At 70.6% G+C, this 56,812-nt stretch carries 52 protein-coding genes and 2 tRNA genes (2 of these 54 cut by a window edge); 13 read left to right on the top strand and 41 right to left on the bottom strand.

The window, feature by feature from the left end:
• The 10 genes in view from JOE55_RS12765 to JOE55_RS12720 are tightly spaced (at most 51 nt apart) and all read right to left on the bottom strand, a layout consistent with a single transcriptional unit that may run on beyond the window.
• A protein-coding gene (locus JOE55_RS12765) for a glycosyltransferase family 2 protein (RefSeq protein WP_204783118.1) crosses the window boundary here: on the bottom strand, window positions 1-724 show its 5' portion. It extends 251 nt beyond the left edge of the window; only the first 724 of its 975 coding nucleotides appear in the window; its start codon is at window positions 722-724; the stop codon falls past the left edge of the window.
• Window positions 724-1,773: a glycosyltransferase family 4 protein gene (locus JOE55_RS13495; RefSeq protein ID WP_338125485.1), complete on the bottom strand. Its 1,050-nt coding sequence runs from the start codon at window positions 1,771-1,773 to the stop codon at window positions 724-726. The genes JOE55_RS12765 and JOE55_RS13495 overlap by 1 nt, the downstream gene beginning before the upstream one ends.
• Window positions 1,770-3,071: a hypothetical protein gene (locus JOE55_RS12755; RefSeq protein ID WP_204783117.1), complete on the bottom strand. Its 1,302-nt coding sequence runs from the start codon at window positions 3,069-3,071 to the stop codon at window positions 1,770-1,772. Before JOE55_RS12755 ends, JOE55_RS13495 begins: the two co-directional genes overlap by 4 nt.
• Window positions 3,068-4,159, bottom strand: coding sequence for a glycosyltransferase (locus JOE55_RS12750; RefSeq protein ID WP_024290631.1), 1,092 nt, complete (start codon window positions 4,157-4,159; stop codon window positions 3,068-3,070). Before JOE55_RS12750 ends, JOE55_RS12755 begins: the two co-directional genes overlap by 4 nt.
• On the bottom strand, window positions 4,156-6,399 hold the full coding sequence (locus JOE55_RS12745) for an N-acetylneuraminate synthase family protein (protein ID WP_204783116.1): 2,244 nt from the start codon (window positions 6,397-6,399) through the stop codon (window positions 4,156-4,158). Before JOE55_RS12745 ends, JOE55_RS12750 begins: the two co-directional genes overlap by 4 nt.
• A 51-nt stretch (window positions 6,400-6,450) precedes the next feature.
• Window positions 6,451-7,158 carry an acylneuraminate cytidylyltransferase family protein gene (locus tag JOE55_RS12740; RefSeq protein ID WP_024290633.1) on the bottom strand — a complete coding sequence of 236 codons (708 nt, stop codon included), beginning with the start codon at window positions 7,156-7,158 and terminating at the stop codon, window positions 6,451-6,453.
• Window positions 7,155-8,192: an RNA-binding protein gene (locus tag JOE55_RS12735; protein WP_204783115.1), complete on the bottom strand. Its 1,038-nt coding sequence runs from the start codon at window positions 8,190-8,192 to the stop codon at window positions 7,155-7,157. Before JOE55_RS12735 ends, JOE55_RS12740 begins: the two co-directional genes overlap by 4 nt.
• Window positions 8,183-9,172 carry a CgeB family protein gene (locus JOE55_RS12730; RefSeq protein WP_204783114.1) on the bottom strand — a complete coding sequence of 330 codons (990 nt, stop codon included), beginning with the start codon at window positions 9,170-9,172 and terminating at the stop codon, window positions 8,183-8,185. The genes JOE55_RS12735 and JOE55_RS12730 overlap by 10 nt, the downstream gene beginning before the upstream one ends.
• The gene (locus JOE55_RS13380; protein WP_275580807.1) at window positions 9,169-9,735 is read right to left on the bottom strand and encodes an acyltransferase; all 567 of its coding nucleotides are present in this window, start codon (window positions 9,733-9,735) and stop codon (window positions 9,169-9,171) included. Before JOE55_RS13380 ends, JOE55_RS12730 begins: the two co-directional genes overlap by 4 nt.
• Window positions 9,735-10,712 (bottom strand): glycosyltransferase family 2 protein, encoded by a 978-nt coding sequence (locus JOE55_RS12720; RefSeq protein WP_204783112.1) that lies wholly within the window; start codon window positions 10,710-10,712, stop codon window positions 9,735-9,737. Before JOE55_RS12720 ends, JOE55_RS13380 begins: the two co-directional genes overlap by 1 nt.
• 182 nt (window positions 10,713-10,894) lie before the next feature.
• On the opposite strand from JOE55_RS12720, the gene JOE55_RS13490 reads away from it, so the two are divergent.
• Window positions 10,895-12,415 carry a polysaccharide biosynthesis tyrosine autokinase gene (locus JOE55_RS13490; RefSeq protein ID WP_204783111.1) on the top strand — a complete coding sequence of 507 codons (1,521 nt, stop codon included), beginning with the start codon at window positions 10,895-10,897 and terminating at the stop codon, window positions 12,413-12,415.
• 1 nt (window position 12,416) lies between these two features.
• Window positions 12,417-13,598, top strand: a complete 1,182-nt coding sequence (locus JOE55_RS12710; RefSeq protein WP_204783110.1) for a hypothetical protein — start codon at window positions 12,417-12,419, stop codon at window positions 13,596-13,598.
• A gap of 9 nt (window positions 13,599-13,607) precedes the next feature.
• Here JOE55_RS12710 and JOE55_RS12705 read toward each other — a convergent pair whose 3' ends face one another.
• Complete coding sequence (locus tag JOE55_RS12705; RefSeq protein ID WP_204783109.1) at window positions 13,608-14,225, bottom strand: arsenate reductase/protein-tyrosine-phosphatase family protein; 618 nt, start codon at window positions 14,223-14,225, stop codon at window positions 13,608-13,610.
• A gap of 213 nt (window positions 14,226-14,438) precedes the next feature.
• On the opposite strand from JOE55_RS12705, the gene JOE55_RS12700 reads away from it, so the two are divergent.
• Complete coding sequence (locus JOE55_RS12700) at window positions 14,439-15,938, top strand: sugar transferase (protein WP_204783108.1); 1,500 nt, start codon at window positions 14,439-14,441, stop codon at window positions 15,936-15,938.
• Between the two features lie 84 nt (window positions 15,939-16,022).
• Here the strand turns inward: JOE55_RS12700 and JOE55_RS12695 are convergent, their stop codons facing one another.
• The 3 genes from JOE55_RS12695 to ileS are packed head-to-tail and all read right to left on the bottom strand — an operon-like array spanning window position 16,023 to window position 21,297.
• Window positions 16,023-16,472: a DUF4233 domain-containing protein gene (locus tag JOE55_RS12695; RefSeq protein ID WP_024290642.1), complete on the bottom strand. Its 450-nt coding sequence runs from the start codon at window positions 16,470-16,472 to the stop codon at window positions 16,023-16,025.
• A gap of 5 nt (window positions 16,473-16,477) precedes the next feature.
• Window positions 16,478-17,890, bottom strand: coding sequence for a bifunctional folylpolyglutamate synthase/dihydrofolate synthase (locus JOE55_RS12690; RefSeq protein WP_204783308.1), 1,413 nt, complete (start codon window positions 17,888-17,890; stop codon window positions 16,478-16,480).
• Between the two features lie 47 nt (window positions 17,891-17,937).
• The gene (gene ileS / locus JOE55_RS12685; protein WP_204783107.1) at window positions 17,938-21,297 is read right to left on the bottom strand and encodes an isoleucine--tRNA ligase; all 3,360 of its coding nucleotides are present in this window, start codon (window positions 21,295-21,297) and stop codon (window positions 17,938-17,940) included.
• A gap of 379 nt (window positions 21,298-21,676) precedes the next feature.
• Here ileS and purU point away from each other — a divergent pair, with 379 nt between their 5' ends.
• The gene (purU, locus tag JOE55_RS12680; RefSeq protein WP_024290645.1) at window positions 21,677-22,540 is read left to right on the top strand and encodes a formyltetrahydrofolate deformylase; all 864 of its coding nucleotides are present in this window, start codon (window positions 21,677-21,679) and stop codon (window positions 22,538-22,540) included.
• Between the two features lie 317 nt (window positions 22,541-22,857).
• The gene (locus JOE55_RS12675; protein WP_006214623.1) at window positions 22,858-23,064 is read left to right on the top strand and encodes a hypothetical protein; all 207 of its coding nucleotides are present in this window, start codon (window positions 22,858-22,860) and stop codon (window positions 23,062-23,064) included.
• Between the two features lie 33 nt (window positions 23,065-23,097).
• Here the strand turns inward: JOE55_RS12675 and JOE55_RS12670 are convergent, their stop codons facing one another.
• Window positions 23,098-23,877 (bottom strand): SDR family oxidoreductase, encoded by a 780-nt coding sequence (locus JOE55_RS12670; RefSeq protein WP_058871010.1) that lies wholly within the window; start codon window positions 23,875-23,877, stop codon window positions 23,098-23,100.
• A 312-nt stretch (window positions 23,878-24,189) separates the two neighbouring features.
• Between JOE55_RS12670 and JOE55_RS12665 the strand changes: the two genes are divergently transcribed.
• Entirely contained in the window at window positions 24,190-25,161 is a 972-nt protein-coding gene (locus tag JOE55_RS12665) for a hypothetical protein (RefSeq protein ID WP_204783106.1), read from the top strand.
• A gap of 55 nt (window positions 25,162-25,216) precedes the next feature.
• On the opposite strand, the gene JOE55_RS12660 is transcribed toward JOE55_RS12665, so the two are convergent.
• The gene (locus JOE55_RS12660; RefSeq protein WP_024290648.1) at window positions 25,217-25,576 is read right to left on the bottom strand and encodes a DUF488 domain-containing protein; all 360 of its coding nucleotides are present in this window, start codon (window positions 25,574-25,576) and stop codon (window positions 25,217-25,219) included.
• Window positions 25,577-25,686: 110 nt separating this feature from the next.
• Between JOE55_RS12660 and JOE55_RS12655 the strand changes: the two genes are divergently transcribed.
• The gene (locus JOE55_RS12655) at window positions 25,687-26,535 is read left to right on the top strand and encodes a DUF1648 domain-containing protein (RefSeq protein ID WP_204783105.1); all 849 of its coding nucleotides are present in this window, start codon (window positions 25,687-25,689) and stop codon (window positions 26,533-26,535) included.
• Window positions 26,536-26,661: 126 nt separating this feature from the next.
• On the opposite strand, the gene JOE55_RS12650 is transcribed toward JOE55_RS12655, so the two are convergent.
• From JOE55_RS12650 to JOE55_RS12595, 12 genes are all read right to left on the bottom strand, one after another.
• On the bottom strand, window positions 26,662-27,414 hold the full coding sequence (locus tag JOE55_RS12650) for an ABC transporter ATP-binding protein (RefSeq protein WP_204783104.1): 753 nt from the start codon (window positions 27,412-27,414) through the stop codon (window positions 26,662-26,664).
• Entirely contained in the window at window positions 27,411-28,427 is a 1,017-nt protein-coding gene (locus JOE55_RS12645; RefSeq protein ID WP_204783103.1) for an ABC transporter substrate-binding protein, read from the bottom strand. Before JOE55_RS12645 ends, JOE55_RS12650 begins: the two co-directional genes overlap by 4 nt.
• A 10-nt stretch (window positions 28,428-28,437) precedes the next feature.
• Entirely contained in the window at window positions 28,438-29,538 is a 1,101-nt protein-coding gene (locus JOE55_RS12640; protein WP_204783102.1) for an iron chelate uptake ABC transporter family permease subunit, read from the bottom strand.
• A gap of 78 nt (window positions 29,539-29,616) precedes the next feature.
• A complete protein-coding gene (locus JOE55_RS12635; RefSeq protein ID WP_204783101.1) occupies window positions 29,617-30,444 on the bottom strand; it encodes a class I SAM-dependent methyltransferase in 828 nt (275 codons plus the stop codon).
• A gap of 155 nt (window positions 30,445-30,599) precedes the next feature.
• Window positions 30,600-31,535: an urea transporter gene (locus JOE55_RS12630; RefSeq protein WP_204783100.1), complete on the bottom strand. Its 936-nt coding sequence runs from the start codon at window positions 31,533-31,535 to the stop codon at window positions 30,600-30,602.
• Between the two features lie 57 nt (window positions 31,536-31,592).
• Window positions 31,593-32,489: an urease accessory protein UreD gene (locus JOE55_RS12625; protein WP_204783099.1), complete on the bottom strand. Its 897-nt coding sequence runs from the start codon at window positions 32,487-32,489 to the stop codon at window positions 31,593-31,595.
• Entirely contained in the window at window positions 32,482-33,093 is a 612-nt protein-coding gene (gene ureG, locus JOE55_RS12620) for an urease accessory protein UreG (protein WP_204783098.1), read from the bottom strand. Before ureG ends, JOE55_RS12625 begins: the two co-directional genes overlap by 8 nt.
• 65 nt (window positions 33,094-33,158) lie before the next feature.
• Window positions 33,159-33,869, bottom strand: a complete 711-nt coding sequence (locus JOE55_RS12615; RefSeq protein ID WP_053447244.1) for an urease accessory protein UreF — start codon at window positions 33,867-33,869, stop codon at window positions 33,159-33,161.
• Complete coding sequence (gene ureE / locus JOE55_RS12610; RefSeq protein WP_024290658.1) at window positions 33,870-34,361, bottom strand: urease accessory protein UreE; 492 nt, start codon at window positions 34,359-34,361, stop codon at window positions 33,870-33,872. It abuts the gene before it with no gap.
• Window positions 34,362-34,439: 78 nt separating this feature from the next.
• Window positions 34,440-36,155: an urease subunit alpha gene (gene ureC, locus JOE55_RS12605; protein ID WP_006215158.1), complete on the bottom strand. Its 1,716-nt coding sequence runs from the start codon at window positions 36,153-36,155 to the stop codon at window positions 34,440-34,442.
• 21 nt (window positions 36,156-36,176) lie between these two features.
• Window positions 36,177-36,614, bottom strand: a complete 438-nt coding sequence (locus tag JOE55_RS12600; RefSeq protein WP_024290660.1) for an urease subunit beta — start codon at window positions 36,612-36,614, stop codon at window positions 36,177-36,179.
• Between the two features lie 11 nt (window positions 36,615-36,625).
• Window positions 36,626-36,928, bottom strand: coding sequence for an urease subunit gamma (locus JOE55_RS12595; RefSeq protein ID WP_053447242.1), 303 nt, complete (start codon window positions 36,926-36,928; stop codon window positions 36,626-36,628).
• A 333-nt stretch (window positions 36,929-37,261) separates the two neighbouring features.
• Here JOE55_RS12595 and valS point away from each other — a divergent pair, with 333 nt between their 5' ends.
• The gene (valS, locus tag JOE55_RS12590; protein WP_204783097.1) at window positions 37,262-39,916 is read left to right on the top strand and encodes a valine--tRNA ligase; all 2,655 of its coding nucleotides are present in this window, start codon (window positions 37,262-37,264) and stop codon (window positions 39,914-39,916) included.
• Window positions 39,917-40,098: 182 nt separating this feature from the next.
• Here valS and JOE55_RS12585 read toward each other — a convergent pair whose 3' ends face one another.
• Entirely contained in the window at window positions 40,099-40,704 is a 606-nt protein-coding gene (locus tag JOE55_RS12585) for a mycothiol-dependent nitroreductase Rv2466c family protein (protein ID WP_006215154.1), read from the bottom strand.
• Between the two features lie 179 nt (window positions 40,705-40,883).
• The gene (locus JOE55_RS12580) at window positions 40,884-41,450 is read right to left on the bottom strand and encodes a TetR/AcrR family transcriptional regulator (protein ID WP_006215153.1); all 567 of its coding nucleotides are present in this window, start codon (window positions 41,448-41,450) and stop codon (window positions 40,884-40,886) included.
• A 241-nt stretch (window positions 41,451-41,691) separates the two neighbouring features.
• Here JOE55_RS12580 and JOE55_RS12575 point away from each other — a divergent pair, with 241 nt between their 5' ends.
• Window positions 41,692-42,579 carry an ABC transporter ATP-binding protein gene (locus tag JOE55_RS12575; RefSeq protein ID WP_204783096.1) on the top strand — a complete coding sequence of 296 codons (888 nt, stop codon included), beginning with the start codon at window positions 41,692-41,694 and terminating at the stop codon, window positions 42,577-42,579.
• Between the two features lie 173 nt (window positions 42,580-42,752).
• Here the strand turns inward: JOE55_RS12575 and clpX are convergent, their stop codons facing one another.
• The 5 genes from clpX to JOE55_RS12550 form a co-directional block, all read right to left on the bottom strand.
• Entirely contained in the window at window positions 42,753-44,039 is a 1,287-nt protein-coding gene (clpX, locus tag JOE55_RS12570) for an ATP-dependent Clp protease ATP-binding subunit ClpX (RefSeq protein ID WP_204783095.1), read from the bottom strand.
• Between the two features lie 270 nt (window positions 44,040-44,309).
• The gene (locus JOE55_RS12565) at window positions 44,310-44,996 is read right to left on the bottom strand and encodes an ATP-dependent Clp protease proteolytic subunit (RefSeq protein WP_006215150.1); all 687 of its coding nucleotides are present in this window, start codon (window positions 44,994-44,996) and stop codon (window positions 44,310-44,312) included.
• 50 nt (window positions 44,997-45,046) lie between these two features.
• Entirely contained in the window at window positions 45,047-45,676 is a 630-nt protein-coding gene (locus JOE55_RS12560) for a ClpP family protease (protein WP_006215149.1), read from the bottom strand.
• Window positions 45,677-45,884: 208 nt separating this feature from the next.
• Window positions 45,885-47,258: a trigger factor gene (tig, locus tag JOE55_RS12555; protein WP_053447237.1), complete on the bottom strand. Its 1,374-nt coding sequence runs from the start codon at window positions 47,256-47,258 to the stop codon at window positions 45,885-45,887.
• 131 nt (window positions 47,259-47,389) lie between these two features.
• Window positions 47,390-47,462, bottom strand: a tRNA-Pro gene (locus JOE55_RS12550).
• A 235-nt stretch (window positions 47,463-47,697) separates the two neighbouring features.
• On the opposite strand from JOE55_RS12550, the gene JOE55_RS12545 reads away from it, so the two are divergent.
• Window positions 47,698-47,771 (top strand) — tRNA-Gly (locus tag JOE55_RS12545).
• A gap of 202 nt (window positions 47,772-47,973) precedes the next feature.
• On the opposite strand, the gene JOE55_RS12540 is transcribed toward JOE55_RS12545, so the two are convergent.
• A complete protein-coding gene (locus JOE55_RS12540) occupies window positions 47,974-48,909 on the bottom strand; it encodes an Fpg/Nei family DNA glycosylase (RefSeq protein ID WP_204783094.1) in 936 nt (311 codons plus the stop codon).
• Between the two features lie 3 nt (window positions 48,910-48,912).
• Window positions 48,913-49,422, bottom strand: coding sequence for a ribose-5-phosphate isomerase (locus tag JOE55_RS12535; RefSeq protein ID WP_024290667.1), 510 nt, complete (start codon window positions 49,420-49,422; stop codon window positions 48,913-48,915).
• A 204-nt stretch (window positions 49,423-49,626) separates the two neighbouring features.
• Between JOE55_RS12535 and pepN the strand changes: the two genes are divergently transcribed.
• Both pepN and JOE55_RS12525 read left to right on the top strand, forming a co-directional pair.
• Window positions 49,627-52,272, top strand: coding sequence for an aminopeptidase N (gene pepN / locus JOE55_RS12530; RefSeq protein WP_204783093.1), 2,646 nt, complete (start codon window positions 49,627-49,629; stop codon window positions 52,270-52,272).
• 287 nt (window positions 52,273-52,559) lie between these two features.
• The gene (locus JOE55_RS12525; RefSeq protein WP_081749336.1) at window positions 52,560-52,997 is read left to right on the top strand and encodes a globin; all 438 of its coding nucleotides are present in this window, start codon (window positions 52,560-52,562) and stop codon (window positions 52,995-52,997) included.
• Window positions 52,998-53,003: 6 nt separating this feature from the next.
• Here the strand turns inward: JOE55_RS12525 and JOE55_RS12520 are convergent, their stop codons facing one another.
• Both JOE55_RS12520 and JOE55_RS12515 read right to left on the bottom strand, forming a co-directional pair.
• On the bottom strand, window positions 53,004-53,669 hold the full coding sequence (locus JOE55_RS12520) for a DUF8185 domain-containing protein (RefSeq protein ID WP_204783092.1): 666 nt from the start codon (window positions 53,667-53,669) through the stop codon (window positions 53,004-53,006).
• A gap of 1 nt (window position 53,670) precedes the next feature.
• Window positions 53,671-54,177, bottom strand: coding sequence for an acyl-CoA thioesterase (locus JOE55_RS12515; RefSeq protein ID WP_204783091.1), 507 nt, complete (start codon window positions 54,175-54,177; stop codon window positions 53,671-53,673).
• 213 nt (window positions 54,178-54,390) lie between these two features.
• Between JOE55_RS12515 and JOE55_RS12510 the strand changes: the two genes are divergently transcribed.
• Entirely contained in the window at window positions 54,391-55,239 is an 849-nt protein-coding gene (locus JOE55_RS12510; protein WP_036308075.1) for an acyl-CoA thioesterase, read from the top strand.
• A gap of 97 nt (window positions 55,240-55,336) precedes the next feature.
• Here the strand turns inward: JOE55_RS12510 and JOE55_RS12505 are convergent, their stop codons facing one another.
• Window positions 55,337-56,614 (bottom strand): MFS transporter, encoded by a 1,278-nt coding sequence (locus JOE55_RS12505; protein WP_239546682.1) that lies wholly within the window; start codon window positions 56,612-56,614, stop codon window positions 55,337-55,339.
• On the bottom strand, window positions 56,611-56,812 hold the 3' portion of the coding sequence (locus JOE55_RS12500) for a siderophore-interacting protein (RefSeq protein WP_239546680.1). 509 nt of this gene lie beyond the right edge of the window; the window shows 202 of its 711 coding nt (coding positions 510-711); its start codon lies beyond the right edge, outside the window; the stop codon is at window positions 56,611-56,613. Before JOE55_RS12500 ends, JOE55_RS12505 begins: the two co-directional genes overlap by 4 nt.

The following is a 56,812-nucleotide window of genomic DNA, read 5'->3' as shown; positions in this document are numbered from 1 at the left end:
GCCGCGAGGCCCCGGAGTGCAGGGCTCGCCGGGCCTTCAGGAGGGTCGTGGTCGCCGCGGCGTGGTGCCTCGTCTCCAGCTCCCGGGCGAAGCGGATCGGCACACCGAGCTGATGCAGACGGTATCCGTAGTCCACATCCTCCCATCCGTAGCGGCGATAGGCCTCGCTGTAGCCGCCGATCCGCTCATGCAGGTGCCGCGGGACCGACACGCTGCCTGCCCAGTGCCGCCAGACCTTCTCGGGCGGCAGGGCGTAGGCCTCGGCCGCATGGCGCAGGTCCGCGCGATCTCCGTAGACGCGCTGATATGCCGTTCGAGGCAGGACGTGGCGCTGCATGCCGATCACCCCGCAGTCCCCGGCCGCATGGGCGGCCGCGTGATCCCGGATGTAGTGCGGTCCCGGCTCCAGGTCGTCATCAGCACGGATCAGGATCGGCCCTGTCGTCGCCTCCGCTCCGGCATTCAAGGCAGCCGACCTGCCCCTGTTCTGCGCGAACACCACCCAGTGCAGGTCGAGGACGGGCCAGCGATCGGCGCACTCGCGCAGGACCGCCTCCGAGCCGTCGACGTCGCCGTCGAGCACCACGCAGATCTCGAAGTCCGGCGCGCTCTGCTGCTCGGCCAGCGCCGAGAGCAGGCGGGGAAGGCGGCGGGCTCCTCCGCGCGACGGGACCACGACGCTGAGCTCCGGCCGCGTCCCCTGATTCGTCGTCGATGCGTCCATCAGATTCCCCTCTCCATCAGGAAGCGCTGCAGTCGTCGCCGCCCGGCCTCCGGGGACCAGTGCTGGACCCAGCGCTGGTGCTGGGTCCCGACCAGCTCCTCTGCGTCGAGCTGCTCGGCACGCCGGATCGCCGCAGCGAGGGACTCCGGGTCCCCCGCTCGCGCGATGAGCGGGTGGTCCCTCCCCACGACCTCGGGCAGCGCACCGGCATCGGAGACGATCACGGGCACTCGGGCCGCCATGGCCTCGGCGGCGGCAAGGCCGAAGACCTCCGACCAGTCGGAGGGCACGGCCAGCAGGTCGATCCGCTGGAAGAGCTCCTCCTTGGGGATCCAGCCCAGCAGCCGGACACGCTCGCCCGCAGCGTCGAGGCGCCGCTGGATCTGCTCCGCCTGGGCCGAGGGCACGAAGCGACGGTCCCCCGCGATCAGCAGCTCGATGCCGCCCGGTCGACCCTGCTCAAGCAGCTCGCCGGCCCGGAGCAGATCGAGGATGCCCTTGTTTGGGCTCAATCGGCCGAGGAATCCGACGCGCAGGGGGGCCTCGGCTCGCGGGGACGAGCCCTGCGGCTCTGCTTCCTGCGGCGCAGCCTCGACCCAGTTCGGCAGCGGCGTGGATCCCGGGAGACGCTCGGACATCCACTCGGAGGGGACCACCGTGGCCACCGCTCCCAGACGCGCGATCCTGGACAGGACCGCCTGCAGCGGCCCGGCAGGCAGCTGGTGGAGGTGCAGCACCCGCCGGGCGCGCCCGGACAGGGCGACCGCGGGCAGAAGCCCGTTGCACCACGTCACATCGACCGTCGAGCGGGGATGCCACCGACGCAGGCTCAGCATGTACGCGCGCCGCGACCGACCGGGAAGGCGTTCCACTGCGAATCCCGCATCCTCCAGCAGCTCGGCGGTCTCCGACGGCGAGCGTGGTGCCACGACCGTGACCTCCCGGCCGAGCTCACGCAGCTGCCTCGCCAGACGCAGCAGCATGACCTCTCCGCCGGAGACACGGCCCTGATTGGCCACGAGTCGAATGGCCGTCTTCGATGCGCTCACGGGGCTGCTGCCCCGGTGCTGCGGGCATGGGCCCTCTCCTGAGCCATCCGCCGCCGCTCCAGCTCCCACAGGGCCATCGCCCCGCCCAGCGCGACCATCGAATAGACGGTCAGGAAGACCTCGCCGAGCCGGAAGGACACGAGAAGGATCACGAGGACGGAGGCCTGTGCTGCCGTGGTCGCCCAGGTCCTGCGTCCGGCTGCTCCGAGGCCGAGGCCGCCGATCGCGAGCACGGCCAGCATGAGCACCAGCAGGGGCAGCCCGCCCTCCACGATCAGCGCCCAGTAGGAGTTGTGGAAGAAGAACGGCTGCTGCTCCGGGGGCAGCAGCACGAACGCCTGGCCCGCTCCCTCGCCCCACGGCATGGCCTGCTGGGTCTTCGCCCAGGCTGCGTCGTCGATCCGGCCTCGGAACCAGTCGGTGCCGGTCCGGTCGCCGAACACGTCGAGCGAGGCGAGGTTCTCCTCGGCCCAGATGAAGACGAAGTAGAACGCCGTCAGCAGCGCTGCGCGCAGCACCGGACCCCCTCGCCCGCCCAGAGCCATCCATGCTGTGCCGAGGATCATCGCGGCCAGCCCCGTGCGGGAGCCGGTCTCGAATACGAGCACCAGCCCCAGCAGCAGGACCAGCACACGCGCCCATGGGTGGCGGATGAAGGCGACCACCAGGAGCGGCACGACCGCGTAGACGAAGCCGGCTACGTTCTTGTCCAGGATGTATCCCGACAGCGCCCCCTGATAGTTGTCGGGAGCCAGACCGGCGAAGAAGAGCACGGCGTTGATCACCAGTCCCACACCCATGCCGAAGATGAGCGGGCGCAGCGGAACGCGCCCCGTCGCCAGCATGAGGGCGAAGCCGAAGAGCATGCCGATGCGGACCATGCGCCGAGTCCATTCGACGTCGGAGGTGATCGAGACGGCCAGCAGCCAGACGTAGGCGGCCGCCAGCAGCACCATGACCACGGGCACAGCGGCGGCCCTCAGCCGCCCCGAGCGCAGCAGGGATCCTGCGAGCAGCACGCCCATGACGGTCTCGCTGACAGGCAGGTTCATGGCGATCCCCGGCATGGGGGACTCGACGAACAGCAGCGCGCCCAGCAGGAAGACGATCGGGGAGCGCCCCATGGCCATCCGGAGGTATTCGGCAGGCGAGCCCCAGGCCAGCGGCGCCGGAGGGGCCTGAACCGCTGCTGGGGCCGGAGCGCTGCTCCACGGTGCTTCCCCTGCGGATCTGCTCCGCCGCGCCGCGGAGGACTCCTGCGGGCCGCGGCGGGTGCGGCGCATCGGCTCTGTGCTCATCGCAGGGCTCCCTTCACGACATGTGCGATCTCCTGCGTCATCTGCTCCACATCCGACGGGGTCTGCGCCACCGCAGGACTCTGCGCGAGGCGCTCGAGAGCGTGGACGAGCTCGTCGGCTCCCGCCCGGTCCAGCAGCGATTCCGCGGGCAGGATCTCCGCGTTGCCGCCCACATCGGTGGCCACGGCGGGCATGCCCGCGGCGGCGGCGTCGAGCAGGCTGTAGCTCAGATTCTCCCAGGCCGAGAGCTGGATCAGAACATCGTGCTCGGCCATCGCGGGCCAGGGCTCGACGCGCCCGGCGAAGCGCACCGCCTCACCCAGTCCCAGGGTGGCCGACAGCCGCTGCAGCGTCTCGCGCAGCGGGCCGTCGCCGGCCACGGTCAGGGTGGCCTGCGGATCCCGCGCCAGCACGGCCGGCATGGCGCGCAGCAGCGCACTGACGTTCTTCTCGGGAGCCAGCCGGGACAGGGTGAGCAGGCGGACGCCCTCCCCCAGCCTCTGTCGGGGAGCCTGCCCGACGGCCTGGCGGACGCGCACGACGTCCACGCCGTTGCGCACCACCGAGATCGGGCAGCTCGGATCCCAGATCTCGCGCACGACGGCGCGCGTGGACTCCGAGACCGCGATCAGATGATCGCTCCGGCGCAGCCGTGCCCGATGCGCCGCCCGCACCGCCGAGGCCCGGACCCGGCTCGACTGGTACAGGGCCTGATCCGGGGCGATGCCGTGCTCGGTGCTGATCAGCGCGATGCTGCGCTCAGCCGCCAGCGCGACGGCGCCCATGAGATCGGCATAGGCCAGGTGCGTGTGCACGGCGCGCGGACGCAGCCTCCGGATCGCCCTGCGCAGGCTGCGCACCGAGCGCTGCAGCCCGGCCTGCGGTCCCAGCTCGTCGGTCAGCACGGCGATGCCCGTCTCACGAGCTCGCTCGGCCAGCGGGCCTTCGGGGCACAGCAGCACGGCGCGCAGACCCGGCAGACCGTGGCCCAGGGCGTCCAGGACATGCCGGGCCACGCCGCCGAGATCGGCGACGGGCACGACCCACAGCACGAGGGGATCGGGCGAGGTGCTGGGAAGCGCGCTCACAGCAGCGGCTCCAGGCGCTCCAGGGCGGTCCAGAATCCGGCGCCGCCGTCCACGTGGCCCTGCCAGATCTCGGGGATGAAGCTCACGCCGGGAGCCAGCCGGTCGAGCTGCTCGGCGAGCACCGGCCAATCCACATCGCCCTCGCCGACCTGCACGCCCTCGCCGTCCACGCCGGTGCCGTCGACCAGGTGCAGGTGCGAGCTCAGCGGAGCCAGGGTCTCGACGGCCTCCGCGAACGAGATCCCCAGGAAGGTCGCCGCCAGACGCGTGTGGGAGATGTCCAGGCACAGATCCGTGCCCGTGCTGCGGGCGAAGTCCGCGGTGTCCTGCGGGTCCAGGAAGAGGTTGTGGAACTGCTGTCCGCCCATCAGCCATGGGAAGGGCGGCAGCGTCTGGGCGGCGATCCGCACGCCCGAGGAGTCCAGCCGCTTCAGCGCATCGGCGATGCGCTGGTACTTGTCCGCTCGCCGCTCGGCGGACAGGTGCCCGTCGGAGGTGAACCCGCCCATGGTGACCACCATGATCGGGTCCTGGTCCTGGGTGAACCTGGCGCGCAGGGCACGGGTGACATCGATCGTGCGCTGGACCTCGGCGATCGAGCGCTCCCAGTGCTCGGGATCACGCGAGGACAGATCCACCAGGAAGTCGCCGGCGAACAGGTCCGGCAGGTGCGTGGTGAAGCCCATCGGCAGTCGCTGCGGCAGCGCCTGATCGATGTCGATCTCCAGGTCCTTGTAGGAGAAGTGGAACTCGAGGAAGTCGGGGTGCGTGGACTCGAGCAGCGACAGCGCGTCGTGATAGCGCACCGGAAGCCCCCAGGGGCGGCGGAAGGAGTAGTCGCGTCCGCGGGCCGGGGCATCGAGCAGGTCGCCCTCGAAGAAGAAGTCGCCTGCGCCCATGTCGCGGTGCGCGGTGCGGCCCACGAGCTGGCTCAGCCGGTCCGGCTGCAGGCCGCGGCCCGGACTGCGGACCTCGATGTCCCCCTGTCCCAGCCGCTGGCCGGCGCAGATGGGTCCGGCGGCCACGAGCGACTTGGCCAGGTTGGTGCGGTTCATGGCCTCGCCGGTGGAGACGGTGCGCTCCTGTGCTGTGCCCATGGCCTGCTCGATATCTCGGATCTGGCTCATCATCTGCCGGAACTCATCGGGCAGCAGAGATACCCGGTGATCCGAGCCCTCGAGCTCGCGGTCCGTGGTGAAGTGCTTCTCGATGATCTTGGCTCCGCGCGCCACGGCTGCCAGGGGAACGTGCCAGCCGCGCTCGTGCCCGGAGTAGCCCACCGGCACTGCCGTGATCTCGGCCAGGCGGTCCATGTACGCCAGGTTCACGTCCTTGTACGGCGCCGGGTACGTCGACTGGCAGTGCAGCATCGCGAAGGGCACCCCGAGCGAGCGCACCACAGCGGCGGACTCGCGGATCTCGGCCTCCCGGCTCATGCCGGTCGAAAGGATCAGCGGCAGCCCGTGCGATCCGGCGGCGCGCAGCAGGCCGTGGTTCGTGAGATCGGCCGAGGCGATCTTCAGCGCCGGGAGCCCGTAGTCCGCCAGAGCCGTCACGCTGGCCTCGTCCCACGGGGTGCACAGGACCTGGATGCCATGCTCCCGGGCATGGTCGAAGGCCCGGAAGAGCTGCTCGGCAGGCAGGGAGTACTTGGCCAGCAGATCCAGGGTGTACTGCGCGCCCAGGTCCTCCCCCGCCGACGTCGATCCGGACTGCCGGTACAGAGTGTCCATGTCGCGCAGCTGGAACTTCACGGCGTCGGCGCCGGCCTCGGCGGCGAGATCGACGAGGCGGCGGGCCTGATCGACCGAGCCCTGATGGTTGTTGCCGATCTCGGCGATGACATAGGCCGGGCTCGACTCGTCGATGCGCCGGTCGCCGATGCGCAGCTCGGCCGGGCGGTCGATCGCGATCGCCGTGATCCGCCCGCGCTCATCCAGCACCGGCAGGTGGCTGGCGCCGGCGGGCAGCGCCGCGCGCATCTGCTCCTCGGTGGCCTCCGGGCCGACCGTGGCCGGATGCGGATTGGCCACCTGCTGGACGGCGACCTCCAGATCTGCCTCCGGGTGGGCCACGATCCAGCGTCGGAAGTCCCCGTCGGTCAGCGAGCCCAGCAGCTGCCCGGTCCCGTCGACGACGAACACGATCCGCTCCGCATTGCCCGTCATCTTGCGCAGGGCGACCACGACGGACTCGTCGTGGAAGACCAGGTACGGGGTGAGGCGGCGTTCGATGATCACGGGGGGGGTCCTTGGTTCGGGGGGGTGCGGATGGGGCGGGAGATGAGCCCCTCAGTCTGCCAGTCGGGCGCGGTGGGCCCTGACCTGCAGCTCGGCCAGCTGGAAGTCGAGCTCGGTATCGATGTCCACGCCCTCGAGGGGGTCGAGCTCGAAGAGGCTGATCCGGCCGCCCAATCGGTTGTGGTGCTCGTCGTAGACCCACGGACGCGTCACGTAGAGCGAGCCGTTCTCGCGGTAGCGCAGATCGGCCGGGGCCATGTCCTGGCGGCGCAGCCGGTGCTCGACGTCGTAGTCGGCACTCGGAGCCTGGCCGGGGGTCTCCGGCTGCCGCCACAGGAAGGGCGTCTCGGGCACGGCTCCCACCAGCGAGTCGGCGCCCTGCTCCCGCAGCTGCCGCACGGCTCGATCCAGGGTGCCGGGGAGGCGCAGGGGGCTCGTGGCCTGCAGCAGCATGACGGCCTCGGGCTCCCCATGTCTCCGGCGGTGATCCGCCAGGGCATGGAGGATCACCGGCTCGGTGGGGGTCTCGTCGCGGGCCAGCTCATCCGGGCGCAGGAAGGGGACCTCTGCGCCGTGCTCACGGACGATCGCCGCGATCTGCGGCGCATCGGTCGAGACCACCACGCGCAGGTCCTCCTGCGCGGCCAGTGCCGCGCGGATCGTCCAGGCGACCAGCGGGCGGCCCGCCAGCTCGCGGATGTTCTTCCCGGGGACTCCCTTGGAGCCTCCCCGCACGGGGATCACGCACAGGATGGTCATGGAGTCCCTCCTCGCAGATAGTCGGCCACGGCGCAGGCCGGCTCGGTCTCGGCCCAGCGAACGGGACGCGTGGGCTCCTGGCCCCAGCGCGCCAGGCCGTAGCGGTCCCAGAACTCGACCAGCCAGGGCGGCGGGTCGTCGTGGTGGACCCACGCGCGGCGACCGCGCTGAGCCGCCTCCAGCACACCGGTGGAGAACACGGAGACCACGTCCGCCTCCGCACTCGCCAGCGGCACGGACGCGTCCTGGAAGCGCACGCCGCGTCGGCGCATGCCGGCGTGGACCGCGCGGCTCAGGATGTCCTTCTCCGAGGGATGCGGCCGGTAGACGGTCTGCGGCTCCCTGCGCAGGAACCCCAGGGTCTGGCCCACGATCTGCCTGCGGGGCAGCTCGCGGCCGTGCATCTGCCCCAGGAACACGAGCTCGCCGTGCTCGGCAGACTCCGCCGGAGCACCGGCCGCTGCGCTCCACAGGGCCTGGGAGCCCACGGGGCGCACGGTCACGTCGCTGCGGCCGCTGGCCCAGAAGGCCCCGTCCTGCTCGGTGAACGACAGCAGCGTGGCCCCGGCGGGAAGCGGCGGCGCCCACGGGGTCAGCAGGCCGTGCTGGACCACCACCGACTCGATGCCGCGCTGCACAGCCCAGTCGCAGACCGCATCGCCGGCGGGCAGACCCGCACCAACGCTCAGGACGCGCTCGATCCCCGCCCACAGCGGGTCCTGCGGATCCCAGCCAGGCAGCTGCTCGGCATGCTCGCTGAGCCCTGCCTGCTCCAGAGTCAGCGCCGAGCCCACGCAGGCCACGGATCCGCGCTCCAGCAGCTGCGCAGGCTCGAGCACCGAGGCGCGGCTTGAGGGATTGGCGCTGTCCAGGGCCACCAGGAAGCGCGGGCGCTGCCCGGTGGCGAGGACCCTCAGCTGCGGACGCTGCTCAGGGGCACCCTTGCGACGCACGGCGGCCACCGCCCGACGCGCGGCCGAGGGCCGCTGCCAGCGCCGCCACTGCTCCAGGTCCTGCGGATGCCTCAGACCCACAGCGCCTCCATCCGCTGCGCTCGGTGCACGAACGTGTGCTCCGCCAGGGTGCGCTGACGGCCCCTTTCGCGCAGGTCCTTCGCCCAGGCAGGATCGCGACGGACGCGCTCGACCTGCTCGGCGAGCTGCTGGGCGTCGTCGAAGACCAGCAGCTCCCGATCCGGTGCGTAGAACTCACCGACGTCGCGACGATCGATCAGCTGGATCCCCCCGGTCCCCGGGATCTCGAAGGTGCGCATGGTGAACCCGTCCTGCCGGGCGTGCGTGTTGATCGAGGCGAGGCTGCCGGCCATGACGCCATAGCCATCGGAGCGGTCCAGCTGCGGCCCCGTGGGCAGCCCGGGCACCGGCAGCATCCGCGTGGCGGCGATGTCCGCCGGGCGCCGCGACCAGTCCCTCCCGTAGACGCGCACGGGCACGCCCAGCCGGTGGGCTTCGACCAGCAGGCGGACGCGCTGGTCGTAGCGCGCCCCGATGAACGAGACGGCGGGCTCCTGGCGAGGCGTGAATCCCAGCAGCGAGTCGAAGGCGTTGGGCAGATGGTGCGCGGTGATCCCCCGCTCCCGCAGGACACCGACGTCGTGCGGCGAATAGGAGGCGATCGCAGGCATGGACTCGAGCCGCTCCCACGTGTAGTCCATGCGCGCGACCTCGTCGTAGAGCCACGTCAGCACGGAGGCGCCGCTGCGCAGCACCGCATCCCACCAGCGATCGTCGAGCAGATCGCCCTTGATCACCAGAACGCGATCCGGCCGCACGGCCTGCAGCCGCTCGACCGCGCGGCGGGACGGCTCGCGGCGCCACTCGGACGGGACCAGGGCGGCGGGGAGGTCATGCACCGCCTTGTTGCGCACCCGCATGGCGAAGGAGGTGGGGAGGTCGTAGCTGTGCAGGATCGCCTCGTGGCCGAGCCGCTGCATGGCACGAGCCACCGAGGCGCCGTAGCCGTGGAAGCGCGGCGCGACGATCAGCGTCCTCATGCGCTGCCTCCCTGCGCGCGCACCGGTTCCGCGACCCCGCCCAGGACCCGTGCGGGGACTCCGCCCACGACGGCCCCGGCCGGGACATCTCGAGTCACCACCGCACCCGCTCCGATCACCGCGTCGTCGCCGATCGTCACGGAGGCGATGACCATGGCCCGGCTGCCGATGAACACCCGGTCCCCGATCGTGATGGGGCCGCCGCGCGTCACCGCCCCGCCGCGGTGCAGATCGTGTCCGGCGGAGGTCACCAGCACCCCGTCGGCGAGCATGCAGCCCGAGCCCAGGACGGTGCGCGTGATGCCGTGCAGGTGCACGTCATGGCCCAGGTACGCGTCGTCGCCGATCTCCAGCTCGCCTCCGGGCTCGGTCCCCAGCCACGCCCCGGGGTAGATCGCGCAGCCGCTGCCGACGCTGATCCGCTCGCTGCCCTGGATCTTGCGCGGCGAGACCATGACGGAGCCATCGCCCCAGGCGCGGAAGCCGCGTCGGTAGACGAGCTCGGAGGCCACCCGACCGCGCTGCCAGGCCAGGCGAGGCGGCAGCTCGGCGAGTGTGGACATCAGGCGCATCGGATCCCCTCACGGATCAGGCGCAGCTCGCTGCGCAGGGTGGAGATGGGTCGCACGGGTGTGCCCGCTGCTCGGCGCAGGCAGTTCACGGCGAAGTTCGCCGTCGAGGCAATGGTCAGGGAAGCGGCCAGCACGCGGGGCCTGTCCCACTTGCCGGCATAGCGGAAACGGGAGTCCACGAGCCACTGACGGCGCCGCTGGGGATCGGAGGAGCCTCCTCCCACATGCACGGCCTGCACCGACGGGATCACCACGGAGGCCACGCCGATCCTTCGCAGCCGCAGCTGGAGGTCGACCTCCTCGCTGTTCATGTGGAAGCCCTCGTCGAAGCCGCCGAGCGCACGGACCTCCGCGACCGGAAGCAGCATGACCGCTCCCATGACCCAGTCCACGGCGATCGGCTCGGTGCTCTCGACCGCCCGCATGTCATGTCCGACGGCCTCGTGCAGCACCCGGTGATGGCGCCAGCGCGCCAGCGGCATCAGCCACTCGATCGTCTGGTGGCCGATCGTGGGGAAATGCCTCCCGGAGTACTGGGCGGTCCCCTGCGGTCCGAGAACCTGGGCGGTGGCCACGACCGGCTGCCAGGGCGCGGCCTGCGCCACGAGCTCGGAGATCTGCTCCGCCTCGATCTCCAGATCGGAGTTGAGCACCAGGGCCAGCGGCGTGCGCACCTGCTCCAGGCCCGTGTTGACCGCGGCCCCGAACCCGCCATTGCGCTCCCGGCGCACGACGCGCACGCTCACCGCCTGCGCACCTGCGGCAGACGCCCGCTCAGGAAGCGTCCCCGGAAAGGGGGACGGAGAGCAGTCGTCGGAGATCACGATCTCCGCGACCTCAGGGGCAGGGGAATTGCGCAGTCGACTGACGAGATTCAGCGTCTCCGCAGGATCGCCGTAAAAGGGGATGACGATCGTCACAGCGTCGCGCCATGTCACAGGCACCTCCGCCGCAGACTCGATGCGCATTCAGCCCCTTAGAAGAATATGGTGTCGCTCACCTCGGAATCGCCCGGCCGGGCGCCGCTCATGGCGACTGATCAGGCCGTCATCATATAGTCTCGCATGTACTTCTCGGCGTCGAGGCGGGTGAGCAGCCGTGCGCGGCATACCGCCCGCCACGGCGCCGTCCCACGCACAGAAGGCCTTCCGTGACACAGCCGCTCATCGCACCAGACCTGGACGCCACCCCCTCCATCGCGGATCAGCTGCGCGCAGGCCTGGGGACCCTCATCCGGAACTGGAAGGTGATCCTCGGCATCATCCTCGCGTGCCTCGTGATCGCAGGCATCGTCACAGCGCTGATGCCCAAGACCTATTCGGCCACCTCGAAGGCCATGGTCATCGCCGGCGGAGCGACCAGCCTGGCCAACTACGAGGCCGCACAGAGCCTCGCCGGCTCCAAGGCCGCGACCTACGGAGCAGCCGTGGGCTCTCCGGAGGTGGCGAAGCTCGCCCAGGAGGATCTGGGCGGCATCGAGGTGGCCGGCGTCTCCGCCGACGTCCCCCCGGGCACGACCGAGATCAACGTGACCGGACGGGCGAGCACCCCCGAGGACGCCGTGGTCGTCGCCGACACCTACGCCGAGGCGCTGTCCGAGCACGCGGGGTCCATCGAGGCGGCCATGGCCCAGGGCCAGGAGGTGCCCACCGGTGAGGACGCCGAGGAGCTGACGGATCAGGAGCTCGCGGTCCAGCAGGCGATCGTGGACGGCAACCTGGTCCAGATCGTTCCGCTGTCCAGCGCGACCCCGCCGTCGGCGCCGTCGTCTCCCGATCTGAAGAAGAACCTCCTGATCGGCTTGGCCGCCGGCATCGTGATCTCGCTGCTCTACCTGTTCCTGCGCCACGCCTTCGACCGCAAGATCCGCTCCTCCGAAGGCGTCGAGAAGCGCACCGGCCTGCCGCTGCTGGGCGCCGTCCCCGTGGACTCCCGCCTGAGCAGCAGCCGCCAGCTCATCCCGCTGAGCACCTCCCGCAAGGACGCCCGCGGCTGGGCCACGGCCGAGGCCCTGCGGATGCTGCGCACCAACCTGGCCTTCTCCAATGTGGACAACCCGCCGCGCTCGATCGTGGTGTCGTCGTCGATCTCCGGCGAGGGCAAGTCCGCCGTGACCGCCAACCTGGCAGCCGCGCTGGCCGCCGCCGGCGAGTCCACGATCGTGATCGACGCCGATCTGCGCCGCCCGGTCCAGCACCACTTCTTCGGCGTTCCCGGCGGAGCGGGGCTCACCGACGTCCTGCGCGGGGCGGCCACCCTCGACGAGGTCCTGCAGCCCGGCCCGGACAGCGAGAACCTCTTCGTGCTCACGGCCGGGCGCACTCCCCCGAACCCCTCCGAGCTGCTGGGCTCGGACACCATGCGCCAGCTGATCCAGGAGCTCAGCCGCGATCACATCGTGCTGCTGGACACCCCGCCCGTCCTGCCCGTGACCGATGCCGCCGTGCTCGCCCGCAGCTCCGACGGCGTGATCCTCGTGGCCCAGGCCGGGCGCACGAACCTCGACGACCTCCAGAAGGCCGTCGAGCGGCTGCGCAGCCTGAGTGCTCCCCTGCTGGGCGCCGTCGTGAACCGCGCACCGCGCAAGGGAGCGGCTGCCAAGGACTACGGCCACTACTCGAACGCGTACTACTACAACCAGACCGAGACCCCGGCCGCGGATCAGGCCTGAGATGCAGCGGGTCCCCGGAGCAGGCTCGTCGGGATCCGGGCACCGGATCGCGCTCGATCTGGGCGACGGGGCCGCGCTGCGCGTCGACGGCCTCGGAAGCCGGCAGCTGGCACAGCTCCGGCGAGCCTGGAGCCGGTTCCGCGAGCTCCCGGCAGATGCGCAGCGGCACGAGCCGGTCCTGAGCTGCCCCACGACGCAGGATGAGACCTCGAGCCTGCTGTGGAGCGCGTTCCACGAGGAGCTCTCCCAGCTGGCGGCCCGGCTCGTCATCGACGCCGGCCGGGGCACGTCGCTGATGCTCCACGCGGCCGCCGTCTCCGACCGCTCCGGCCGGGCCCTGGTGCTGGCCGCCCCCAGCGGCACCGGCAAGACCACTGCGACCGGGACCCTCGGGCGCAGCTTCGGCTACCTGAGCGATGAGACCTCGGTGATCGAGCCGAGCACCCTGAGCATCTCCCCGTTCCCCAAGCCGCTGTCCGTGCTGCGCCCGCACGGCCGCCGCCCCAAGGACCAGGTCGGCCCGGATGAGCTCGGCCTGCTCGAGCCCGTGCCCTCGAGGCTTCACATCCTGGGCGTGCTGCTGCGCCGACGCGAGCCGGACGGCTCCGCTCCCCGGCTGCGCAGGATGCCCCTGCTCGAGGCGCTCGAGCACCTGGTGCCCCAGACCTCGTCGCTGTCGCAGATGGACCGGGGTCTCGTCCTGCTGATCCGCACCCTCGAGCGCCTGGGCGGCGCCTGGGCCCTGGAGTACTCCGAGCAGCATGAGCTGCTCGGGCTCGCCGAGCGCCTGCTGGGGGGCGAGGAGGCGGTGGGCGAGGCCGCGGAGCCGGCACGAGCCCCCTGGGAGCCCGTGCCCCACGAGCAGCTGCGATTCGAGGACGCTGCGCCCCCAGAACCGGGCATGCTGCGCAGCGTCCCCGTGGACGACGCCGTGATGCTCACGGACCCGCTGTCGCCCACGCTCCTGCTGCTGCGCGATGAGCACTTCCACTGCCTGGTCGGCCTCGGACCGCAGCTGTGGTTCGACTGCCTCGGCTGGCGCAGCAGGGACGAGCTCGTGGCCGAGCTGCTCGGACTCCCCGGGGCCCCGCAGGACGCCGAGATGCTCGTGCACCGGGCGATCGAGGACCTCCTCGAGCTCGGCGCGCTCGAGAGCTCGGGGGACTCCCAGCTCTCGAGCTGACCCGCTCCCTCACGGCTGCGTGAACCCGCCCCCACCAGGCTCCGCACGCATGGAGCGCTCCCAGCCGACGATGCGCCGGACGGAGTCGTCGATCTCGGCGGCCATCGAGCGGAATGCCTCCTGCCCGCGACGGTACGGATCCGCGATCTCCGGGGCAGGCTCGCCGAGCCGGGCGCGCCGCGCCGAGAGCACCTCGGGGAGCCGACGCCAGCGCTGCTCGGTGCGGCGCGGGGCCGCCCCGGGACGCAGGGACTCGACGGGGCCGGAGGCCGACAGCTGCTCGAGCAGGGCCGCGAACTCCGGCAGGGTGAACGTCCGCTTGAGCATGCGCGGCGAGAGCTCGAGCACCTGCTCCACATGGGAGCGCTCGGCGGTCAGGACCAGATCGGAGGCCTCCAGCTCGGCCGCCGCCATCTGACGGGCCCGAATGCCATGGGCGCTGAGTCCGCGCCGTTCGAGCTCGACCCGGGTGCCGGGATCCGCCGGTGCCCCCGCAAGCGCCCCGGTGCCGGTGCTGGTCACCTCGAACCCGCCGGGGGCCGCCTGCTCGAGGGCTGAGCCCAGCACGACCTGCAGATATGGCGAACGGCACACGTTGCCCGTGCACACTGCCAGCACGCGGATCATCCGGCTCCCTCCCGCTTCGCTGCATGCGATCAGCCCTCGGACAGGCTTTGCCCCCTGAAGAGCGATCCACTATCTTGCCTGATGAGGCGACGCATGGGGGCAACCGCCGTAGGCTGAATGCATTCGCATGGACGCCGGCCCCCCACCACCGGCTCCGGACGCACCCCCGCCGTCCCCTCGCGATTCCCCCCACGCGATCCGCAGGTTCCTCCATTGAAGCAGTCTTCCGCAGACCACAGCGTCGCTGCCGCGACACCGCAGGGTCCTTTCGACCCCCGCGGTGCTGAGGGCTCCCCCGGACTGCCCTGGCACAGCCGACTCGTGGGCGCCGTGCGGCTCATGGATCTTCTCGCGCTGTCTGCGGCCGCTGTGCTGAGCCATCTGCTGCGCTTCGGCCCGCAGCCCGGCGCCAGCAGCCCCGACGGCCATTCCTACGCGGCGATCTCGCTGATCATCGTGGGCCTCTGGTGGGCCGTCCTGGGTCTGGCCGACTCCCGCAGCATCCGTCTGCTGGGCACCGGGTCGGAGGAGTACCGCGCTGTCGTCAACGGCTCGGTGGCGGTCTACCTCCTGGTCACCACGCTCAGCTACCTGGCCTTCCTGCAGCTGGCCCGCGGCTACGTGATCGCGCTGTTCCCCCTGGGTGTGCTGCTGCTCCTGCTCGGGCGCCGGTTCGTGCGCCGCCGGCTGGACGCGGCTCGCGCCCAGGGCCATGGGCTTCGACGCGTCCTGCTGGTCGGCTCAGCCGAGGCGACCCACGTGGTCGGGCAGACCATGCGCAGGACCCATTCGGCCGGCTACCGCCCGGTCGGGCTGGTCATCCCGGACGGCGCTGCGCCCCGGGACGATGACCTGCCCGCCCTGCGCGGTCGGCAGGACGTGCCGGGCATCATCCGCATGGCCCGCGCCACCGACGCCGAGGCCGTGGCCCTGGCCGGGGCGGATCCGCTGCCCAGCCAGACCCTGCGCGAGCTGACCTGGGGCCTGCACCAGGCCGGGATCACCCTGGTCATGGCGCCCTCGCTGCTGGGGATCACCTCCCCGCACACGGTGCACCAGCCCCTGGCGGGCATGCCGATGATCCAGATCCCGGCTCCGGAGAACAGCGGCTGGCGGGTGGCCGCCAAGCGGATCTTCGATGTCGTGGTCTCGGCGATCGGCCTGATCCTGGTGGCTCCCCTGCTGCTCGTGCTGTGCTTGCTGATCCGCCTGGACAGCCCCGGCCCGGCCCTGTTCCGCCAGGAGCGCGTGGGCCGCGACGGCCGCTCCTTCCAGATCCTCAAGCTGCGCACCATGGTGGTCGACGCCGAGGAGCGCCTGGGGGAGCTCATGCTGCGCGAGCAGCTCGGCCGCGAGGGTCTGTTCAAGCTCGAGCACGACCCGCGCATGACGCGCGTCGGGGCCTTCCTGCGGCGCACGAGCCTGGACGAGCTGCCCCAGCTGCTCAACATCCTGCGCGGCGAGATGTCCCTGGTGGGCCCGCGCCCTCCGCTGCCGCGCGAGGTCGCCGCCTACGACACCCCCACCCGGGGCCGTCTGCTGGTGCGCCCCGGACTGACCGGGCTGTGGCAGGTCTCCGGCCGCTCCAACCTCTCCTGGGAGGACTCGGTGCGCCTGGACCTGCTGTACGTCGAGCAGTGGTCGATGGTCCAGGACCTGCTGATCCTCGTGAAGACGGTCCGTGCCGTGGTCACGGCGCGCGGCGCGTACTGACGTCCAATCCCGCTCCCCGGACGAGACGGCGAGGGCGGCGACCGCGTGATGCGGTCGCCGCCCTCGCCGTCGCTGCGGAGCCTGTCAGCCCAGCCCGTGGCGCCGATCCCACTCGAGCTCGGCCTCGTAGCGCTGCCGCTTCTCGCGGTCCAGGCGCCGGCCGGTGCGCAGCGAGTACCACCAGCACAGCACGAACAGCACGCCCACCAGGAACATAGGCGGGAACACGAATCCGGTGGCCAGCATCACGAGCTGCAGGATCCAGCCGAAGGCCGGGCCCCACGGACGGCTCACGGTGCCGGAGCCGACCACGAAGACGATCCCCAGCACGGCGGCCCCGATCAGCACGGGCACGCGTCCGGGGTGTCCAGCGCCCCAGATCCCGAAGGCCGCCAGTCCGCCGAAGAACACCACGAAGGCCTCCATGAGCAGCGTGGTGGCCCCGAACATGACCATGACCGAGGACGGCTTCTTGCGCTGCCCCGGGCGCCACTGCTGCTGCTTGCGGCTGAGCCTGCGCTGCTTCTGCGCCACGGCTCTCACCTCCCCAGGATCTCGCGGGCCTCGCCCACGACGGTGATGGAGCCGGTGACCAGCACGGCCGACTCGCCCTTGCCCTCGGAATCCGAGGCCGATTCCGAGCGTGCGGCCGACAGGGCCTCCTCGATGGCCTCGCCGATGCTCGACGAGATGCGCACGGCGGCCTCGTCGAAGCCCAGGGCGATCGCGGCCTCCGCGAGCTGCTCGGGATCCACGGCCCGCGGCGAGGACGAGCGGGTGAACCACCACTGGGTTCGGGCGTGGTCGTAGCCGTCGTGCAGGGCCCGCAGGACGCCGTCGACGTCCTTCTCGGCGAGCACCCCCACCACGGCGTAGAGCCGCTCGGGGTGGAAGGCCTCCACGAGCCCCTCGGCGCTGGCCCGGACCCCGTGCGGGTTGTGGGCGGCGTCCAGGATCACCGGCGGCGACGGCTGCATCAGCTCGAGCCGCCCGGGCGAGGTCACGGCGGCGAAGGCGTCGCGCACGACCTCGAGATCCAGGGCGCGCTCCCCGCCGCCCACGAAGGCCTCGACGGCGGCGACGGCCACCGAGGCGTTCTGCGCCTGATGCGCGCCGAGCAGCGGCAGCAGCAGCTCCTCGTACTCGGCGGCCAAGCCGCGGATGGACAGCTGCTGCCCGCCGACGCCCGGGGTGCGCTCGGTGACGCCGAACTCGACGCCCTCGAAGCGGAACGGGATCCCGAGCTCCTGCGCGCGCTCGAGCAGGATGTCGGCGACCTCCGGGACCTGGGCCGCCGAGATCAGGAAGCCCTCGGGCTTGAGGATCCCGGCCTTCTCGTGGGCGATGTCCTCCACCGTGTCGCCCAGCAGCTCGGTGTGATCCAGGTCGATCGGCGTGATGACCGAGACGGCGGCATCGGCCACGTTGGTGGCATCCCACTGCCCGCCCAGCCCCACCTCGAGCACGACGATGTCCACGGGGGCGTCGGCGAAGATCGCGAAGCCCAGCACGGTCAGCAGCTCGAAGTACGTCAGCCTCTGCTTGCCCTCGGCCTCCAGGCCGGAGTCCACGACCGAGATCAGCGGGGCGATCTCGGCGAAGACCCGCACGAAGGTCTCCTCGGTCACCGGGGAGCCGTCCAGGCAGATGCGCTCGGTCACCGACTCCAGGTGCGGCGACGTGTAGCGGCCCACCCGCAGATCCTGGGACAGCAGCAGCGCCTCGATCATGCGCGCCGTGGAGGTCTTGCCGTTCGTGCCCGTGATGTGGATGACCGGGGCGGCCCGGTGCGGATCGCCCAGCAGCTCGACGGCCTGCTCGACCGCCTCCATCCGCGGTTCCATGGCAGATTCCGGGGCCCGCGCCAGCAGCTGCCGGTACACGTCCTCGACGGAGCCCACCGACGGCGAGGCCCACACCGAGTCGTCCTGGCTCAGCGCCGAGGCGCCCAGATCGGCGGTCTGCGCGGCGGAGGTGTCCTTCTCGGGAGGATCGATGCTCACAGCGCGCCCTCCGATCCGGCCGAGGCCACCACGGCGACCGTGATGCCCGACTGCTTCGGGTCCGGGGTCTCGAGCAGCTCGAGCTCGACCGACAGCGTCTCCCCGGAGACGAGCTCGCGGTTGTCCTGCACGGCCGCGACGACCTCGGCGGTGTCCGTGATCGTGGTGCGGATGCGGTCGGAGACCTGCAGCCCGGCGTCCTTGCGGGCCTGCTGCACGGCGCGGACCATGTCGCGGGCCACGCCCTCGGCCTGCAGCTGCGGGGTCAGGGCGGTGTCGAGCACCAGGAACCCGCCGCCGGGCAGGACGGTCACGGCGGTCTCGGCCGCCGCGTCCTCTCCCACCACGGTCTGCAGCTCGTACTCGCCCTCGGCCAGCTCGACGCCGCCGGCGGTCACGGTGCCGTCCTCGGCAGTGGACCAGTCCCCCGCCTTGGCCGCCTTGATCACGGCCTGCACGCCCTTGCCCAGGCGCGGGCCCGCCGCGCGGGCGTTGACCTTGAGCTGCTGGGAGATGCCGTAGTCCGCGGGGCTCGTGCTGGCGGTGTCGCGCAGCTCGACCGACTTGAGGTTCAGCTCATCGGCCACGATGGACTCGAACGTGCCGGCCAGCGCCTGGCCGTCCGGGACGACCACTGTCATGCCGGCCAGCGGCTGGCGCACGCGCAGGCTGTGCGCCTTGCGCAGCGACGAGCCCGCCGAGCACACCGCACGCGTGGTCTCCATGAGCTGGACCAGGCGCTCGTCCTCGGCGGAGCGGGGGAACCGATCGGCGTCGGGCCAGTCCGTCAGGTGCACGGAGCGCCCGCCGGTCAGCCCGCGCCAGATCTCCTCGCTGACCAGCGGCAGCAGCGGGGCCGCCATGCGCACGGTCGTCTCGAGCACGGTCCACAGGACGTCGAAGGCCTCGCGGTCCTCCTCGAAGAACCGATCGCGGCTGCGGCGCACGTACCAGTTGGTCACCAGCTCCATGTGAGCGCGCAGCGCCTCGGCCGCGGCCCAGACGTCGTAGGCCTGCAGGTGGCGCTCGACCTCCCGCACGGCGGCGCCGGTGCGGGCCAGGACGTAGCGGTCCATCACGTGATCGGAGCTGTACCGGGGCTGGGCGTCGTAGCCGGCCCCGCCGTCGGCGGCGTTCGTGTAGAGGCTGAAGAAGTTCCAGGTGCTCCACAGCGGCAGCAGCACCTGGCGGGCGGCCTCGCGGATGCCCTCCTCGGTGACGATCAGGTTGCCACCGCGCAGGATCGGACTCGACATCAGGAACCAGCGCATGGCGTCGGCGCCGTCGCGGTCCAGGACCTCGTAGACATCCGGGTAGTTGCGCAGGGACTTGGACATCTTCTGCCCGTCCGAGCCCAGCACGATGCCGTGGGAGATCACATTGCGGAAGGCGGGGCGGTCGAACAGCGCCGTGGCCAGGATGTGCAGCGTGTAGAACCAGCCGCGGGTCTGCCCGATGTACTCGACGATGAAGTCGCCCGGGTTGTGGGTCTCGAACCACTCCCGGTTCTGCATCGGGTAGTGCACCTGGGCATAGGGCATCGACCCGGAGTCGAACCACACGTCGAGGACCTCGGGCACCCGGCGCATGGTGGCCTCCGGGTGATCCGGGTTGGGGCGCGTCAGCTCGTCGATCCAGGGCCGGTGCAGGTCCACCTCGCCCTCGGCATTGCGCGGCAGACGGCCGAAGTCCGCCTCGAGCTCGGCCAGCGAGCCGTAGACGTCGCGGCGCGGGTGGGCCGGATCATCCGACTCCCACACCGGGATGGGCGAGCCCCAGTAGCGGTTGCGCGAGATCGACCAGTCCCGGGCGTTCTCGAGCCACTTGCCGAACTGCCCGTCCTTCACATTGCCCGGGATCCAGTTGATGTCCTGGTTGAGCTCGACCATGCGCTGCTTGAAGCGCGTGACCTCCACGAACCAGGAGTCCACCGCGCGGTAGATCAGGGGGTTGCGGCAGCGCCAGCAGTGCGGATAGGAGTGCGCGTAGGACTGCTGCTTCACCAGCAGCCCGCGCTCGCGCAGATCGCGGATGATCGTGCGCGAGACCTCGGAGTCGAACACGTTGCGATCGGCGATCGGGCCCAGCGGGGTGCCCGGCAGCACGGAGCCGTCGGCGAACCAGCCGAAGAAGGCACCGGACTCGTCGACGGAGAGCACCACGGGGATGCCGTGGGCGGCGCACGCGATCTGGTCGTCCTCGCCGTAGGCCGGGGCCTGGTGGACGATGCCCGTGCCGTCGGTCGTGGTGACGTAGTCGGCCACGATGATCTGCCACGAGTTCTCGAGCGACTGCCCCGGGGCCAGCGCCACGGCCGTGCCCGGCAGGCCGCGCAGGTAGTCCCACAGCGGCTCGTAGCGCAGGCCCTTGAGCTGCGCGCCCTGCAGCGTGCGCTCGACGGCGGCCGCGGCCTCCTCGGCGGACTCGAAGCCCAGTGCCTCGGCGTGGGCGCCCAGCAGGTCCTGGGCCAGCAGGAAGCGGCGGCCCTCGAGCTCGCCGCGCCCCGGCACCAGGACGTAGGAGATCTGCGGGCCGACCGCGAGCGCCTGGTTCGTGGGCAGGGTCCAGGGCGTGGTCGTCCAGGCCAGGGCCTCGGCGCCGGCGAGCTGAGCGGCCAGCTCGAGGTCGCCGGCGGTCTCGTCCTGGACCTCGCCGGTCAGGCGGAAGGCCACGGTGACCGTCTGGTCGGTGCGCTCCTGGTAGACGTCGTCGTCCATGCGCAGCTCGTGGTTGGACAGAGGGGTCTCGTCCTTCCAGCAGTACGGCAGGACGCGGTAGCCCTTGTAGACCAGACCCTTGTCGTCCAGGGCCTTGAAGGCGCCGATGACCGACTCCATGTAGTCGGGGTTCAGAGTCTTGTAGTCGTTGTCGAAGTCGACCCAGCGCGCCTGGCGGGTGACGTAGTCCTTCCACTCGGAGGCGTACGTCATCACGGAGGTGCGGCAGGCGTCGTTGAAGCGGTCGATGCCCATGGCCTCGATCTCGGCCTTGTCCGTCATGCCGAGCTGCTTCATGGCCTCGAGCTCCGCGGGCAGGCCGTGGGTGTCCCAGCCGAAGCGGCGCTCCACGCGACGGCCCTGCTGCGTCTGGAAGCGGGCCACGAGGTCCTTGACGTAGCCGGTGAGCAGGTGGCCGTAGTGCGGCAGGCCGTTGGCGAACGGGGGGCCGTCGTAGAAGACGAACTCGTTGGAGCCGTTCTCGCCGGCCGGGCGCTGGTCGATGCTGGCCTGGAAGGTGCCGTCCTGCTTCCAGTACTCGAGCACCCGCTCCTCGATCTGCGGGAAGCGCGGAGAGGCGGGGACGCCGCGGGTCTCGCCGGTGCTCGCCTTGGGATACAGGGGATGCTGTGCGCTCATGTGGTCCGTCCTGGTCGTGCGTCGTCCTCGTTCCCGCGGACCATGCTCCGCGGGACCCTGCTGCAAGGACGCCGTGGCCGTGCGTGACGGCCGTCTTCGACGCGGTACCACCTCGCTTGCCCGCCGCCCCCGTGTCCGGGAGCAGGCGAGCCGCTCGATTCCTGAGGCTGTGTCGGGCCCGACCCGTTCGGCTCTACTGAGGGCGCGGGCCCCGTTCTTCCGAAGAGCTCCCCGGTGATGGCCGGATCTCTGCTCACGTTCTGCCTTCGATCATAGGCCACGGCCCACACCTGCGGCACGTCGGGATGGCCGCGCCGTGCGGGCGCCTGTGGGACGATATCCCTTCGTTCCCCCGCCTCTCGTCCCTCGAGGAAGTGCCGTGCTCCAGCGCATCGTCCGCGTCTCCTGCCCCGACCGCACCGGACTGGTCTCCATCATCACGACCGCCTTCGCGGACCGGGGTCTGAACATCAACCAGCTGGATCAGTTCACGAACGACGGCTCGTTCTTCGTGCGCGCGGTCATCGAGGCACCCTCCGGGCTCTTCGCCTCGCCCGCGGCCGAGGACGACGAGTTCCGGCGCCTGGGCGAGCGGCTCACCGCCTCGCTCGACGACGCCGAAGTGGAGATCCGCCCGCACCCGGCACAGCAGCGCATCGTGGTGCTGGCCTCCCGGACGGATCACTGCCTCAACGAGATGATCCGCAGGGCCCAGGACGGGCAGCTCGGCGGGTCGATCGTGAAGGTCGTGGCCAATCACGACGTCCACCGTCAGCTGTGCGAGTTCCACGGCATCCCGTTCGTCGTGGTGCCGCACGAGGGGCTGTCCAAGCAGGAGCACGAGGCGGCGGTGCTCGAGGCGATCGGCGAAGACGTCGACCTGATCGTGCTGGCGCGCTACATGCGCATCCTCTCGGACGAGTTCCTGCAGAAGGCCCCCACCCCGATCATCAACATCCACCACTCGTTCCTGCCGTCGTTCATCGGCGCGAATCCGTATCAGCGCGCCCACGACCGCGGCGTGAAGATGATCGGGGCCACCGCGCACTACGTCACCGCGGATCTCGACGAGGGTCCGATCATCGAGCAGGACGTGACCCGCGTGCACCACGGGCACTCCAAGGACGACCTGGTGCAGGCCGGAGCCGATGTGGAGCGCACCGTGCTGCACCGGGCCGTCCAGGCGCACTGCGAGGGGCGGATCTTCCTCAACGGCGACCGCACGGTGGTCTTCGGGTCCTGAAGCTCCTGCTGTGACAGGGCTCTCGCCCAGCCGCGCCCCAGGTGTGACCCAGATCAACGACCCGGCACACAGTGACCGGATCGTTATCGGTTTTCCCCTCGAATCGGCTCGCGGCCCTCGTGCGGGTCGCTACGTTGTCTCGTGGTCCGTCGCCGGATGCTGTCCTCGACACGCATCCGGGCCCGGCAGACCCGCTGCAGCGGAGGGAGCCGCAGCCGACCGACAGGTGCCGCAGGCGGCGGCACCGCGCCCCGGGGGCGACGATCGCAGGGAGTGATCGTCCGAGGGTCGCAGACAGCAGTGCAGGAGGTGCCCGCATGACCGATGCTCTCAACGGCCGAGCTCTGCTCAGCGCAGTGCTCGCCTTCCTGCTGGTGCTCAGCGTCCTGGCCGGCGTGGGCGCCTATGCCTCCAACGTCCACAGCGCCTGCGACGGCACCGACGCCGGCTCCTTCCTCTCCCAGGTCCAGGCCTTCCACTCGGACGACGGCTGCGAGGTCACCGGCACCGCCTACACCCGCTGAAGGGCTCCTCCGCCTACACCCGCTGAAGGCTCCTCAGCTGCTCCGGATCATCTTGTGCGGGGCGGCCTGGGCCACCGGCTTCACGGTGATCGTGTCCAGGTCCACGTGGTGCGGCAGGTTCACCGAGAAGGCGCAGACCTCGGCCACGTCCTCGGCCGTCAGCGGCTTGTCCACCCCCGCGTAGACCTTGTCCGCGGCCGCCTGATCCCCGCCCAGGCGCATCAGCGAGAACTCCTCGGTGTGCACCAGACCCGGGGCCACCTCGATCACCCGCAGGTTGTTCTCGGCCTCCTCAAGGCGCAGCGCCTCGGTCATGGCGCGCTCGGCGAACTTGGCGGCGTTGTAGCCGGAGCCGCCCTCGTAGGCCCGCCAGCCGGCGATCGAGGTCAGGTTGAGCACAGTGCCCTCGCCGTTGTCGCGCAGCGCCGGCAGGAAGGCGCGGATCAGGCGCATGGTGCCCATGACGTTGACGTCGTACATGAACTGCCAGTCCTCGTCCTTGGCATCCGCGACCCGGTCGGTGCCGCGCGCGCCGCCGGAGATGTTCAGCAGTGCGTCCAGGGCGCCCTGCTCGCTCAGCACGCGATCGCGCAGGGCATCGACCTGCTCCTGCACGGTGAGATCGGTCGCCGCCGCGATCACCCCGGTCTGCTGAGCCAGCGCTTCCAGGCGCTCGGCGCGCCGCGCCACGGCGTAGACGATCCAGCCGTCGGCGCGCAGGCGTCGTGCGGTGGCCTCGCCGATCCCGGTCGAGGCCCCGGTGACCACGGCGACCATCTGGCGTCCGGCGGCGTTCGTCTTCATTGCGTCCATGTCCTGCGCTCCTTCGTTGCTGTGCGTCGACGGGCCCGACCTGCACCGCCCGTCCTGTCTGTCCCTGACGCTACCGACGCCCTGCCCGAACATCCACGCCCACCGAGTCCCACTCTCCCCTCCCCTCCCCGCCGAGTGGATGCTCAGTTGCGCTGTTCGCCCCAACAGCGCAACTGGGCATCCACTCGGCGGGGAGGGGGCGGGAGGGCAGCGGCTCCACAGGGCTGCCCTGCACAGGCCGGCCCCCACGCGCACTGCACAGAGTCCGATCCCGGCCCCACGACGGCGGCGCGCTGCGGCACCGTTGCGGCCATGGGAAAACCGCCTCATGTCGTGCCGGAGTCGCTGTCCCAGCACGCCTTCACCACCGCTCAGGCGGCCGTCGCCGGTCTCAGCCCCGCTCAGCTGACACGAGGGCCCTATGTGCGGGTCTCTCGCGGGGTCTGGCAGGCCGGCCAGCGCGATGCGGTAGCCGACCATGTCCGGGAGCTGCGCCGCCTGCTGCCTGCCATGCTCCAGGCCCAGCCCGGGGCGGCGGCCAGTCACGTGACGGCTGCGGCGCTGCTCGGTCTGCGGGTGCCGAACCGGCTGCGCATGGCCTGGCCGATTCACCTGGTCTCCCCCGATCCCAAACTGCTCATGCGATCTCCCGGGATCATCGCCCACCGCCTGCTGCCCCGGCTGACTCCGCTGATCGAGTTCGAGGGCGTCGTCGTCACCTCCCCTGCGCGGACCGCAGTGGATCTGGCCGGTGCCGCTCAGGGCCGCTGGCCGCTGCTCGACGACGACGCCCTGGTCGCCGTGCTCGACGGCATCATCTGCACCCACACCACCGGCATCCGGAAGGATCTGCCGGCACTGAGGTCTCGAGAGCAGCTCGAGCGAGAACTGCGCGAGCTGCCGGGAGTGCGCGGAGTCGCTCGGATCAAGCGCGCCCTGCAGCGCACGGCGGCGGCCGTCGACTCCGCGCTGGAGACCGAGGCGCGCCTGTGCCTCGAGCGCTTCGGGGAGACCCGCTGGGTCACCGATCTGGAGGTGAGCGCGCCGAACGGATCCTGCTTCTGGCCCGATCTGGCCGATGACGAGGATCGGCTGAGCCTGCAGGCCGAGGGGCCGCATCATGCCCGCGGGGATCAGCTGCGCAAGGACATCCTGCGGCGTCGGCTCACCGAGGCGGCAGGGTGGCAGGAGCTGCGGGTCACCGCAGAGGACCTTCGAGGCCACCGCCCGGCGCTGATCGACATGATCCGCCGCGCCCGCCGCCCCTCCCCCTTCGCCGAGTGATCACTGAGTTGCGCAGAGGGAGCGAACAGCGCAACCCAGGATCCACTCGGCGGTCTCAGAGGTGGTCGCGCAGCCAGTCGCGCAGGACGATCGCGTGGTTGTGCTCGTCGTCCTTGGCGCCGTAGAGCAGCGTGACCTGCTGGGGGCGCTCATCGCGCAGCTTGGCGGCGAGGTCATGGGCTGCGTCGTTGTCGTCGAGCTCTGCGCGATAGCGGTCGCCGAACTCCTGGAACTTCTTCGGGTCGTGGTCGAACCACTTGCGCAGGTCGGTGCTGGGGGCCACGTCCTTGGGATGGCCGTCGAGCTCGGCGTCGGCCTTGGACACCCCGCGCGGCCAGAGGCGGTCGACGAGCAGCCGGACGCCGTCGTCCGAGGATGGCTCGTCGCGGACCTTTTTGATCTCCACATGCGTCATGCACCGACCCTACGCGCCCCTCCCCTCCCGCCGAGTGGATACTCAGTTGCGCTATCGGGGCGAACAGCGCAACTGAGTATCCACTCGGCAGGGGGGGGGAGGATGGCGCGGTGAGCTCCGACCGATCCGCCGCCCTGCCAGCATCCCGGGACCGCCCCGCGGACTCCGACGGCCTGCCGAAGGGCGAGTGGGCGCGGACGGTCGAGGAGGGCGGCTACGAGCTGCACGTCGACGGCATGCCCTCGCCGCTGGTGCCCTCCGTGGTCATGGCCGCGGTGCTGGTCGCGACGCTGCTGCTGTGCGCCGCATGGTGGGACCGGATCCCCGAGCAGGTCGCCGCCCACACCGACGCCGACGGCCAGGTCACCCGCTGGGAGCCCAAGACCCTAGGCTCGGTGCTGGTCGGCCCGCTGCTGGGGGCCAGCGGCGTCCTGTTCGCCTCGGGCCTGACGACGCTGGTCACCGCAGTGGGCCGACCTCGTCCCCGGACCCCCTTCGCCGATGGACTGGGACCGCTGATCCGCATGGATGTGCAGAACCGCCGCCTCGCCGCCGCCGTGGCCTGGTCCCTGCTGCCGCTGGGCACCGCGATCTGCGCGACGAGCGTGGCCGGCTGGGCAGACGGCTCAGGGCAGATCCGCGGTACCTGGCTGCTGGGCGCCTCCATGCTGGCTCTGCCTCTGATCGCCGCCGCCTGCCTCCGCGGAAGCCGGGCTGACGTGCTGCGCGAGCTCGACGCACTCGAGATCCCCCTCGGCGAGCACTCGCGAGAGGACCTGCATCGATGGCGCATCCCGGGTCTGGTCGATGACCCCGAGCTTCCGCTGATGGTCCAGAACCAGCCGTCGAACTGGACGCTCAATGTGGCCCACCGGACGGGCAAGGTCCTGTGCTGGATCTTCCCCGTGGGCTGGCTGCTGCTGGGTCTGGCGCTGCTGGTCGGGCCCCTGATCGCCTGATCGAACCGGACTTTCCGCTGCCGTCGTTCCAGCCCCCCCGGCCGAGTGGATGCCCAGTTGCGCAGAAGGGCCGAATTGCGCAATTGAGTATCCACTCGGCGGGGTGGCAGGACGGGGCGGGGAGAGTCAGTCTCGGAGGCCGAAGGAGAGGTGGATGCCATCGTCGTCCCAGCGCCGCACGCCGATGCGGTAGACGGGCTCCAGGACCTCGGCGCGCAGCACCTCGTCCGGCGTCCCGCGGGCGGCGATCCGGCCGTGGTCCAGCAGCACCAGTTCATCGCAGTACTGCGCCGCCAGGTTCAGGTCGTGCAGCACCACGATCGACGTGCGGCGCAGCTGCCGCACCGTGGAGAGCACCTCGTGCTGGTAGCGGATGTCCAGGTGATTGGTGGGCTCGTCCAGCAGCAGGTGCTCCGTCTCCTGCGCCATGGCCCGGGCGATCATGACCCGCTGCTGCTCGCCGCCGGACATGGCCGACAGCGGCCGCTCGGCCTGGGCGAGAAGGCCCACCTGCTCCAGAGCGGACTCCGCGGCCGCATGATCGGCGGCCGCCGGACCGCCCAGCCCGCCGCGGGGCAGGCGCCCCAGCATGACCATCTCCGCCGCGCTGAGCTCGACCGCGGGCTCGTGCTCCTGGACGACCACCGCGATGCTGCGCGCGATATCCCTGGCATTCATCCCGGCCAGATCGCACCCGTCGACCATCACCCGCCCGGAAGCCGGCCGCAGGCGACCATGCAGAAGCCGCAGCAGCGTCGACTTGCCGCTGCCGTTGGGTCCGATCAGGCCCATGAGTCGCTCGGGCACCGACACCACGTCGATCCCGTCCACCGCGGGGCGCCGGCCGTAGGAGAAGGACAGCCCGGTCCCCGCGATCACTGCTGGAACTCCTCCACGATCCGCTCCAGACCGTCCACTGCCTGCGGAGTGGCCGGCTCCGTCATGTTCATCGGCATGGCCAGGATCCGGTCCTCGACGACCGCGGAGATGCCGTCGGTGCCGGGGATGTCCGAGATCGAGTCCTCGACGGCCTGAGGGTCGCCCTCCGAGTAGAGGACGATCAGGACGTCGGGATCCCGCCCGGCCAGCTCCTCGGGAGTCACCTCGGCCACGCGCTCGTCGAGGTCTGCGAACACGTTCTCCAGACCCGCGGCCTCCAGCTGCGGCGCGGCCATGCTGTGGGCGCCGTAGGCATAGGTGGTGCCGCCGCCGACCGTGGGGTAGAGCACCGCGGCGGTCAGGGGGTCTTCCTGGTCCGAGGCGGATCCGTCGACCTGCTCCTCGACAGCCGCCACACGATCCTCGAGCTCGCCGATGTACTCTTCGGCCTCGTCCTCGCGGTCGAAGACCTTCCCGTACAGCCGCAGCTGGTCGTAGACGTCGTCGAACCCGGGATCCTCGATGCCCCCTGGGCACAGCGCCGGCTCCTCGAGCAGCGGGATCCCCACCGACGACAGCGCGGAGGCATCAAGGTTCTCCGCCTGTCCCATCACGACGTCCGGCTCCTGGGCCATCACGGCCTCCTGGGACACGCTCAGATGCCCGCTCGAGTCGACGTCGCCGCCCAGCGAAGGGATGGCCTCGACCTCCTCGCGGGTGGTCTCGTCGTAGGACTCCAGCGGATAGGCCCCGGCCTTGGCCTCGACCCGGTCGAGCACACCGAGCTCGTGCAGCCCCGGCACCGACGCGGACTTGAGCAGCACGATCCGCTCCGGCTCCTGCTCGAAGGTGACGTCCTCCCCGCAGCTGTTCACGGTGACCGGGTAGTGCCCGCCGCCTCCGTCGGACTCGGAGTCCTGGTCCTGGGAGCAGCTGCCGAGCAGAAGCGCGGCCGCCGGCAGCACGGCGGCTGCCGACAGGACGCGGGCGCGAGAACGGGACGACGAGTGCATGGAGCTCCGATCAGCGAGAGGAGGACCCGGCGCGCATGCGTCGGATGAGGATGAGGAGGAAGGGGGCGCCCAGCAGCGCGGTGATGATGCCGATGGGCAGCTCCTGCGGCTGCAGCGCGGTGCGTGCGGCCAGATCCGCCAGCGTCAGCAGCAGTGCCCCGAGCAGGGCCGCCACGGGAACGGCGGTCGTATGGGCCGCGCCGACCAGGCGCCGAGCCAGGTGGGGCATGATCAGCCCCACGAATCCGATGCTGCCTGAGGCCGCGACCAGCACGCCGATGCACAGCGAGACGAGCACCAGCAGCAGGGCCCGGGTGCGCTCCGGGGCCACGCCGAGCGAGTGAGCGGTGTCATCGCCCAGGGCCAGCGCGTCCAGGCGCCTCCCCTGCAGGCTCAGCACGGCCACGGTCGCCGAGGCGATCACGACGACCGCGGCCAGCGGCGTGCCCCACGAGGCCAGCGACAGCGAGCCCAGCAGCCAGAACATGACCGAGCGGGTGCCCTCGGCGCTGCCGCTGGCGAAGATCAGGAAGCTCGTCAGCGCGTTGAGCGCGTAGCCCACCGCGACCCCGGCCAGCAGGAGCCGCACCGAGGTCAGCCGGCCGCCGGAGCGGGCGGTGGCGTAGACGAGCACGGAGGCTCCCAGAGCGCCCAGGAAGGCCATGGCCTGCAGGGCGTGCTCCCCGCCGCCCAGGGTGAACCCGAAGAGGATCGAGGCCGCCGCGCCGCAGGAGGCTCCGGAGCTGATGCCGAGCAGCTGAGGATCGGCCAGCATGTTGCGCACCATCGCCTGCAGGGCCATGCCGCACACCGCCAGCCCTGCCCCCACGAAGGCCGCGAGCACCACGCGCGGGGCGCGGACCTGCCAGACGATCGCATCCTGCGTGGCGCTGGCACCGGGGCCTATCTCCACCCCCGTCAGATGCTCGACGAGCACACCCAGCACGCGCACGGGCCCGATGCTCACCGAGCCCACGCCGACCGCCAGCACGAGCGCAGCGCACAGCGCGGCCACCAGGGCGATGATCCACAGGACCGCGCGTCGGCGGCTGCGCGAGAGCACCCGCCCGATCCGCGAGCCCGCGACTGGCGGGCTCGTCTCCTGCGTCACGATGCGGCCCCTCCTTCGGCTTCAGAATCCTTCACTGTACTGACGATCCCGCAGCGCGCGATCCGCTGCCGTCCCACCTCAGGGCCGAGCCGTGATGAGGTGCTGGGGCACCAGATCGTGGCCCTGAACGACCCCTCGATCACGGTCCAGCTCCCACAGCTGCTCGAGCAGACGCACCCGCACGTCCCGGAAGCCCGCGGCGCGGATCCGCTCAGTGAGCTCCTCGACGCTGCGGGCCTCGGCCAGCGGCAGCACCGAGCGCACGGCAGTGTCGTAGTGCTCGCGAAACCCTGGAGTCGGGTTCGCGTCGATCCCCCGCGGGAACCACAGGCCGTCGACCGCGACGAGCAGCCCCGACGGTCGCAGCGCGCGCCGCCAGGCACGCAGGGCGTCATCGGGCGAGCGCAGGGTCCACAGCAGGTACCTGCTGACGAGGACGTCGAAGGAACCGGGCGCCACCGGAGGCTCGGCAGCATCTCCCAGGCCGAACTCCACCGCCAGGCCCAGCTCCGCAGCCCGGTCCCGGGCGATCCCGAGCATGGCCTCCGAGAGGTCGATCCCCGTGACGCGGTGGTCCAGCTGCGCCAGCTGCAGGGCCATGTAGCCGCTGCCGGTGCCCAGATCCAGCACGTCCTGGGGCTGAGCGGGCATCACCTGCTCAAGGATCCCCCGCCACGCGATCCGATCCGCCTCCACGCGTGCTTCGCGGTGCTGCTGGCGGTCGTACTCCCGCGCCCGCTGGTCCCAGTAGTCGGTGATCCGGCGCTGGACCTCGTGCCCGCTGTCTGGCCTGAATCGACGTCCGGGGGTGTGCTCGCAGGCCTCCGCACGGTGCGTGTCGAGCCTCTCTCCAGGGGCTGGTCGGTGCGGGTGCAGTTGCCCACCGATGGGCGTACGACCAGTCATCTCTGTCTCCTCGTCGGGCATCTCAGACGGCACGGCAGACCGTGAGCCCCTGTCCCTCGTCTCCCCCGCATCGAGTGGATGCCCCGTTGCGCTGTCGGGCTGAACAGCGCAACGGGATGTCCACTCGGACGATGGAGCGGAAGCGGCAGGGCGGCTCACGCGGGCGCACGTTCGCTGCTCGGCGACGCGTCCGATAACTGCCGCCGCTGCGGCGAGAGCAGCTCGTCTGCGATCAGCACGGCCCACATGGCCAGCAGGAACGGCCAGGTGTAGGTGGGGATGGGGGTGGGGTCCAGCACCCAGCGCAGCCCGACGGCTGCGGCCACGCCGATCGCCGCGCAGACCAGCCGGTGGACCAGGCCGCGTCCCGGGCAGAAGATCGCCCCCAGGGCGATCGCGACGAGCACCGCGCTGTAGCCGATCAGACCTGTGGACACCGGCACGATGTCGCCGGTGAGGACGAGACCGAGCACCAGAGCGAGAAGCGAGCCGAACAGCCCCCACAGCCCCACGCGCAGCGATCCCACCAGCAGCGCCGCGAGGATCACCAGCCCCGGGACCAGGCCGTCCGCGAGCACGACCTCGGCGAAGGGGTTCAGCATCCCGAGCAGCGATCCCTGCACGGCGCCGGCCGAGGTCGTCGTGATGCCAGGCTCGACGATCGGCTGCAGCACGCCGAAGAGCAGTCCCGCCACGAGGCAGAAGGGCGCGGTCGAGACCGGCAGTCCGAAGCGGCGCAGCGCGTCCGTCTCGAACAGGCCACGGAGGACCAGGTGGGCCGGGATGCAGGCCAGCGCGCCGACCACTGTCATGGCGATGGACAGCGCGGTCTCGTTGAGATGGATGGTCGACAGCGAGGCCGCTGCGCCGACCAGGGCGCCGTTGTAGCCCATGAGCCCGTCGCGGACGAGCTCTCGCTCTCCGATGACCCATGCGGCCAGCGTCTGGACGGCACAGCCGATCACCACGAGGACCGCGGTGCGGGGATTCGCCACGGCGATGCCGATCAGCAGCAGCGCTCCGGCGGGAGCGCTGCGCAGGAAGAAGATCTGGGAGATCCCGTACAGCACGGTGCGGACAGCGTTCATCATGTGAAGCCTCTCAGCATGGCGTCGGCAGGACGCAGCAGAAGGGTCGGGGCCCGGTCGTCACGGGCGCCGCAGGTCGAGCGGGGGCTGATCGCGCCAACGGGCCCGCAGCAGGTCGACGACCCCGCGGTGCAGCGCGGCGATCGCGCCCGTGGAATCAGCCAGGGAGCGGATCGCGACGCACCGCAGGCCGTCGGGATGGGGAAGGCCGCCGCGGGTGATCCCGGACAGCGTCGCCGAGTCCTCCACGGACGAGGCCAGCTGCTCGTACAGCTCGTCGTCCAGGCGCCGATCGGCGATCAGCAGCTGGCCCGTGTGGCTGCGGCCCTCCATCATTCCCGAGCCGGTGATGGCCTGGCCCGCGTCAGGGACCATGCGCAGCTGATCGACGACGAGCCGGCGCCGGTGCTCGTCGTCCTCGACCTGGACCTCTGTGCGCAGCCGCACCTCGTCGAAGCGGAACGGCTCGCCGTCCGGCGACCACCCCGGGGTGATGATCTCGGCCATGACCAGCGACGCGGTGGGGTGCATCCGCACGAGCGTTCGCTGGCGGTAGGAGCCCTCGCGATAGACGATCAGCTGGTCCGGCAGGTGCTCGAGCACCGCCCCGGGGCCCAGGCGGACCTCCATGTCCTGCCGCGCCGGGCCCTGCGGGGTCCGGTACACCTTCGTCGCCGACTGCGTGGTGGACAGCAGCGAGGCGTCCTGACCCACCTCGAGCTCGAGCTCGTAGCGGTCCGCACCGAAGTACGCCCCACCCGGGTTGATCACCGGGTAGCAGACCTGCCCGGTGCCATCCAGGTGCAGCGGCTTGAGGATCCGCAGCGCGCCGTCGTGGAACTGCCGGGCCGCGAAGGAGCGGCCGTCGCGCTGCTCGATCCGCAGCCGCAGCTGCCCGGTCGGCGGAGCGCTCGGCGACTGCTCGTCCTGCGAGGGGCCCGCAGCCTGCTCAGTCAAGGTCGAGCATCAGGACGTCGGAGCGGATCCAGCTCATGACGGAACCCAGGCCCTCGTCCGTCTTCAGGTTGGTGAACGCGAAGGGCTTGTCCTTGCGGAAGACCTTGGAATCGCCCTCCATGACCTCCAGGTCCGCGCCGACGTGCGGGGCGAGATCCGTCTTGTTGATCACGAACAGGTCCGACTTGATCATGCCCTGCCCCGCCTTGCGCGGGATCTTCTCGCCCTGGGCGACGTCGACGATGTAGATCGAGAAGTCCACCAGCTCGGGGCTGAACGTCGCCGAGAGGTTGTCTCCGCCGGACTCCACGAAGATGAGGCGCACGTCCGGCAGGCGCCGCTTGAGCTCCTCGATCGCGGCCTCGTTCATGGAGGTGTCCTCGCGGATCGCCGTGTGCGGGCAGCCGCCCGTCTCCAGGCCGATGATCCGCTCCTCCGGCAGCACCGACTCGCGCGCCAGGATCTTGGCGTCCTCGATGGTGTAGATGTCGTTCGTGATCGCGGCCATCGAGATCTCCTGGCTCATCGCACGCGTCAGGCGCTCGATCAGCTGGGTCTTCCCGGCGCCCACGGGGCCTCCGATGCCGATGATGACGGGGTCCATCGTTTCTCCTTCTGCAGTTGCTGTGTGTGCTTCGTGTCTTGTCGGCGCACCCGGCGCCGAGCGCATCAGCTCATGAAGAGCCGAGCGCGCTGACGCTCGTGGTGCATCTGCGCGATCTCCAGCCCCGGGGCGATCGCACCCAGGTCCTCGCGCTCCAGTCCCCGGGAGACCTCGACGGCCCGGCGGGTCCAGTCCTGCGCAGCGCGGATGATGCGCTGCCCGGCGCTCTGGCCCAGGGGGATGCCGCGCACCGCGTTCTGGGTCAGGGAAGTCGCCGTGGCCTGGACGTGGGCCGCCACGGCGGTGTCCTGCTCGATCCCCAGCTCGCGCGCGAGCACTCCCCAGACGACGGCCTGATGGCCCTGCATGCGCCCGGCCTGCACCTCCTCGGCGCAGCGGGTGGTCCACGGGCCCGGGTAGGACGCCGCGCCGATGCTCAGCAGGCGACGGCCCATGGTGATGCCGCCGTCGCGCACCTGCTGCGGCAGCGCCTGGACGGTCGCCAGCTCATCCAGGTCGACGACCTCCTCCACCTCGCGCGCGGTGTAGACCAGGCGGATGGCCAGAGCATCCGTGTAGGTCAGCTGCTGATCGGCGAACATCTGCAGCCACTCGGCGAAGCTGCCCTCGTCGTGGATCTGCCCGCGCTGCATGTAGGTCTCGAAGCCCAGCGACTGGCTGAACGCGCCTGTCGGCAGGGCCGAGTCCGTGAGCTGCATCAGGCTCAGCAGCGGATCCGGCCCGGAGGCCGCCGCGATGGTCGGTGTCGGCGTCATCTAGTGCGTGTGCTCCGCATGGCGGAAAGGCACGGGCATGACCCTCTCCTGACGATCGAACGGGATGCCGTGATGCACCAGGAAGTCCTCGACCGTGTGGTCGTAGCGCACCACCATGACCTCGGCGCCGTACGGGCTCTGCGCGTCGAAGAACTGCGCCGGCAGGTGCCGGTTGCCCAGGCTGTGCGCCGCGAAGGCCATCTCCACGATGCTGCGCGCCGCGATCACCAGGACGTCCGTGGGCAGCAGCGAGATCACCACGGCATTGCCGTCGGCCTCCTCGCCCTCGACGGCCAGGATGTCGCCGTCGCGCAGATCGGCGCTGCCGCGGGGCAGACGCAGCCCGATCTCCCGGTCGTGGTCGGTGCGCACTCGCTGGATGCGCTTGGACAGTTCCTCGTCCGCCAGGACCACTCGCTCGACGTGCCGCTGCCCCACCAGGGCGCGTCCGGCCTCGTCGTTCATGCTGCCGAGCAGCTCGGTCACGATCATCGTCGCGACTCCTCTCGTCGTCGGTCCTGCCCGCGGCGGACGCTGCGTCCGCCGCGGGCAGGGTGAACGGTCACGACCTCAGAAGAGGAAGTACCGCTGGGCCATGGGCAGCTCGGTCTGCGGCTCGCAGGTCACGACCTCGCCGTCCACGGAGACCTGGTACGTCTCCGGGTCCACGACCAGCTCGGGCGTCTGGCCGTTGAACTTCAGGTCGGCCTTGCGCAGGGTCCGGATGTCGGAGCAGGCGCGCACGATCTTGCGCAGCCCGAGCTGGCGCGGCACACCGCGCTCGATCGCCGACCTGGACAGGAAGGTGATCGAGGTGCCGGACACGGCGGCGCCGTAGGCTCCGAAGGCCTTGCGGTACCAGCGCGGCTGCGGCGTGGGGATCGATGCGTTCGGGTCGCCGACGATCCCGTGCACGATCGTTCCGCCCTTGAGGATCATGTCCGGCTTCACCCCGAAGAACTGCGGCTCCCACAGCACCAGATCCGCGAACTTCCCGACCTCGACGGAGCCGACCGATCCGCTGATCCCCTGCGCCAGCGCCGGGTTGATCGTGTACTTGGAGATGAACCTCTTGATCCGGTGGTTGTCGCCCGTGCTCCCCTCGTCCTCCGGCAGCTTGCCGCGCTGGCGCTTCATGGAATCGGCCACCTGCCAGGTGCGCAGCACGACCTCGCCCACGCGCCCCATGGCCTGGGAGTCGGAGGAGGTCATGGAGAAGATGCCCATGTCATGCAGCACGTCCTCCGCCGCGATCGTCTCCTTGCGGATGCGGGAGTCCGCGAACGAGACGTCCTCCGGGAGGTCCGCGCGCAGGTGGTGGCACACCATGAGCATGTCCAGGTGCTCCTCCACCGTATTGCGGGTGTAGGGCAGCGTGGGGTTGGTCGAGGCCGGCAGGATGTTCGGCTGCGAGGCGAGCTCGATGATGTCGGGAGCGTGCCCGCCGCCGGCGCCTTCGGTGTGGAAGGTGTGGATCACCCTGCCGGCGATCGCCGCCTTGGTGTCCTCCACGAACCCGGCCTCGTTGAGGGTGTCGGTGTGGATCGCGACCTGGACGTCGTACTCGTCGGCGACCTCCAGGGCCGTGTTGATCGACGACGGCGTGGCGCCCCAGTCCTCGTGGATCTTCAGCCCGATCGCACCGGCGCGGATCTGCTCCGCCATGGGCTGGATCGCGGAGCCGTGGCCCTTGCCGAGCAGCCCGAAGTTCATGGGGAAGTGCTCGAAGGAGCGCAGCATGCCGTGGATGTTCCACGCGCCGGGCGTGATCGTGGTGGCCTTGGTCGACTCCCCCGGGCCCGTCCCGCCGCCGATCATGGTCGTGATGCCGGAGACCAGCGCCGTCTCGATCTGATCCGGGCTGATGAAGTGCACGTGGGTGTCGATGCCGCCGGCCGTGAGGATCTTGCCCTCGCCCGCGATGATGTCCGTGGCCACGCCGATGATGATGTCGACGCCGTCCATGGTGTCGGGGTTGCCGGCCTTGCCGATCTTGAAGATGTGCCCGTCGCGCAGGGCCACGTCGGCCTTGTAGATGCCGGTCCAGTCGATGACCACCACGTTGGTGATCACGGTGTCCGGGATGCCGACGTCGCGGACCAGCTGCCCGTTCTGGCCCATGCCGTCGCGCACCACCTTGCCGCCGCCGAACACCGCTTCCTCGCCCGGCGTGGTCAGGTCCTGCTCGATCTGCGCGAACAGCTCGGTGTCCGCCAGTCGGATCGCATCCCCGGTCGTGGGCCCGTAGAGGCTCGTGTACTGCTCGCGGCTCAGCTCGAAGCTCATGTCGTCCTGGTCCTCTCGCGCTCAGCGCGTCTCATTGGAGTAGTCGGTCTCGGCGCGCTCGCGCAGCGGCTGCGGAGCGTCCCCGGCAGCATGGCGCCGGTTGCCCGAGTAGTCCTCGGACCTGATCTGGGAGACGTCCGCGGCCTCCTGGGGATCCAGGCGGCCGTCGACCAGGTCGCGGAACCCGTGGACCACGCGGTCGCCGCCCAGCGGGATCAGCTTCACGGTCGTCGAGTCGCCGGGCTCCAGCCGCACGGCGGTGCCGGCGGGGATGTCGAGGCGGCGCCCCAGGGCGGCCTCGCGATCGAAGTCGAGCGCCCGATTGGTCTCGGCGAAGTGGAAGTGCGAGCCGACCTGGACGGGCCGATCGCCCCTGTTGAGGACCTCGAGCTCGATGGCCTCCCGACCGGGATTGCACACGACGGGGTCGCTGGCGAGGACGTACTCTCCGGGCTGCATGACGGTCTCCTTCAGCGGATCGGGTCGTGGACGGTCACGAGCTTCGTGCCGTCGGGGAAGGTGGCTTCGACCTGGACGTCCGGGATCATCCCGGGGACGCCCTCCATGACGTCGTCCGCCGTGAGGATCGTGCTGCCCCAGCTCATCAGGTCGGTGACGGTGCGCCCGTCGCGGGCACCCTCGAGCAGCTCGTAGGTGATGATCGCGACGGCCTCGGGGTGGTTCAGCTTGAGACCGCGCGCCTGGCGGCGTCTGGCCAGATCGGCGGCGACGACGACCAGGAGCTTCTCCTGGTCCTTGGGCTGAAGGTGCATGAGCTTCCTCTGCTGGCTCGAGGGCCCGAGCCGACGACGTGCCATCGGATCGAGCCGTTCGGATCGATGCGTGTCGAAAGCCTTCTCGACATGCGGGGAACAGGTCTACTCCTCTTTTGTTGCCTTTGCGTAAAAGAATGGCTTCGACACTCCGACAGCCGCCTGGGTCTTCCCCGACGACCTCCTGCACACTCCCGCCGAGTGGAACCCCAGTTGCGCTGTTCGCTCCGATAGCGCAACTGGGGATCCATTCGCGCCAGGTGGGGATTCCTGTCAGGTGAGGGCAGACAGGAGCGCTGAGACGCAGGCGCGAGTCATGGGAGACTGGTCTCCATGGCTGACAACACTCAGGGCACAGACACGCCCACCACGATCACGGTCCCGGACAAGCCCGCCCTCGAGGGCCTCGAGGAGAAGTACTCGCAGCGCTGGCGCGAGCAGGGCACCTACGCCTTCCAGGAGGGCACCCCGCGCGAGCAGGTGTACTCGATCGACACCCCGCCGCCCACGGCCTCCGGCTCGCTGCACGTGGGCCACATGTTCTCCTACACGCAGACCGACGTCATCGCCCGCTACCAGCGCATGACCGGCAAGAACGTGTTCTACCCGCTGGGCTGGGACGACAACGGCCTGCCCACCGAGCGCCGCGTCCAGAACTACTACGGCGTGCGCTGCGATCCCTCCTACGCCTATGTGGAGGGATACCGCCCGCCGGAGAAGCCGGCCAAGAACCAGCGCGACTGGGATGTGGTCTCCCGGCAGAACTTCATCGAGCTGTGCGAGGAGCTGGCGGTCGAGGACGAGAAGGTCTTCGAGCACCTGTTCGCCACCCTGGGCCTGTCGGTCGACTGGACCCGGACCTACCGCACGATCGACGACCACTCGCGCCGCGTCTCGCAGCTGGCCTTCCTGAAGGACCTCCAGGCCGACAACGCCTACATGGCCGAGGCCCCCACCATGTGGGACGTCACCTTCCGCACGGCCGTGGCACAGGCGGAGATCGAGGACAAGGAGCGCGAGGGCGCCTACCACCGCGTGGCCTTCCACCGCCCGGACGGGCAGAAGGTCTTCATCGAGACCACCCGCCCCGAGCTGCTGCCGGCCTGCGTGGCCCTGGTGGCCCACCCCGACGACGAGCGCTACCAGGAGCTGTTCGGCACCACCGTGCGCTCGCCCCTGTTCGACGTCGAGGTCGAGGTCAAGGCGCATCACCTGGCCAAGCCGGACAAGGGCTCCGGCATCGCCATGATCTGCACGTTCGGCGATCTCACCGACGTCACCTGGTGGCGCGAGCTCGAGCTGCCCACCCGCGCCCTGATCGGGCGCGACGGCCGCTTCCTGGCCGAGCAGCCGTCGTGGATCGCCGACGGCGCCCCGGCTGAGCGCTACGCGAACGTGGCCGGCAAGACCGTGTTCTCCGCTCAGCAGGCTGTGGTGGAGATGCTCACGGAGTCCGGCGACCTCGAGGGCGAGCCGAAGAAGATCACCCACCCGGTGAACTTCTACGAGAAGGGCGACAAGCCCCTCGAGGTCGTGACCTCCCGGCAGTGGTACATCCGCAACGGCGGCCGCGACGCCTCTCGCCGCGAGAAGCTCATCGAGCGCGGCCGGGAGATCGAGTGGCATCCGTCGTTCATGCGCTCCCGGTACGAGAACTGGATCGAGGGGCTCAACGGCGACTGGCTGGTCTCCCGCCAGCGCTTCTTCGGCGTGCCGATCCCCGTCTGGTACCCGCTGGACGCCCAGGGCGAGCCGGTCTACGACTCCCCCGTGCTGCCCGACGAGGCCGCGCTGCCGGTCGATCCCGCCGCCCAGCCGGCCCCTGGGTACACCGAGGACCTGCGCGACGTCCCGGGCGGCTTCACCGGCGACCCGGACGTGCTCGACACCTGGGCGACCTCGTCGCTGACGCCGCAGATCGCCACGGGGTGGGAGACCGATCCGCAGTTGCACGCCTCCACGTTCCCCATGGACCTGCGTCCGCAGGGCCACGACATCATCCGCACCTGGCTCTTCTCGACCGCCGTGCGCGCCGAGACCCTGGCCGGCTCCGTGCCGTGGCGCCACACCGCGCTGTCGGGCTGGATCCTGGATCCGGACCGCAAGAAGATGTCCAAGTCCAAGGGCAACGTGGTCGTGCCGAACGAGGTCCTGGAGAAGTACGGCGCCGACGCCGTGCGCTACTGGGCGGCCTCCGCACGCCTGGGCGCGGACACCGCCTACGACGAGGGTCAGATGAAGATCGGCCGTCGCCTGGCGATCAAGCTGCTCAACGCCTCCAAGTTCGTGCTGAACCAGGGGGTCACGGAGGCCTCGGTGCTGGGCACCGGAGCCGCTTCCGCCGGTGCCGATCCGTCGGTGATCATCAACGGCCTGGATCGCGCCCTGCTGGCACGTCTGCGCGAGGTCGTGGAGCAGGCGTCGAAGGCCCTGGCCGGCTATGAGTACGCTCGGGCGCTGCAGCTCGTGGAGTCGTTCTTCTGGTCGTTCACCGACGACTACGTCGAGCTCGTGAAGGACCGGGCCTACGGCGCGCAGGGCCCCGAGCAGCAGGCCTCCGTGCATGCCGCCCTGGCCACCACCCTGGATGCGCTGCTGCGGCTGTTCGCCCCGTTCATCCCCTTCGCCACGGAGGAGGTCTGGTCGTGGTGGCGCGCAGGCTCCGTGCACCGCGCGCCGTGGCCGTCGGCCGAGTCCCTGGGCCAGGCCGATCAGGCCGATCCCGAGATCCTCACCGCCGTGGGCGTGGCACTGTCCGGGCTGCGCAAGTCCAAGTCCGAAGCCAAGGTCAAGCAGCGCACGGAGGTGCTGTCGGCGACCATCACGGCCCCAGCCGCCCAGGTCGAGCAGCTGCAGGCCGGGCTGAACGATCTGAAGGCCGCCGGCAACGCACGCGAGCTGACCGTCGTGGAGGGCGAGACGGGCGATGCCCTGCTGCTGGTCGGCGACGTCCGGCTGGCTCCCCCGGAGGAGACCGTGCAGGCCTGATCCGCTGGCACAGCACTACGGCCCCCGCACCGATCGGTGCGGGGGCCGTAGTGCTTGCTCGGCGCCTCATCGAGTTGCGTCGGATACTGGCCGACGCCTGCCCCGTCGACCACGGCCTTCGTCAGCCACGGGCGTGACGGCGGCCGTCGTCGGGGCAGTCCCGGCGAGCGCGGCCGGAGGCCTCAGCTGAAGTCCGGGCCCTTCTCGCGGCCGCGCTTGAGCTCGTAGAACCCCGAGTAGCCCGACAGGGTCAGGGCGGCGTCCCAGATCTCGGCCGCCTGCTCGCCCTTGGGAGCCGGGGTGAACACAGGGCCGAAGAAGCCGGTGCCGTTCACGGCGATGCACGGGGTGCCGATGTCCTTGCCCGCGACGGCCTGAGCCGCCTCGGTGGACTCGCGCAGGGCGGCGTCGAAGTCGGTCGAGTCCTTGGCCTCGATCAGCTCGGCCGGCAGTCCGACCTCCTCGAGGGACTCGGCGATGGTCTCGACCAGCTTCTTCTCGTCGCCGTAGCCCTGGACGTGCCAGCGGGTTCCCATGGCGTCGTAGAGCTTCTTGCGGTACTCGTCGCCATGGGCCTGCGCGGCAGCCTGGATCACGCGGACCATCCACATCGACTCGTCGTGGCCGTGGTGGTGGTTGTCCGGGTTGTTCTCGTTGAGGATGCCCAGGGAGATGATGCGCCAGTCGACCTCGACATCGCGGCGCTGCTGGACCTCGCCCATCCACCGGGAGGTCATCCAGGCCCAGGGGCACAGGGGGTCGAACCAGAAGTCCACCTTGTCAGACATGCTCACTCCTTGATCAGCGGCGAGGTGCCGCCATGTGCGGGGGCGGCCGACCCGGAACAGGACCCGGCCATCGCTGCCCAACCTATGACGCACGGACGGCACAGGTCGAGGCGTCCGCTGACAGCGTGATGACGTGCAGGATCCGACCGCACGCCGCGTGTGCGCAGCCTGCCCGCCCCTCAGGGACGCAGACCGTGGAAGTAGGCGCCCACGAGCCAGCTCAGATCCACGGGCATGGTCTGCGTCACGGTCTCCGGGAGCGGGCGGGTGACCACCGCCAGGCCGAAGTAGAACTGCGCAGGGCTCAGGTCCTCCCGCACCAGCCCCGCCTCTTTGCCCCGACGCAGCAGCGCGCCCAGCCGGTCGAAGAGCCGGTCCCGCAGCTGCAGCACTCGGTCCCAGCCCGCCTCCTCGAACGCCGCCTTGCGCTGCGGGTCGGCACCTTCCACCAGAGCGCCGATCCGCAGCCGCCCGAGCTCGTGGGCGGCGGCCTGCCACGTGGCCCGGGGATCCTGATCCCACGCCGTCTCCAGCTCAGCGGCCGCCGCCTCGACCTTCTCGACGACGGCCTCCATCACCCCCAGGTAGAGCTCCCCTCGCGTGGGGAAATGGCGGTAGAGGGTGCCGATCCCCACGCCCGCTCGTACCGCAACCGCGCTGAGCGGGACGTCCGTGCCCTGCTCGGCGAACAGCTCAGCCCCGGCCGTCTGCAGAGCAGCGCGCTTGGCTCGGGCATCGGCTCGCATGGTGGTCCTTCCGTGGTCATCTTCTCGGCTGGCAGCACTCTGACGCTCGGAACGCCGCCTCATGATCCTCGCACGGCCATGACCCAGCTCACCGGCCCTGAACTCCGGCCCGGAGGACCTGCCGCTGGCGGTCGCCGGTCCCGCCCCGGCCGTCGAGCAGATCACCGATGCGCTCGAGGAGCGCTCCCCCGGCGCCTTCGAGATCACCGAGTACGACGACGCCGAGCAGGCTGAGCAGGCCGTGGCCGATCGAGAGGCCATCGGTGCCGTGACGGTGGGAGAGCAGGGTGTCGAGATCCTCAAGGCCTCGGGAGCCGGCACCCCCTACGGCACGATGATGGACGGCATCGCCACGGGTCTGGAGGAGCAGCAGAAGGCCCAGGCGCAGCAGGCACAGGGGCAGGAACAGCAGGCTCCGGCGCAGGGCGATCAGATTGCCGCTCAGGGCGGACAGGCGCAGGGCCAGCAGGCCCCGAGTGACCAGCCCCAGCAGGCCCCGGCCCAGGAGGTCACCGTGCGCGACGTCGCCCCGCTGACCGACGACGACCCGAACGCGACGACCGTGAGCACGCTTGCCCTGCCGCTGGCCTTCGGCGGCATGATCTCCGCTGCGGCCTTCACCATGCTGTCCGGGAATCGTCCCGCTGTGCGCGCCCTCGGCATCATCGGCTTCTCGGCACTGGCGGGCGTGGCCGTGACCTGGGTCCTGCAGAGCTGGCTGCACGCGGTCGACGGCGACTTCTGGGCCCTGGCCGGCGTGCTCGCGCTGGGCATCGCGGCGATCTCCCTGGCCGTCTCCGGGCTGCAGTCCGTGCTGGGCGGTGCCGGTCTGGCACTGGGCGCGGTCCTCATGATGTTCGTGGCCAACCCTCTGTCGGGCATGGCGACCGGCTGGCAGTGGCTGCCGCAGCCGTGGGGCGCGATCGGACAGCAGCTGCCGATCGGCGCCGCAGGCACCGCATTGCGCTCAGTGGCCTTCTTCGACGGCACAGGGATGACTCACGCGCTGATCGTGCTCGTCTGCTGGGCGGCCGCGGGTCTGCTCCTCATCGCGCTGAGCGCGCTGCGCAAGCACAGGAAGAACCGCACCCGACGCGCGGACCCCTCCGCCTCGACGCGCAGCCCCTGAGCCGCTGAGCACCTGTGCGCAGGACAGTCCGCAGAAGAGCAGGGCCCCGATCACCGCGCGGCGATCGGGGCCCTGCTCATGTGTCTCTGCTTGCCTGCTCGTCGACGTCCGGGAGCCGGCTGCACGATCCGGAGACCGGGTCCGCTCCCCGCACACCGGGCATCAGCTCAGGCTCAGGCGGACTTGGACTCCTCGTCCGGGGCCATGAGGATCTGGGGCTCCACGCCGTCGGTGACGCACTCGGCCTCGACGATCACCTGAGCCGCACCCTCGAGAGTGGGCAGATCGAACATCACGGGGAGCAGGACCTCCTCCATGATGGCTCGCAGGCCGCGGGCGCCGGTGCCGCGCTCGTCCGCCTTCTGCGCGATCGCGGTGAGGGCCTCGTCGGTGAAGCTGAGCTCCACGCCGTCGAGCTCGAACATCTTGCGGTACTGCTTGAGCAGTGCATTCTTGGGCTCGCGCAGGATGCGCACGAGATCCTCGGTGGTCAGCTCGTGCAGCGCGGCGATGATCGGCAGGCGGCCGATGAACTCCGGGATCAGACCGAACTTCAGCAGGTCCTCCGGCAGCACGGTGCCGGAGTGCATGGCCTTCTGCGGGTTGAGGATCTGCTCCACCGGAGCGCCGAATCCGATCGAGGTCTTGCCGGCGCGGGATTCCACGATCTCGTCGAGCCCGGCGAACGCCCCCGCCACGATGAACAGGACGTTCGTGGTGTCGATCTGGATGAACTCCTGCTGAGGGTGCTTGCGCCCGCCCTGCGGCGGCACCGAGGCCACGGTGCCCTCGAGGATCTTCAGCAGCGCCTGCTGGACGCCCTCTCCGGACACGTCGCGGGTGATCGACGGGTTCTCCGACTTGCGGGAGATCTTGTCGATCTCGTCGATGTAGATGATCCCGGACTCGGCGCGCTTGATGTCGAAGTCGGCGGCCTGAATCAGCTTGAGCAGGATGTTCTCGACGTCCTCGCCCACGTAGCCGGCCTCGGTCAGCGAGGTCGCATCCGCCACGGCGAACGGGACGTTGAGCTTGCGGGCCAGCGACTGCGCCAGGTACGTCTTGCCGGAGCCCGTGGGGCCCACCAGCAGGATGTTGGACTTGGCGATCTCGACGGACTCGTCGCCCTCGTCGGTGGCCAGCTGGAGCGGGCGGCCCTCCTGGGAGGCGCGCACCCGCTTGTAGTGGTTGTAGACGGCCACGGACAGCGCCCGCTTGGCGGGGTCCTGGCCGATCACGAACTGCTGGAGGTGGTCGTAGATCTCACGGGGCGTGGGCAGCGAGGAGTCCTCCTGGTCGACGGTCTCCGTCAGCTCCTCCTCGATGATCTCGTTGCACAGCTCGATGCACTCGTCGCAGATGTAGACGCCGGGGCCCGCGATGAGCTTGCGGACCTGCTTCTGGGACTTGCCGCAGAAGGAGCACTTGAGCAGGTCAGCGCTCTCGCCGATGCGGGCCATGGGGCTCTCCTTCTGCCGGGTGCTGCCGACGCCCCGGGTGCGGGCGCACGACGATGAGCGCCGGTCGGCGCTGACGATTCCACGATACGCGAGGGGCGACGACCCGCCCAACAACATGACTGCGCCTGAGTGTCCGCCCGCTCGGCGGACGTCGCCGCGCCCGTCATGGGCCGACCGGGGCTCGAGGCGATGAGACGGCGGGAGGGCGAGGCGCCTGCGTGCGCCTCGCCCTCCCGCCGGAGGATCAGCCCTTCGGCCGATCCCGTGGTGTCACGGGGTGACGGTCTTGGGCTTGACCGCCTTGCGCGACTCCAGGACGTGATCCACGATCCCGTAGTCCTTGGCCTCTGCGGCCGTGAGGATCTTGTCGCGCTCGATGTCGCGGTTGATCTGCTCGGAGGACTTGCCGGTGTGCACCGCCATGGTGTCCTCGAGCCACGAGCGCATGCGCACGATCTCGTTGGCCTGGATCTCGATGTCCGAGGCCTGTCCGCCGCCCTGGCCCTGCATGGCCGGCTGATGGATCAGCACGCGGGCGTTCGGCAGCGCCAGGCGCTTGCCCGGGGTGCCGGCGGCCAGCAGCACCGAGGCGGCCGAGGCCGCCTGGCCCAGGCACACGGTCTGGATCTCGGGGCGGATGAACTGCATGGTGTCGTAGATGGCCGTCATGGCCGTGAACGAGCCGCCCGGCGAGTTGATGTACATGGTGATGTCGCGGTCCGAGTCCTGGGCCTCGAGCACGAGCAGCTGCGCCATGACGTCGTCGGCGGAGGCGTCGTCGACCTGGACGCCCAGGAAGACGATGCGGTCCTCGAACAGCTTGGTGTACGGGTTCTGACGGCGGTAGCCGTAGGGGGTGCGCTCCTCGAAGTCCGGCAGGACGTAGCGGGAGGAGGGCATGTGGGATGCCGCGGAGCCGGCGCCGTAGGCGGCGGCCATGGCCTGGTGGTTGTGCATGGAAGTCATCCTCGGTTCCTTCGGAAGATCAGCGGGCGTGGGCTGCGGGCTCAGGACTCGGTGTCCTTGCGGGTGCCGCCGCCCCCGGAGACGCCCGAGGCGTTCGCGGCGATGTGGTCGAAGAAGCCGTACTCCAGGCCCCGCTCCGCCGTGAACCAGTTGTCGCGGTCGTTGTCCTCGAGGATCCTCTCGATGCTCTGACCGGTCTGCTCGGCCGTGAGCTGGGCCAGGCGCTTCTTCATGTCCATGATCAGCTCGGCCTGCACGCGCACGTCCGAGGCCGTGCCGCCCATGCCGCCCGAGGGCTGGTGCATGAGGATGCGGGTGTTCGGCGTGGCGTAGCGCTTGCCGGGCGTGCCCGACGACAGCAGGAACTGCCCCATGGACGCGGCCAGGCCGGTGGCCACGGTCACGACGTCGTTCGGGATGAGCTGCATGGTGTCGTAGATCGCCATGCCGGCGGTCACCGAGCCGCCCGGGGAGTTGATGTAGAGGTAGATGTCCGCCTCGGGGTCCTCCGCGGACAGCAGGAGCATCTGCGAGCAGATCAGGTTCGCGTTGCGGTCCTCGACCTGCGAGCCGAGCCAGATGATGCGCTCGCGGAGCAGGCGGTTGTAGACGTAGTCGTCCTGGCCCATGGGGCCGGGCGTGGTCTCCATTCGCGGCTGCGACGAAGTCATGGGTGCGTCCTCTTCTCGGGGTCGTTCTGATTGCCTCCGACACTAATCCGGCGGCGGGGCCGCGCGGGGAGCTCGGCGGCAATGTTCGCTGATGGCTGTCGCGGGCCCGCGGATCCCCGCGACGACGACGGCGCCCCGTCCGATCGGACGGGGCGCCGTACGCAGGGCCCGGGCGGGCTTCCCTCAGGAGGCGCTCACCGGGATCGGATCACTTGCCGTCGTTCGGCTCGACGATCTCGTCGGCCTCGACAGCAGCGTCCGAGGCGGCGGCCTCGGAGGCCTCCTCCGCGGTCTCGTTGGCCGGCTTCACGAAGTCGGACAGGTCGACGGGCTTGCCGTTCGAGTCGGAGACGGTCGCGTACTCGAGGACCTTGGCCAGGGCCTTGCGACGACGGACCTCGCCGACCATCATCCCGGCCTGGCCGGAGCCGTCGAGCATCTGGGCGAACTGGTTCGGGTCCATGCCGTACTGCTGCGACGTGGTGACGATGTAGTCGATCAGCTCGGACTGCTCCACGCCGATCTCCTCGGCGTCGGCGACGGCGTCCAGGATGATCTCGTTGCGGAACGCCGCACGGGCGTTGTCGCGGACCTCGTCGCGGTGCTCCGGGGTGTCGTGCCCGGCCTCGGCGTTCGGGTTGTTGAAGTGCTGCTCGAGCTGGTCCTCGATGATGGACTCCGGGACCTCGATCTCGACGAGCTCCACGAGCTTGTCGAGGACCTTGTCGCGGGCCTCGATGCCCTGATCGACGACCACGGAGTCGGCGGCCTGCTTCTTCAGGTCGGCGCGCAGCTCCTCGATGGTGTCGAACTCCGAGGCCATCTGGGCGAAGTCGTCGTCGGCCTCGGGCAGCTCGCGCTCCTTGACCGCGGTGACCTTGACCTTGACGGTGGCGTCCTCGCCGGAGTGCTCGCCGCCGGCCAGCTTGGTCTCGAAGGTGGCGTCCTCGTCAGCGGACAGGCCAAGGATGGCCTCGTCCATGCCCTCGAGCATGTTGCCCGAGCCGATCTGGTACGACAGGTCGTTCGCGGCGTCGACCTCCTCGCCGTCGACCAGTGCCTGGAGGTCCAGGGTCACGAAGTCGCCGTCGGCGGCCGGGCGGTCGATGCTCTTCAGGGTGCCGAAGCGGCCGCGCAGCTCGTCAAGGGCCTCGGTCTCGTCGGCGTCCTCGGCGTCACGCGCCTCGACCTCGACGGTCAGGCCCTTGTACTCAGGCAGCTCGATCTCCGGGCGCACGGTGACGTCGACGGTCGCCTTGACGTCCGCCTCGCGGTCCTCGGAGGAGGGCTGCTGGGTGACCTCGAGCTTGGGCTGGGCGATCGGGGTGAGCTCGTTCTCCGCCAGGGCCTGCTGGAAGAAGGAGTCCATGCCCTCCTGGAGGGCGTTCTCCACGACGAAGTCGTAGCCCACGCGCTGCTCGATCAGCTTCGAGGGGACCTTGCCCTTGCGGAAGCCCGGCACCTGGATCTGATCAGCCAGGGACTTGTAGGTGCGATCGAGGTACGGCTTGAGCTCCGCGAACGGGATCTCCAGCTCGATCTTGGCCTGGGTGGGGCTGACTTTCTCGACGGTGCTCTGCACTGGCGATGCACTCCTCAGTGGATTCGGATCGGTGATGATGCGATGTCTGCTCGGCCTGCGGACCGTCACTGGGCCGCAGGCACGGACGGCGTCCTCGTGCACCGCGCACAGCACGGCGACGGGGACAGGCGTCGGGGTGACAGGACTCGAACCTGCGATCTCCTGCTCCCAAAGCAGGCGCGCTAGCCACTGCGCTACACCCCGTGGGCGTGCGGGCCGCGCGCTGCCGGAGGGGCCCGGCTGGAGCCGGTGGCACACGCTGCGGGGTCCGCTGACCGTCCGCGGTGCCCGCGCCTGGGCGCGGACATCGCACGAGTCTAGCCGCACGCACCGTCATGCCGCACCCGCGGGGGCTCCGCGCGGTTTGCCGAGGTGGTCTGCGTGGGGTAGTTTCATCGTCGCTCGTGCACGTCGGATCCGATGCCGTCGACGCATGCGCGGGGATGTAGCTCAATGGTAGAGCCTCTGTCTTCCAAACAGATTACGCGGGTTCGATTCCCGTCATCCCCTCCAGATTCGAGGGCCCCGGCGATCAGCAGATCGCCGGGGCCCTCGTCGTCGCTCTGCCGGCTGGTGACAGATCTGCGGCCCCTCAGCGCTGAGGGGCTGCAGATCTGTCACCAACTCACCAGGAGACGGCACCGCACACTCGTTCCGGTGGTCCAGGCCGCACTTCGGCACCCGATCAGCGTCGATCGCGTGCGCTGCTGCGGCCTCAGCGGGGTGAGACCGGCGGCTGGCAGCTCGGGCACCAGAACAGCCCGCGCCCGGCCAGCTGCTGGCGCTGCACCGTCGTGCCGCAGCGACGGCAGGGCAGGCCGGCTCGGCCGTAGACATAGTTGGCCTGCTCGGGCCATGCTTCGGCCTCGTCGATCCCGGGGCGGTCCGACGGATCCGTGGTGATGATCCGCCCCAGTCGCACGCCGGTGCGCATGAGCTCCACGTTCTCGCTCCACAGCGCCTCGAGCGTCTCCTCGGAAGTCGAGGCCCCCGGCAGGAACGGATCCACGCCCTGCCGGAACAGCGACTCGGCGCGGAAGATGTTGCCCACGCCGGCGATCATGTCCTGCTCCATGAGCAGCACGGCGATCGGACGACGGCTGCGGGCCGCACGCTCGCAGAAGGCAGCCGGGTCGGCATCTGGATCCAGCGGATCGGGACCGAGCTTCGCCTCAGCGGCAGCCGCTTCGTCCGGGCTCTCCACCGTGCACAGCGCGGGTCCGCGCAGATCGGCCCAGCCGTGGTCTCCGACCAGGCGCACTCGCACGGCGCCCACGGGCGGATCAGGGATCACGCGGCCGTCGTCATCGTGCTCCACGGACTGGAGGGAGTCCTCCGACTCGCGCTCCCCGAGCCGGCGCGGAGCCCCGATGCTGGAGGCGGCGGAGAACTCGGAATCTCCCGCGAAGCCCCAGGCGCCGTAGATGCCCAGGTGCGAGCGCAGGATCAGGACGTCGGAGGGATCATCCGGGGCCGCCAGCTCCAGGAACAGCTGCTTGCCGTGAGCGCGCGAGGACACCAGCCGCCGGCCGTCGAGCATGGCCGCGCCGTCGGAGAAGCGACCCTGCGGACTGGACACGACCAGAGCCTGCCCGCCGAAGACGTCGCCGAGCTGAGTGGCCAGGCGGTGGACCGAGTGCCCTTCCGGCACGGGTCAGCCCCGATAGGCGCGGGCGGTCACGGCGTCGTAGTGGCCGACGACCCTCCCGGTGCGCTCGAACTCCTCGATCTGGGCGATGCGGCGCACGTGGCGCTCGTCGCCGGAGAACGGCTCGTTCAGGAAGGCGAGCACGATCTCGAGGCCCTCCTCCTGGGTGTGCTGGCGTCCCCCGAGCGCCACGACCTGGGCGTCGTTGTGCTCCCGGGCCAGCTTGGCTGTGTCGAGCGACCAGGCCAGCGCGGCGCGGATGCCGGTGACCTTGTTGGCCGCCATCTGCTCACCGTTGCCGGAGCCGCCCAGCACGATGCCCAGGGAGTCCATCCCGGCCTGGCGGTCCTCGATCACAGCCTGCGCGGCGTGGATGCAGAAAGAGGGGTAGTCATCCAGGGCGTCATAGACCTCGGGGCCGTGATCGATCATCTCGAATCCGCGCTGCGAGAGCTGTTCGACCAGGTACTGGGACAGCTCCATTCCGGCATGATCCGTGGCGATGTGCACGCGCATTAGCGTTTCAGCTCCTCGAGTTCTCGACGGGCGCACGGACCGCGCCCCAGATGCGGCCCCAGCATAATCGCCTGCTGCGACGTGCGAGGCGCATGGCATCATGGGCAGAACGCCCGGGAGGCCCCTCCCCCACTCAGCGCGAAGATGCCCTGATGAGCCGCCGCCCGCACCGCAAGTGGAGAACCGTCCGGAAAGGACCCGACCGTGCCCGGAAAGAACCTGACCCGCGCGGAGGCCGCCCAGCGCGCCGCCGCCCTCGAGGTCGCCTCCTACGACGTCGTGCTGGACCTGACGACCGGCGACGAGACCTTCGAGGCGCTCACGACCGTCCGCTTCACGTGCCGGGAGCCGGGTTCGGACAGCTTCATCGACGCCTTCACGGCCTCCGTGTCCTCCGTGCGCCTCAACGGCCGTGAGCTGGATCCGGCGGAGGTCTCCGACGGCGTGCGCATCCTCCTGCCCGAGCTGGCCGAGAACAACGAGCTCGTCATCGCCTCCACCATGCAGTACACGAACACCGGCGAGGGCCTGCACCGCTTCGTGGACCCCGCCGACGGCGAGGTCTACCTGTACTCGCAGTTCGAGGTCGCCGACACGCGGCGCATGTTCCCGGTGTTCGAGCAGCCGGACCTGAAGTCCCGCTTCGCCTTCACGGTGACCGCGCCGGCGCACTGGCAGGTCGTGTCGAACCAGCCCACCCCGGGGCCCGTCGTCGAAGGCGACAAGGGCACCTGGGCCTTCGCCCCCACCCCCGTGCTGCCGCCGTACATCACCGCACTCGTGGCCGGCCCGTACGAGGTCGTGCGCGACGAGCTGACCTCCAGCGACGGCCGCACCATCCCGCTGGGCGTCTTCGCCCGCAAGTCGCTGATGGACCACGTCGATGCCGAGGAGATGTTCCGCATCACCAAGCAGGGCTTCGAGTTCTACGAGGCCCAGTTCGACACCCCGTACCCGTTCGAGAAGTACGACCAGCTCTACGTCCCGCAGTTCAACGCGGGGGCCATGGAGAACGCGGGCGCTGTGACCTTCGTGGAGTCCTACGTCTTCCGCTCCAAGCCGACGCAGGCCCGCCGCGACCGCCGCGTCATCACGATCCTGCATGAGCTGGCGCACATGTGGTTCGGCAATCTCGTGACCATGCGCTGGTGGAACGACCTGTGGCTCAACGAGTCCTTCGCCGAGTACGCCTCGACCCTGGCCAGCGCACAGGCCACGGATGTGGAGGGCGCCTGGACGATCTTCGCCTCCGGGGAGAAGTCGTGGGGCTTCGAGCAGGACCAGCTGCCCACCACGCACCCGATCAAGGCCGAGATCGCCGATCTGGAGGACGTGCTCGTCAACTTCGACGGCATCACCTACGCCAAGGGCGCCTCCGTGCTCAAGCAGCTCGTGGCCTGGGTGGGCCAGCCGGAGTTCATGGCCGGGCTGCGCACCTACTTCCAGGCCCACGGCTGGGCCAATGCCGAGCTGAAGGACCTGCTGGTCGAGCTCGAGAAGGCCTCGGGTCGCGATCTCAAGGACTGGTCCCAGCGCTGGCTGGAGACCGCAGGGGTCAACACCCTGATCCCTCGGGTCGAGCGCGACGACGACAGCGTCATCACCTCGTTCGCGATCGAGCAGACCGCCCCTGAGCAGCTGCCGACCCTGCGCCCGCACCGCCTTGCGGTCGGGTTCTACGACGTCGACTCCGCGACCGGGCTGCTGCAGCGCACCCACCACCACGAGCTCGACATCGACGGCGCGCTCACCGAGGTCCCCGAGCTCGTGGGGCGCGATGCCCCCGACCTGATCCTGCTCAACGACGACGACCTGGCCTACGCCAAGATCCGCCTGGACGAGTGCTCGCAGGACACCGCGGCCGAGCACCTCAAGGACTTCGCGGACTCGCTGCCGCGCGCCCTCGTGTGGCAGGCCGCCTGGGACGGCGTGCACGACGGCGTTACCCCGGCCCGCGCCTACGTGGACACCGTGCTGAACAACATCGGACAGGAGTCCGACTCCACCACCGTGAACCTGCAGCTGCGCCGGCTGGACCAGGTCCTGGACTCGTACGTGGCTGCGGGAGCGCGACAGGCCACTGACCACGATGCCGCCACCCGCCTCTGGGAGCTCGCCGAGAAGGCGGCACCCGGCTCGGATCATCAGCTGCAGTTCGTCAGCGCCTTCGCCCGCCGCGCCTCGACCGAGGAGCATCTGGACCTGGTCCAGCAGCTGCGCTCCGGTCAGGTCCGGCTCGAGGGCCTGGAGATCGACGACGACCTGAGCTGGTCGCTGCTGATCAGCCTGGCCGCGGGCGGCCGCGCCGGCGCCGCTGACATCGACGCCGCGCTGCAGGCGGACAACACCGAGCACGGGGCCATCTCGGCCTCCTCGGCCCGGGCCGCGATCCCCACGCCGGAGGCCAAGGCCGAGACCTGGCGGGCCGTCGTCGAAGAGGGCACCATGCCCAACTCGCTGCAGGCCGCCGCGATCGCCGGGTTCCGCAAGACCCAGGATCCGCAGCTGCTCGCCCCGTACACGCAGCGCTACTTCGAGCAGGTCACCGACATCTACCGCACGCGCTCGCACGAGCTCGCCGAGCAGATCGCGGTGGGCCTGTTCCCGCGCACGGCAGTCCAGGCCACGGTGGATGCCGCCGATGAGTTCATCGCGCAGATCCCCGAGGACCTCAACGGCCTGCGCCGCCTGGCCCTGGAGGGTCGGGACCGCGTGGTGCGGGCCGTGGCCGCACAGGAGGTCGACGCCGCCCACCCGGCATCCCCCGGCGTGCACGAGCCCGATCTCACCTCTCTTGCCGATGCCGAGGCCGCCAAGCGCACGCCCGCACCGCGCACCACCATGGAATGACGCGCCCCGACCCCACGCTGTCCGCAGCACAGCACCCTGCAGCACAGGACCCCGTGTCCGGCGACCCCGAGGAGGCCAGCATGCCCGAGCCCAGCGCACCCCGAGACTCCGACGACCGTGAGGATCCCTCGACGGGCGAGGCGGCCCCGCAGGCAGCCGGAGACGGGGCTTCGACCGGTCAGGCTCCGCACGTATCGGCGCCCGTCCCCGACCCCGCTCAGCAGCCGACGGCGCCGGAGGCTCCTGCCGATGCGCGGCTGATCCCGGTGGGCCGCCCGCTGTCGGCCATGCGCCGCCCGCAGCGCAGCTCCGGCTCAGGCTCCGGCGAGCAGGGCGCGGAGTCCTCGCGCAGCTCGTCGTTCTACGACGAGATCGGCGGGCACGAGACGTTCGCCAAGCTCACCCGCGAGTTCTACGCCCGGGTGGCCGAGGACGAGAGCTTCCGCTCCATGTATCCGGAGCAGGACCTGGGTCCCGCCGAGCGTCGGCTGCGGATGTTCCTGGAGCAGTACTGGGGCGGGCCGAGCACGTACTCGCAGGAGCGGGGCCACCCGCGCCTGCGCATGCGGCACATGCCCTTCACGGTGGACACCTGGGCCCGCGACACCTGGCTGAAGCACATGCGCGCCGCCGTGGAGACGCTGGAGCTGTCCCCCATGCACGAGGGCGTCCTGTGGGACTACCTGGAGCGCGCGGCGCACTCGCTCGTCAACAGCCCCGGCTGATCGTCCTCAGCGGCGGATCAGCACGAACCCGCCGGGACACGCCAGCCGCGCCCAGGTGCCGTGCACGGCCACGGGGATCTCGGAGCTGTCGTCGGCGCGCAGGAACCCCAGCGACCACGCGGCGAAGGCCGCTCCGTCCGGCACGTCCACGGCGCGGCCGGGGGTCTTCCCCCAGTCCGAGACACGGCCCCAGACCTGCGAGCGCACACGGTCGACGATCTCCTGCCCGGAGTCCGTGGGCACGGTGCGCGCGACCTCCTCGATGCCGTCGCGGGCCGCGCGCACGAGCTCGGGGGCCGGGGCCGCCGCAACGGTCTCCCAGCCCGACAGCGACGGCGAGATCCCGGCCCAGGCCGCGTGGGCGTCATGAGGCGGCAGGCCCAGCAGGGTGTCGTCCTGATCCGCGCGCGGGATCCGGTCCAGCACGGCCGCCAGCGACACCACGACGTCGAGCTCGGAGGCATCGGACAGTCCGGCGGTGCGCAGCCCGAGCACCGTGGGCGTGGAGTCGAGCAGCCCCTGCTTGGCCAGGGCGCAGGTCCAGATCCCCACTGCGCCGCCGACGGCCTGGAAGCGCACGGCTCCGTCCGCGTCCACGGCCCGGGCGCGGCTCAGGTACGTGCCGACGTCCTCGACGGACTCCCGGTCCTGCAGGCGCAGGGATCGTCCCATCTCAGGCCTCCCCGTCGCCCGGGCGGTCCTCGGAGTCCTCTTCCGCAGGACGCCGGCGGAACGCGATCGGCTCCTGGCTGTAGTGCTCCAGGAAGGCCCGCTGCTCGGGTCCGAAGGCCTCCGGGCGCCCGGTCCGAGCGTCGATCTCGACGGTCGTGGACTGGGCGATCGCGAAGACCATCCCGCCGCCGGGCTCCTGGAGCCGGTAGTTCAGCACGTAGGAGCTCGTGCCGATGTGGGAGGCCCACACCTCCACCTCGATGTCGGAGATGCGGTAGTGCAGCTGCGCCAGGTACTCGACCTCCTGGCGCCCGATCACGGTCAGGCGCTGCCCCACGAGCTCCCGGAACGTCACGCCCCCCGGCACACCGGGGACGCCCTCCAGAGTCGACTCGCTGAGACGCACTCGCGCTTCCTCGAAGTACTGCAGCTGGATGACGTTGTTGGCGTGGCCGTACGAATCGATGTCACCGAAGCGCATCTGCACGGGGATCCTCAGGGAGCTCATGCCTCCCATGGAAGCACACGGGCACGACGCCCGAGGCTCATCCGATCCCGCTGCGCCCGCCCATAGAGTGGGCCCATGACCCAGTCCTCCAGCGACCGCAGCCGCCCCTCCTCCGCCGTCCCCCCCGCTTCCCCGTCCACCGGCACGGGGACCGGAACCGGTGGCGAGGTGCCCGCCAAGGATCCTGCCCGTCGCACGCAGGATCTGATCGACATGCTCCAGCTGGCCGATGGCGGCGGGGCCCGCACCCACGAGGACATCTTCGTGGGACGCACCCTGTCGGCCATGCGCCGGGCCGTCTACGGCGGCCAGGTGCTGGCGCAGTCCGTGATCGCGGCGGGGAGGACGGTCGAGGAGCCGTCGCGGCGCATCCACTCGATGCACGCCTACTTCCTGCGCGCCGGAGACATCGACGAGCCGATCACGTTCGGTGTGGAGCGCATGCGCGACGGCCGCTCGTTCTCCACCCGGCGCGTGCATGCCTACCAGTCCGGCAGCACGATCTTCTCCGGGATCTGCTCGTTCCAGGAGCCCGCCGAGGGCCTGGAGCACCAGGACCGGATGCCGCAGGGCATGCCGGATCCGGAGTCCCTGCCCACCGCCGAGACGCTGCTGGAGGGCGTGCCGCTGTCGGCGGCCCGCTCGGTGATCGAGCGCCCGTTCGACATCCGCTACATCACCCAGCCGATCTACCTGGCCCCGGATGAGGACCGCCAGCCGTTCAACGCGGTGTGGGTGCGCACCCACAGCCGCCTGCCCGATGACCCTCAGCTGCACCAGGCCGCACTGGCCTACGTCTCCGACTACGTGATGCTCGAGCCCGCGCTGCGCCGCCACGGCAGGGTGTGGACCCAGAAGGGCATGTCCGTGGCCTCGCTGGATCACGCCATGTGGTGGCATCGCCCGGCTCGCGCCGACGAATGGCTGCTCTACGTGCAGAGCTCCCCGTCGGCCTCCGGGGCCCGCGCGCTCGGTGAGGGCCGCATGTTCGACCGCGATGGGAACCTGGTGGCCACCACCATGCAGGAGGGCATGATGCGCCTGCCCGAGTTCGCGGACTGAGGACGAGGGCCGCGGAAGGAGCGGATGCTGCCAGCCGCGACTCGGCTGGCAGCATCCGCTCGGAACCTGCGTCGATTCCCATACCGGAGACGGGAGTTCAGCCGCGGGCTGCCGCTCGACCCCAGACCCGCTGATGCCGCTGTGCGGTGAGGATCCCGGCGGCGGCCACGACCAGGCCGAGGAGCAGGGAGATCGGGTAGCCGGTGAACGCCGCGACCGTGAGTCCGGCCCAGGCCCCGATCGTCCCGGCGAGCATGTTGAGGCTGCTCAGCAGCGTGAAGTCGGTCCCGGCATGGTCGGGGCGCGAGAGATCCAGGTTGACGGCGTACATGCCGGTGTTCGCCACGGTGTAGCCCGCCAGGATCAGGCAGGCGCCGAGGACGGCTGCCGCCCCCGCGGTCGCGGAGGCGCCTGAGCCCAGCACGAGCGGCAGCAGGAGAAGACCGCCCAGCAGCTGGACGCCCGCCCCCAGACCCATGATCGGAGCCCGTCCCCATCGGCCCATCAGGCGCCCGGCCAGCAGGCCGGCACCCAGGGCCGGGATGGAGGCCAGCACGGAGGTGGTGAGCCCGATCCGGCTCAGCGACCAGCCGGCGTCGGTGAGGATGGGGGTCACCAGCGACCACATGCCCGCCGAGCCCATGGCCACCAGCGGGATGGCGCCCAGGCCCCACAGCCGGGCTCCCGGTTGTGCCAACACGCCCACGACATCGCGCAGGCGCAACCGGACGTGCTCGAGGTCCTCGCGCTCCGGCTCCCGGCAGCGCAGCACGGGGATCATGGCCGCAGCGGTGCACAGCACCAGCAGCACGACGGCCGCGCGCCAGCCCCACTGGTCGTGCACGACCAGCGCCAGCCCGCCGCCGATCACCGTGCCGACATAGCTGGCGGCCACCTGGACACCGGCGCCGTCGTCGTGCCTGTCCTCGGGCAGCTGACGCACGGACAGCGCGTCGGCGGCGATGTCCTGCGTGGCGGAGAACAGCACGAACAGCCCGGCGAGCACGGCCACCGGGCCCAGCTGGGCGACCGGGTCGCCGATCAGCGCCAGGCCCAGGAGGCTGAGGACCATCAGCGACTGCAGCAGGATCAGCCAGGCTCGATGATGGCCCGCCGCCCGTGCGGGGCTCCAGCGGTCCACGAGCGGCGCCCACAGGATCTTCAGCGGCCAGATCAGCCCGAGCAGCTGCAGCAGGCCCAGCATCGCCAGGTCCACCCCGCCGCTGCGCAGGATCCCGGTGAGGCCGGTGCTGATGAACGACGCCCCGATGAACTGGGTGGTGTACAGCGCCCAGAGCAGGCTCCACAGCCCTGCGGCCACGTGCGGCCGCGCGACGGAGGCCCTCGGGGTGCTCGCGGTCCTCGCCCGGCTCATGCGCTCCTCCAATATGCCGTGGCCTCGATCGCCTCGCGGCCCACGCCGTGAGCGCGCAGCATCGACGACACCCCGCGGGTGTCGCGGGCCTCAAGCGCGATCCAGTAGCGATCCTGCGGGCTCGGCGGCTGCTGCGACCAGCGGCTCTCCAGGACGGCGCGCACCCCGGTGCTCTCGTCGCTGCGGTGCACCCTGTGG

Source organism: Kocuria palustris, assembly GCF_016907795.1.
In the GTDB taxonomy this organism is placed as follows: Bacteria; Actinomycetota; Actinomycetes; order Actinomycetales; family Micrococcaceae; genus Kocuria; species Kocuria palustris.
The sequence above is the reverse complement of the archived record's forward strand: the minus strand, read 5'-3'. Positions and strand labels throughout refer to the sequence as shown.

Bases quoted from the DNA above. Each gene is read 5' to 3' on its own strand.
- ileS (WP_204783107.1), bottom strand. From the start codon at position 21,297: ATGAGCGCACAGCATCCCCTGTATCCCAAGGCGAGCACCGGCGAGACC.
- JOE55_RS12510 (WP_036308075.1), top strand. From the start codon at position 54,391: ATGCTCCAGCTGGCCGATGGCGGCGGGGCCCGCACCCACGAGGACATC.
- JOE55_RS12520 (WP_204783092.1), bottom strand. From the start codon at position 53,669: ATGGGACGATCCCTGCGCCTGCAGGACCGGGAGTCCGTCGAGGACGTC.
- ureC (WP_006215158.1), bottom strand. From the start codon at position 36,155: ATGAGCTTCGAGCTGAGCCGCGAGCAGTACACGAGCCTCTACGGGCCC.
- JOE55_RS12670 (WP_058871010.1), bottom strand. From the start codon at position 23,877: ATGGACGCAATGAAGACGAACGCCGCCGGACGCCAGATGGTCGCCGTG.
- JOE55_RS12600 (WP_024290660.1), bottom strand. From the start codon at position 36,614: ATGCAGCCCGGAGAGTACGTCCTCGCCAGCGACCCCGTCGTGTGCAAT.
- JOE55_RS12635 (WP_204783101.1), bottom strand. From the start codon at position 30,444: ATGACTGGTCGTACGCCCATCGGTGGGCAACTGCACCCGCACCGACCA.
- JOE55_RS12615 (WP_053447244.1), bottom strand. From the start codon at position 33,869: ATGACGCCGACACCGACCATCGCGGCGGCCTCCGGGCCGGATCCGCTG.
- JOE55_RS12665 (WP_204783106.1), top strand. From the start codon at position 24,190: ATGGGAAAACCGCCTCATGTCGTGCCGGAGTCGCTGTCCCAGCACGCC.
- ureE (WP_024290658.1), bottom strand. From the start codon at position 34,361: ATGATCGTGACCGAGCTGCTCGGCAGCATGAACGACGAGGCCGGACGC.
- JOE55_RS12730 (WP_204783114.1), bottom strand. From the start codon at position 9,172: ATGAGGACGCTGATCGTCGCGCCGCGCTTCCACGGCTACGGCGCCTCG.
- JOE55_RS13380 (WP_275580807.1), bottom strand. From the start codon at position 9,735: ATGTCCACACTCGCCGAGCTGCCGCCTCGCCTGGCCTGGCAGCGCGGT.
- JOE55_RS12645 (WP_204783103.1), bottom strand. From the start codon at position 28,427: ATGCACTCGTCGTCCCGTTCTCGCGCCCGCGTCCTGTCGGCAGCCGCC.
- JOE55_RS12560 (WP_006215149.1), bottom strand. From the start codon at position 45,676: ATGACTTCGTCGCAGCCGCGAATGGAGACCACGCCCGGCCCCATGGGC.
- JOE55_RS12535 (WP_024290667.1), bottom strand. From the start codon at position 49,422: ATGCGCGTGCACATCGCCACGGATCATGCCGGAATGGAGCTGTCCCAG.
- JOE55_RS12675 (WP_006214623.1), top strand. From the start codon at position 22,858: ATGACCGATGCTCTCAACGGCCGAGCTCTGCTCAGCGCAGTGCTCGCC.
- JOE55_RS12515 (WP_204783091.1), bottom strand. From the start codon at position 54,177: ATGAGCTCCCTGAGGATCCCCGTGCAGATGCGCTTCGGTGACATCGAT.
- ureG (WP_204783098.1), bottom strand. From the start codon at position 33,093: ATGGACCCCGTCATCATCGGCATCGGAGGCCCCGTGGGCGCCGGGAAG.
- JOE55_RS12630 (WP_204783100.1), bottom strand. From the start codon at position 31,535: ATGATGAACGCTGTCCGCACCGTGCTGTACGGGATCTCCCAGATCTTC.
- JOE55_RS12740 (WP_024290633.1), bottom strand. From the start codon at position 7,158: ATGACCATCCTGTGCGTGATCCCCGTGCGGGGAGGCTCCAAGGGAGTC.
- JOE55_RS12720 (WP_204783112.1), bottom strand. From the start codon at position 10,712: ATGCGCATCGAGTCTGCGGCGGAGGTGCCTGTGACATGGCGCGACGCT.
- JOE55_RS12660 (WP_024290648.1), bottom strand. From the start codon at position 25,576: ATGACGCATGTGGAGATCAAAAAGGTCCGCGACGAGCCATCCTCGGAC.
- JOE55_RS12710 (WP_204783110.1), top strand. From the start codon at position 12,417: ATGCAGCGGGTCCCCGGAGCAGGCTCGTCGGGATCCGGGCACCGGATC.
- clpX (WP_204783095.1), bottom strand. From the start codon at position 44,039: ATGGCCCGCATCGGCGAGAGCGCTGACCTGCTCAAGTGCTCCTTCTGC.
- JOE55_RS12525 (WP_081749336.1), top strand. From the start codon at position 52,560: ATGCGCCGCCCGCAGCGCAGCTCCGGCTCAGGCTCCGGCGAGCAGGGC.
- valS (WP_204783097.1), top strand. From the start codon at position 37,262: ATGGCTGACAACACTCAGGGCACAGACACGCCCACCACGATCACGGTC.
- JOE55_RS12705 (WP_204783109.1), bottom strand. From the start codon at position 14,225: ATGATCCGCGTGCTGGCAGTGTGCACGGGCAACGTGTGCCGTTCGCCA.
- JOE55_RS12595 (WP_053447242.1), bottom strand. From the start codon at position 36,928: ATGCACCTTCAGCCCAAGGACCAGGAGAAGCTCCTGGTCGTCGTCGCC.
- JOE55_RS12585 (WP_006215154.1), bottom strand. From the start codon at position 40,704: ATGTCTGACAAGGTGGACTTCTGGTTCGACCCCCTGTGCCCCTGGGCC.
- JOE55_RS12755 (WP_204783117.1), bottom strand. From the start codon at position 3,071: ATGAGCACAGAGCCGATGCGCCGCACCCGCCGCGGCCCGCAGGAGTCC.
- JOE55_RS12565 (WP_006215150.1), bottom strand. From the start codon at position 44,996: ATGCACAACCACCAGGCCATGGCCGCCGCCTACGGCGCCGGCTCCGCG.
- JOE55_RS12580 (WP_006215153.1), bottom strand. From the start codon at position 41,450: ATGCGAGCCGATGCCCGAGCCAAGCGCGCTGCTCTGCAGACGGCCGGG.
- JOE55_RS12505 (WP_239546682.1), bottom strand. From the start codon at position 56,614: ATGAGCCGGGCGAGGACCGCGAGCACCCCGAGGGCCTCCGTCGCGCGG.